This is a genomic window from Bradyrhizobium genosp. A, from assembly GCF_049949275.1.
In the GTDB taxonomy this organism is placed as follows: Bacteria; Pseudomonadota; Alphaproteobacteria; order Rhizobiales; family Xanthobacteraceae; genus Bradyrhizobium.
The window spans coordinates 7,797,035-7,853,512 of sequence record NZ_CP188196.1 but is presented as its reverse complement, the minus strand read 5'-3'; the positions used below and the strand labels follow the sequence as shown (position 1 = coordinate 7,853,512).

Sequence of the window (56,478 nt, the reverse complement as noted above, 5' to 3'; positions counted from 1 at the left end):
TGCATAGGCAGCCATGGAGTTGATGAGCAGCGTGATCAGGGTCGCGACCACCGTCACGAAGACCGAATTGAACAGGAAGCGCAGGAAGGCGAAGCGCTGGAGCGGCTCGGTGTAGTTCTCCGTCGCGAGTGCGACGCGGCGCACCGGTTCGCGCTTGTCGATCGCCACGCGAAACTGCTTCGAGGGATCGGCCGGATCGACCATCTGGGCGACGAGCCCGATGCGCCGAACCTGCGCCAGCTCGCGGACCGAGCCGTCAGGAAGCGTCGTGCGGAAAAGCGGCAGCTTCTGGGGCTGACCGGGCACCGTCACTTCGACCTGCGCGAAGGGCAGCAGCGACGGCGGAAATTCCAGCAGCGCGCTCTGGGTCTTGAACGATGACAGCACCAGCCACAGCACCGGACCGAACATCAGCACGACGCCGAGCGCGAGATAGGCGTAGGCTGCGACGTCGGTCCAGTGCAGCGGCCGTCCGGGCCCGTTGCGACGTTGACCAAGCAAAACCGCAAGGCGCATGGCGGCTACCTCAGATCTCTTTGCGCCGCGCGGCGGCGAATTGCAGGAGCGTCAGGACGAAAAGGACGACGCCGAGCACGACGGACGCGGCGGCGGCGAGGCCGAAATTCTGCACCTGGCTGGCGAAGCCGGTCTCGTAGATGTACTGGACGATCATCAGCGTGGCCGTGCCGGGGCCGCCGCCGGTCAGCACGAAGACTTCGTCGAAGGTCTGCGCGCCCTTGATCAGCGCGAGCACGATCACGACGATCATGTTCGGCCACAGCAGCGGTAGCGTGATGTGTGTCAGCACGCGCCAGCGCGGGGTCGCGTCCATCTCCGCCGCCTCGTAGAGGTCCGCCGGGATCGCCTGGAGGCCGGCGAGCAGGATCAGCGTGTAGAAGCCCATGTGTGCCCACACGGATACGAACACCACCCAGAACATCGCCCAGCTCGGATCGACGAAGAACAGGATCTTCTGACCGCCGAGCGTGGTGATCGCGGCGTTGAGGAGCCCGTCGCGCTGCAGGATCCATTTCCAGATCAGCGCGACGACCACGGGCGATAGCAGAACCGGAAAGAAATAGACGGCACGGAAAAAGCCGCGGCCACGGATCTTCATGTTGAGGACCAGCGCAGTGACGAGCGAAAACGCCACCATTGCCGTCACCTGAAACACGATGAACTTCGCGGTATTGGCGACGCCGCGCCAGAAGTGGTCCTCGCGGCAGCTCGCCGGATCGAGATAGGAGCCGCAGTCGAGCAGATGGGCGAACTGCTCGCCGCCGACATAGGGGCGCTGCGAGGGAAACAGGGCGGTGCCACCGGTCACCGAGAACATGATGTTGATGCCGATCGGCAGGAACACGAAGAGGCCGAAGAATAGGAAGTTGGGCAGCAGGAACACATAGGCCATGCGCCGCGCGCCGATTATGCGCTGCAGCCATCGCATCGGTGGATCGAACAGACGCATCGCGACGTCCACCGGCAGGGCCGCGACGCGCCGGAATTCCGCGAGCGCTGCCGCGGCGATGCCGGGCTGTGGCACGGAGGCGGACGGAGTGTCCGACATCGGCGTGATCCTTCGATCCTGCGAACCGGTCGCCGTCACTTCTTGTTGCGCTCGGCGATCTGCTGCGCGACATCGGCGGTGATGCGCTTGTAGGCGTCTTCAAGCGTCGTTTCGCCGGAGACCGCCTGCCCGAGCCGACTGATGACGGCGTTGAAGATGATCCGGCTGTTGACGTAGCCCTGGGTCCGGTAGGCGAGCGGCGAAATCTGGGCCGCGCTTGCGGTGAAGACCTTCAGCGCTGCGGCGGCTTCCGGGCTGGCCGTCGGGTAGTCGATGCCTTTCTTCGCCAGACCGAGGTGGCCGGGCACGAACAGCGAGCGCGCATAGAACTCCGCCAGCACGGGTTCGCTCGCGAGATATTCCATCAGCCGCGCGACTTCCTGGGGATGCTGGGTCGTCTTGAAAGCCACGAGACCGGCGCCGCCCGGCATGCTGCTGCACCCGCCCGGTCCGCAGGGATTGGGGACCGCCACCCAGTCGAAGGCGTTGTCCACGGTCTTGGCGAATTGAGCGGTCTGCCACGATCCGGACAGGTACATCACGACCTGTGCGTTCTTGAACTCGTCGTTGGCGCCGCGATAGGCCGTGCCGGAGACCGAGCCCCACAGCTCCTTCGACATGACGCCGGACTTGTGCCAGTCGTAGACGAGCTGCGCCGCGCGCTTGAAGCCCTCGTCCACGACGTCCGGCTCGCCGTTCGCGTCGAAGACTTTGGTGCCTTGCGACACGGCAAGCGCATAGAAGCGATGGCCCGAGCGGTCGAGCGCGAGCGGGAACGGCGCCTGGACCTTGCCCGCGACCTCCTTCGCCGCCTTTGCCCAGTCCTCCCAGGTCGACTTCTCGCCCGGCATCGCGACCCCGGCCTGCTCGAACAGGGTCTTGTTGACGAAGGGACCAGTGACAGTGAGCTGGGTCATGAAGCCCGGAATGGCCTGCGAGTCTCCCGGCGGGCGCATCCATTCGAGGAAGGGGCCGAAGTTCGTTTCCCAGTAGCCGGGGTCCTTGAGAAAGGGGCGCATATCGAGCGCGTAACGCGACAGTCCGCCCATATCGACGATACGCGCCATGTCGGGACCCTGGCCGGAGGCCAGTTGCACGGGCAGATTCTCGTTGATCGCCTTGTAAGGCACCTGATCGAGAACGACGTCGATGTCCTTGTTCTGCTCGTGGAATCGCCGCAGCAGGTCGGCCATCACCTCGCCCTCGTTGCCGTCCGAGTACCAGGCCATGCGGAGCACGGTCGTCTCGGCCGACGCCGGCCCGCCGAAAACGGCGGCGGACAGAAGGGACAGCACAAGAGATGCGATAACGGGCTTGACGGCGCGCGCGATCATTTTTCCTCCGTGCTCGCCGGTCCAGTCGGACCGCGCGAGATAGGCGCCGCGGGCCCGTTCTCCGACGGATCCTCTGGCGCAGGTGTTCCTTCCGCATCGGCATCCGCTTGGCGTTGGATGCCGCTTTTCCAGGCGTCTTGGGGCGCGCTTTCCGCTGACACGGACAACAGGTGGCAGGGGCCGTCCCGAAAGCGCTTCCAAGAGCAAAATCACTTTGGCAAACGTTTGCCAATCTGTCAATCTGGGTTTAAATGCTATTGGCGAGTCTCGGAACGAGGCTCGACTGTGGCTATAGCTGCAATCGGACCAACCCCAGGGAGGCCGATGCCGGAAGACGTCTCACTTGCTACAGTCGCGGCCAGGGCCGGCGTCTCGGTGTCGACCGTATCGCGCATCGTCAACGGTGAGATGCGCCGCGCCTCTCCGGCTACGGTGGCGCGGGTGCTCGGCGCGATCGAGGCGGTAGGCTACCGGCCAAACCCGGTGGGACGGGCGCTCAAGAGCGGCCAAAGCCAGCTTGTTGCGATGATCGCGGCCAATCTCGACAATCCGGCCATGGCGACGATCGCAAGCTCCACCGAGGCCGCACTGCGCGAGGCCGGCTACGTGATGGTCCTGTGCGATACGCACGACCGCCCCGAGCTTCAGGACGAATATCTCTACGCGATGCGGGCCCAGATGGTGCGTGGCTATGTCCTCGTCGCGGCGGTGCCCAGCCCCGGGTTGAGCGAGCTTTCCGCGTCCGGTGCGCCGGCGGTGTTCGTGACCCGCCGGAATCCGACCGGCACTGGCCCGTTCGTCGGAATCGACGATTGCGCCGCGGGTGCGACCGTCGCCGACTATTTCGCCGATCTCGGACGGCGAGCCCCAGCCGTCGTTTTTCCTGTGCTGAGCTCGACTGCATCGCGGGACCGCGTGTCAGGATTTCTGGCCAGACTGCGGGAGCGTGGATGGTCCGACGAGGCGATCATCCGGGCCGGCGGGGAAGGACGATCGCATCTCCAGATCGGCTATGATGCCGGCGCGCGAATTTTCGCCGGCAGCGACACTCCGGACGCCATTCTCTGTGTGAGCGACCAAATCGCCTATGGCGTGAACCGGCGCGCGCTTGAACGCGGCCTGAAAATCCCCGGCGATTGCGATCTGGTCAGCATCGACGGCACGCCGCTCAACCAGTGGGTCGCACCCTGGTTGAAGTCGATCGAAATTCCCTACGCCGTCTACGGGGCGGAGATCGTCGCGGGCCTGCAATTGATCTGGCGAGGCGAATCTTTTGGCCAATGCCTGCTTCCCTACAAGTTCGGCTGATACCCGACCGTTCACAGGTATCCGGCTTGCGTCCCGATCGTCTCGCGTGCTGCGTCCGGGCCCTTCCTGGCACTCTGCTTGCTCAGTCCTGACCAAAACCAGGCCTCAGCAGGGAGGCCGTTTCAGGGTGAGGCAAGTGATGCAGGAAGTGTCCCGTTCTGGTGCTGTTGGAGAACTCCGGCTCGACGCGTTGATCGCCGATTTATGGTGGCGCGTTCGGCTGCTCAACACCGATATCCTCGATGAGGAGGCCCGCGCCGGGGTGTTCGACGCGCAGCAGCCGACTTATCCGCTGCTCGCAGCGAACCTTCGCGCGCGGCGCGACAATCTGGTCGCGACGATCGGCGTGCTCGAACAGCGTGCGAGATCAACGTCCGAAGCGGCTTGAGGCCGGACTCCGTGCGATGGACGGCGACCAAACGCCGCCATCGCGGACGGCGTCGAAATCGCCCGGCGAGAACTCGCGCGTAAATGCCCGTCTGGTAGAGCACTCGATCGAGCGATACGATCCGCGGCATGATGGCTGGGGGATTGCATGAATCGGCGAGACTTTCTGTGTGTGCTCGGGGGAGCGACAATGGCCTTGCCGCTAGCGGCAGTCGCTCAGCAGGCAAAGGTGCACGTCATTGGCATTCTTGCGCTGGGCAATCCGAACCCGGCGAATTTCCTGGCGGTAATTCGCGAGGAGCTTGCAAAGCTCGGATACGTCGACGGGCGCAATTGCCGATTCGAGGTGCGCAGCGCTCAGGGCAAGGCGGCTCAACTGCCGGCGCTTGCGTCGGAACTCGTCAAGTTTCCGGTTGATGTTCTGGTGACGTGGCAGACGCCGCCAACCTTCGCCGCCCGCGATGCCACCAAAGATGTCCCCATCGTGATGGTTGCGGTCGGCGATCCCGTCGCTACCGGCATCGTGGCTAGCCTCTCGCGGCCTGGCGGCAACATCACCGGCAACACGGCCATCGCGGCCGAAATCATGTCCAAGAACATGGAGCTCATTCGCGAAGCACTGCCGAAAGCCTCTCGCGTCGCGGCCTTCGCCAACACCGTCGACCCGTTCACCCCGCCGTACCTGCAGCACATTGAAGCTGCAGCGGACCGGCTCGGCATCACTATTGAACGCGTTATGGCGCGTCCGGCAGACGACGCTGATCCGTATTTTCAGTCCATGCGAGAGAAGCACGTTGATGCTGTCATCATTCAACCTACGCTATTGCGTCCTGGCATAGCCGATCTCGCATTGAAGCATCAGCTTCCCACGTTCTCGATGTCAGCAAACTTTCCGCTCTCGGGCGGGCTGATGGCCTATGGAGCAAACGGGCCGGCGCTAACAAGAGAGGGTGCGATCTACGTCGACAAGATATTGAAAGGCCAGCGCCCCTCGGACCTGCCGGTTGCGCAACCGACCAAATTCGACCTCGTCATCAACCTCAAGACGGCCAGGGCGCTTGGCGTGGAGGTGTCTCCCAATCTTGTCATACGCGCCGACGAGGTGATCGAGTAGCTCTACTTCTGCCGCGCTGCATGAGTCCGGTTTTGGCCCGGAGCCTTCGCCGCTATGTCGCTGGGCTCAATGTTGGTCGGCTTCTCGGCGCAGACCGGAAGCGGTGATCGGGAGCCTCTACGGCGCAAATTGACCCATTGCGGACTTCGCTGAGCAATCGACACACGTTGAGTCAAATTCTTAAGTCCTCCTAAGCGGACGCATGAGATATGCTATGTGGCAGGGAAGCAAACGTGGCCAGAATGTCTCGGCGGGATTTTCCAGCGACCAAGCCCTCGCTCGTGGAGAGGATGGACCTGTGGTTTTCGAAAGGCCACGTCGTGGACGGCATCTGGGTCGGGAGTTTTCCATCGGACGCCGAGCCAGCCATTCAACGCATTGAAGACGCGCTTCGGCTGATCGAAAGCTCTGCTCCGCTTCACTATCGGCGCATCAAGAACAACCTTGCTAGAATTTGGGTGCAGCTAGTTCCGCACGGAGCTGGCTGCTATCTGCACTCCTTGAACGCCTGCTTGCTAGATGCGCGTATCGTCAATTCTGAAACCACAACGGTCGAATGGATCGCATCCGTCATAGTTCACGAGGCAACCCATGCAAGGCTTGAGAAATTAGGTATCCGCTACCACGAAGCGGTCCGTCAACGCATCGAACGGATTTGTGCTCGAAGAGAACTCGATTTTGCTCGACATCTGTCAGGCGTCGACGCCTTGCAACAAGAGATCTTGTGGAGGCTCGACCAAGAAAATGCGTCTTATACTAACGAAAAGATGTGGGAGAAAACTGATCAGGGCAACGCGGAGATACTCCGCCATCTGGGAACGCCAGAATGGGTCATAATTCTAGTGTTTAGGGCGAGAAATCTAGTTAGTGGAATTCGCCGCTTCACCCGACGCATAGCCGGTGCTTCTGTTCAATGATCACGTAGCCCGGGATGACCGCTCTTGGCCCTTAACGGACATGGAGTCTCGCACGGTCATTGTCCGCTTTCGACGATAATGCTGCTCTGCTATTTCGTACTGGATATTCGAGTACACGAACCAGTTCTCGCTTTCCGGCTACAATGCATCCGTGATGTCGGGCGCGGTCTCGCCGGTGGAGGGGACAGCTATCGCCTTGCGCCGCGTCCGGGATTTGACAGCGCGCTCGCGCGTTCCCTGCTCGACTCTGGTGAGGAGGATCCTAAAGAGCCAGCTCGCTTGATCATTGCTAATGAAGGCTTGCGCTCCATAGCGTTCAATGCTGCGACAGATGGTTTGTAACGCGCGCGGCGCGACAATCTGGTCGCGACGATCGGCGTGCTCGAACAGCGTGCGAGATTGACGTCCGAGGCGGCTTGAGGGTGGTCTCGGCTCCTCACTAGCCCGAGCTCCCCGCCTTCCTCCCCCGCCCCAGCGCGAACTGACCAACCGGTCCCTCGACGTGGAATTCGAGCCCCGTCGTTTTCGCAAACAGGTCGATGTTGCCGGTGCCGATGGCGCAGCCGCCGAGGTCCATATCGGTCGCCGCCAGATAGAATGTCTGGATCAGGCAGCCGACGTCCTTCAGGATCAGCGAATACGCGATCGAGGAGTATTTCCAGGAGATCCGCCCGAAGCGCGCGGCGATCGTGATCAGGATTTGCGGCGGACCGGATGCGCCCATGGCAAACTCGGCGGCCACTAGAAGCGCCTGGAGTTGGTTTGCGGAGGCCTCGATCGCGACCAGTGCGTGGCCGCCGGCATCGTAGTGATAAAGCCCGCGCGCCAGCCCATCGCAGTTCGAGACCGCCAGGTACAACTCAAGCTCATACGCGCTGCCTGCGGCCGGATACGGTCTTGAGCTGTAGCTGACCTCAAGGCCACCGTCGAAATCTGCCTCGCTCTTCCATTCCGACAGCACGCGGGCCGTTGTGTCGAGAAACTGCGCGAGCTCGGTGAGCGTGATCGGATGCTGGCCGTCGAAATCCCGCGTCGAATGGCGCTCGCACAACAGTTTTGCGAAGGGCGATTTGAGCTCGGGCGCGGCGGGTTTGCCCAGCGCGATCGTCTTGCCCGGCCAGCGCGGGCGCACCGCGGGCAGCGGTGGAACAGCGCGCGCATGGAGGTACGCGCCGCCAACCGGATTGGCGTGCCGGCCCTCCGTGCTGCGCGTGTGAAACACGAGATCGTGGAAATCCCAGAGCACGAGATTGCGGTCGCCTTCGGTCACCCCACCGCCGTCTGCGCCATTCGCACCGAGCTTGATCAGCATCTCGCTGTCGAGCAGCAAGCCGAGCAGGTCGAGGTTCGGGGCAACCCCGTGCTTGCGAAGCCTGCTGATCTTTTGCGGCTGCGATAGGGCGGCCAGCGTGGCCGCGATGGCGGGATCGCAAATCCGGAACAGCGCGCCGGCGCGCGGCGATTCCAGCACCATCTCATTGCCGCGTCGGCGCAGATAGGCGAAGCGCGACAACACGATCGTATCGCTGCTCGATAGTTTGGCGCGCTGCGGCCAGTATTCGGATATCTGAGGTTTGATGATCACCAGGTCTTGCGCATCGCGGGGGGAGAACAGGCGGTAGTCGAGCAGCCCGTGCCGCGCCAGCCGCTGCACCAGACCATGAAGCTGCTTCGCGAGCAGGCTCTTTCCGGCCAGGGAGGCAAGCGGAAGGCCGGTGGCGAGATGCCTGGCACGGTCGATCGCCGCCGGGCTGAATTGTCCGAGGCTGACCGAATAATCGCTGGAGACAGCGGCAATACTTCCGTCGGCCTGCATTTGCAGGGAGAAACGGCCGTTCAATCGCGCGGCGATGATGGGTTCGCTTGTCCTCGTCGGCTTTTTCCGGGGCGTGCGCAACGAGGCCAGCCTTCAGGTGTGTGGCAGGAACGGCGTCAGCTCGCTTTCCAGGCGCGGGCGGTTCAACAGCCCAAGCTTCACCGGGACATCGTAAAGCCGGCCTGGCCCGAAGCGGCGATAAAAATGCCGCAAGCCCGGAACGAGCACTCTGACGACGGGGACCTCGACGTCGGGCCGCGTCTGGTCGAGCACGAGCAAATCATATCCTGCCCGGACCGCAATCTCGACGCAGGCATTGACCTGGGCGCGCGTGTTGTCGTGAACCCTAAGACCCGGCGCCGGCGGGAGAAGCGGATTGTCGTCGGGGATCAGGAACGGATAATCGTCCAGCCGCAGCGGCGTGACACCGTCAAGCGACGGTTTCTCGCCGCTTCCGCCGCCCATCATGCCAATCGACATGAACTGGGTCAGCTCGGTGAGGGACCGCAGCAGAGCGATGCGGCGATCGAAATGAGAGCCGGATCCGAACTCGATATTTTCGTGTCCGTTCTGCATCCAGTGCATGATCGCAACATAGGAGGGAATGCCGAGATCGCTGGTGATGTCGAGCACCCAGAGCCGGCGCCCCGCATCGGCAAACTGGCTCTGAAGATCCCGCACATAGGAATCCTCGAATTGCGAGAGGTCGAGCTCGGCGCGGCGCACGCGATTGTACCACCAGATCGCGTAGGCATCGCGTTCGACCAGTTCGAGGAAGCCCTGAACGATGGCCTCCTCGCGGGTGTTGCCGGCCGCGCATCCGTTGGAATCGGTGTGGAAGCCGCCATAGAAGAAATACAAAAGGCCGGTCGGAAGATATTTGAAACGCTTGTCGCGCAACGACCAGACCGGCGACCACTCGGTGCTGGTCGAGGGATCGAACGGCTCGGGGACGGGATGTGAATCGTCCGGCCGCGGGACATGCCTGTTTTGAAACTGCAGATCGCTGAAGAACTGGACGTCGTTGGGAAGCAGCGCGTCACCGGGCGCGAAATCGGCAAAGCGGCGCTTCGCCCTGATCTCGTCACCCTGGAAAATGCCGGAGTAACGCTCGATCGCCTCCATCAGCGCGCTGGCCTCGCCCTGCTCGGCCGTGGAGCCCTTGCCGAAACTGCCGCCGCTCAGGCCGGACCTGAGCTGGTCGACGTTCCAGGCTGGCGCAGAGAAATTGTGATGAGCGAAAAAATTCGTGTTCATCGGCAGATCGGCTTCGATCCGCTCGAGCCGCGACACCACGCCGGTCAGCGGACTGACGTGCTTGCGAAACCGTGCCACGGTGGCTCGCGACGTCACGGTGCGGTATCCACCGCTGGTCATGACGAGCTTTTGGCCCTCGGCAATCTCAATCGGCGCTGCGGCCCGTCGCGGATTCCGCAGCTTCTTGCTGCCGCAGACTGAGCATTGCGGGCGCTTCGCGACATAGTGCTTGGCGATGGCGGCCCCGGTCAGGTCGAAGCTTGCGATGTGATCGTTGAGATCGGTGCGGAATCCCGAGGCGATCGCCTTCGCGATTTCAACGGCAGCGAAGTGAATCGCGGTCTGTCCGACGGTGTCGTTAACCAGCGGCGATATGGCGACAGCTTGCGCCGCTCCGCGGTCGAGAAATCCCTTGATCTCGCGATTGCGGATCATGCGATCGTGCAGGCAGGTCCAGCAGGCGCTCTCGCCCGGCTTGAACACGGGTCCCACCAGCGGAAACACGCCGGACGGCTGGACCAGCAGCCAGGGCGTCCGGTCGGCCACGCGTTCTCTGTTCAACTCGGCGAGCCGCCGCTCGAGGTAATCGTTCACGAGCGTGATAATGAGCCTGGGCGATCGCTTGGTGATTTGAACCCCGAGCTTGCTCAACGCCGCACTCAGTTCGCTCGCGCCCTTGACGTCGATCGATTCCACCCGCACCGGCCAGTTGCGCAGGTTTTCCGCGGCGATCTCGGGAGGCAGGCCGAGGCTGGCCCAATATCCGTCAACGGCACTTGTGTGCGATGCTCCGGTGATGACGTAGCGGCGCTCGAGCAACCGCCTGATCGCTTCCTCGATCTCGGCTGTGGGAAAACTCTTCGAAAGTTGGCGGATGATCTCCGGCGCAGGCTTGCCGTTTTTTCCGATCGCGCTCGCCACGGCGCAATAGACATCGCCGTGCAGGAAGAACTTGCGGTTCTCCGAGTAGAGACAGACCACATTGGGAGGAAGCAGATAGGCGGTGAAGTTCGGCGCGAATCGCAAAATGCCCTTGCGGGTCTGTTTCGCAGCGCTGCTCTTTCGCTTGACTGTCATCGGGGCAGCACGTTGATCCTGTTCCCGTCATGTCCGATCGTTGGGGCACGACAAACGCCTGGGCGGCCCGACTTGTGCGCCGAGCACCACCGGATTTCTTAGCATGAGTTGGAACATACTCGCTCGCGATCGGCAAGTTGAGGCCCAGGCGACGCGAATGCCGTACGACAATAGAAAATTGGCCGGGTCGCTTGCGAGCCCGGCCAATGAAATTGCGACCTGTCGATACCCAGTCAGGGAGGGCTGTCTTTTAGCACCAGCGGCAGCGGCCCCATGATGCGCAGCAGCCCGTGCATGCCACCGGCACGCCGATCCAACCGACGCCACAACCGCCACAGCCACCGCAACCGACGCCACAGCGGCATCCTCGGCAGCCTGCGCAACCTCTGCAGCCACCGCAACCTCTGCAGCCGCCGCAACCTCTGCACCCGCCGCATCCTCGCGCAAGCAGCACGCCGCTCAAGGTTTTTTCATCGCTGGCGAGGTGGAAGGTGGCGAGGTTCACGTCGGCGAGTTCCTCCTCGCTGAGCGCACTGAACTGGCCGGGCGCGACGTTCAATCTTTGTGGGGGCTCGTCTGCCGGCACCGCGGATGCCATCGCGCTTCCCGTCAGCGAAATAGTCAGTCCGGCGAATCCGAGCGCCGGTATTGCAGCTTTGGTCATCCGCTTCTTGTTCGAAGCTTGCTTCGTCCGCTGCATGGCCGCATCCTCCATGTTGGAAGAACGATCTTCTACAATGATCCTACGCCGGGCAATCAAGCCGGGCAAGATTCACGTGGACACGAAATGGTATGGCGCTTCTTCAGGTTGCATTCATCTTCATGAACGACATCGCGCCAGATTCCTGTCGATGATGCCGAGCCGTGACGCATGATGCAGTGCGTAATCGTCCGTCCGCTCGAACGGGGAAGCTAGCTTGGCCGATCAGCTCGGACGCTTCGTTTGGTATGAGCTTCTGACGACGGACATGCCGTCGGCTGCTGCTTTTTACGCCGACGTCGTCGGCTGGGCTGCGAAAGATGCGTCGAGCCCCGAGCTGGCCTACACGCTGCTCACTGCAGGCAACGCGCCGGTCGTCGGTCTCATGAATCTCCCGGAAGAGGGCGTGCGAATGGGAGCAACGCCGAGATGGCTCGGCTATGTCGCCGTCGATGACATGGATGCGACGATCGCGCAGATCCGCCCGCTTGGGGGCGCGATCCTGGTCTCGCCGACCGACAGCAACATCGGCCGCATTGCAGTGGTCGCCGATCCGCAAGGCGCGACATTTGCGCTGGTCACCGGCCTGACATATGGCCAATCGCAACCGGGCGGAACCGACCGGCCCGGGCGCGTGGGCTGGCACGAACTGCTGGCTGAAGACCAACGCAGGATATTTCCATTTTATGGCGAACTTCTTGGTTGGCAAAAGCCGCCCGCTGGAACCGATCCGGCAAGCGTCTACGAATTGTTTTCCGTGGCCGGGCAGACGATCGGCGGCATGCTCACCAAGCTTCCGAGCGTATCGCAGGCGTGCTGGCTGCATTACTTCAATGTCGACGACGTCGGCGCGGCGGCCAGGCGGGTCAATGCCGGCGGAGGGCGGGTTCTCCAGGGACCGATCGAACTGCCCGATGATTGCTGGATCGTGCGGTGTGTCGATCCCCAAGGCGCCCTGTTTACGCTGCAGGGGGCGTGGGACCGGAAGGGCATCGGGCAATCCTCCACCTCGGAGGTCAGCTGGTCCGCCAAATGGAACGGCATTGCTTCACGGGGCAGAATGGTGCTTCCCACGACAAAGCGGTGAGCCGCGATATGTCGCGCGCACCATCACCCAATGATCCGCGCCTCACACCGGAAAGGTCAGCGACTTCGCCAGCCTGACCAGGTTGACCTGGCGGCGGCAGCCTGTCTTCTCGAACACATGAAGCAAATGGCTCTTCACGGTGGCGACGGACACGCCGAGCAGACCCGAGATCGCATCGCGGGTATGGCCCTCGCAAATGAGCTCGAAGATCCGAATCTCGGCCGGCGTCAAATCGTAGAGCTGGTTGAGGGCAACGTGAGACATCTGCGGCGGCCCCGAGGCTGACGCCACGAACAGAGCGGCAGCGGCTCTCTGGGCCAAGCGGGCTCGCATGGGGCCGCGTCGCAGCGGCAGAACGTGGATGATGAGCGGGCCGCCATTCGGGCGAAGGATCGGGATGCCGATGCCTTTTTGGCCGAGTGCCGCTTCGTCCTTTGCGGCCTGTGCGATGGCCGATTGCAATGAGGCGGTCGTCGGCGCCGACTGAACCGCGATCCGGCCATCTCGTTCCACGATGGGATCGCCGGCTTCGAGCATGGCGGCGGCTGCGGCGTTGGTGTGAACGATTTTCGAGTCGTCGTCCGCGAGGACGACGCCGACGGTCAGAGCCTCTACTGTCGCAGCGAATGTCGCGGCTTCCACCGTCTTCATGTCGAACAGATTGCTGATCGTCACGGCGCGGCGGATGTGCGGCGCGAGCAAGCGCAATCCACGGAGCTGGGCATCGTCGATCAGGCCGGCGGACTCGTGCTGGCTGAAGATCGCATTTCCGACCATCGTCCTGTCGCGCACGAGGCCGACGGCAACGGCGTCGAACAGGCCTTTGGGAAGGGCCCATTCGCGATAATATCGATTGCCGGAAATGATCTCTTGCCTGACGGCCTGGGATTGAACGATGGGTTCGCCGAGCGGGTATTGCTGGATGCGCTCGGCGCCGCCCCAGAGCTCGATGATGTCGGGCCCATAGCCGATCGCGTTCTGGGTCATCTGGGTCAGGTCGGAACCGGAGACCGCATTGACGACGGCCTTCATGTTGGTGAGGCTGGCAACCGAAAGCGAACCGGTGGCAAAGCCGAACTCCGTGCATATCTCGTCCAGAACTTCGGTCCAGCGTCCAGGTGCGATCACACAATCATAGATACCGCCGATGAGGTCTGAGAATTGTTCGACCGAAGCCTGCTGCATTCCAAACCACTCACTTGAAAATCGTCGCTTGAAAGTCACTTTGGGAACCGCATCATCCGCCGCTGGCGGGTGTCACAGCCCGTGAGGCAAGTCTCACTACCCAAGGTCTTAGCACCGTGAGTCCGCAACGCAATGGGAGCGCCGAACACAAACATTTTGGCGGCTGCGATGATTTCACGCGGATGGCTGGCCGCGCCGGCGCTGGCACTTGATTTGCACGCTGCCTGACTAAAACTGTGGCAGATGCGATGCGGTGCATGCAGGTGGCCTCGCCGTCGCCATGTTGACCATGGAGCGCAGCGTGGAGAAACGCGCAGGCAATTGTCCGGTTCCATTCCGCTCGATTCGTGCCGGCTTTGTGCTATTGCTGCTCCGCGCAACGATGCGAGGTCTCCATGCTCCCCATTCCCGCCGACATCTTCACCGAGCCCGAGGACGTCTCGCCCGACAGTCTCGCCAATCTCGGGCCGCTTCGCCGGCTCGCCGGCACCTGGCAGGCGAACAAGGGCATCGATATCAATCCGAAGGCGGAGGGGCCGGAGCGGCGCACTTTCATCGAGCATATCCGGATGGATCCGATCGATCCGCAGGCCAACGGGCCGCAGCTGTTCTATGGCTTGCGCTATCACATCCACATCAACACGCCCGAGGAAGACATCACTTTCCACGACCAGGTCGGCTACTGGCTCTGGGAGCCCGCGACCGGGCTGATCATGCAGACGCTGGCGATTCCGCGCGGGCAGGTGCTGCTGGCCTCCGGCCAGGCCAAACCCGATGACAAAAAAATCTCCGTCACGGCGAAGCGCGGCGACACCGATTACGGGATCTGCTCGACAGACTTCCTGGAACAAGCGTTCCGCACCGACAGTTACCGTTGCGACATCACCTTCAACGACGATGGCAGCTGGAGCTATCAGATCGAGACCGCGTTGTTCGTTCGCGGTGCGCCGTTCAATCATCATGATAGCAATACGCTTCTGCTGGTCGCGCCGCCAAAACTCAATCCGCTCGCGGTGATCGTGAACGATCGCGCCAGGAACGATAAGCCGGCCTGAGAAGCCGGTTCGGAGAATCTGCATGAAACCTTATGTCATCTGCCTGATGCATTCGAGCCTCGACGGCCGCACGCATCCGAGCCGCTGGCGTCCGAAGGGTGCCGGCACCGACTGGTTCGAAAAGATCCATGACGAGCTCGGCGGCGATGCCTGGATGATCGGCCGCGTCACCGGCTCCGAGTTCGCCAAAGGCAAGCCCTATCCCGCGACGTCGAGCGAGAAACTCCCGCGCGAAAACTGGTTCGCGCGGCGCGATGCGAAAACCTACGGCGTGGTGCTCGACGCGCACGGCAAGATCGGCTGGGGCCGCTCGGATATCGGCGGCGATCCGATCGTCGTGGCGCTCACCGAGAGCGTGCCGGATTCGCATCTGGCCGGCCTGCGCAGCGAGGGCGTGTCCTATATCTTCGCAGGACAAGCCGAGATCGACCTCGCATTGGCGGTCGAGATCCTCAATCGTGAGCTTGGCGTCAAGCGCCTGCTGGTGGAGGGCGGCGGCGTCGCCAATGGCGCGTTCCTGCGCGCCGGCCTGATCGACGAATTCAACCTGATCCTCAGCCCCGCGATCGACGGCGCCAGGGGTGCGCCCTTCGTGTTCGATTCGACCGAGGCGGACTCCGACAAGCGCGCGCCGCTCACTGCGATGACGCTGGAGAGCACGCGGCAGCTCGGCGGTGGCGTGCTGTTGCTGCGCTACTTGATCCGGAACGACGCCGCGGGCCAATAAGCAACGACAATGTCGGACATGTCGGAGCATATCGTCATCGTCGGCGCAGGCGCGGCCGGCCTGATGGCGGCCCGCGAGCTTGCGCGGGCGGGGAAACGGGTCACAATTCTGGAAGCGCGCGACCGCTGCGGCGGGCGCATCCATCCGTTATCGGCCTCGGAGTTCGGCTATCCCGCCGATGGCGGCGCCGAGTTCGTCCATGGTGAAGCGCCGGTCACGCGCAGCCTCGCGCGCGAGGCGGGGCTGTCGGTGCGGGCGATCGGCGGCGCGCAATGGAGCTTTGACGGAACGGAATTTTCGCGGGAGAGCCCGCGCGATCCCTATGACGAAAAGCTTCATGCCGCGCTGAGGGACCTGACGGAGGATCTCACCGTCGCCGATTTCCTGCGGCGGCATTTCGCCGGGCCGGAACACGCGCGCCTGCGGCACGCCGTCGAACGCATGGTCGAGGGCTACGATGCGGCCGACCCCGAGCGCGCCTCGACGCTGGCGCTGCGCGACGAATGGATGAATGACGGACACGCGACGCAAGCGCGCATCGACGGCGGCTATGGCGGCCTGAGCGATTTTTTGGCGGCCGAGTGCCGCAGGTCCGGCGCTGCGATTCGCCTCGGTGCGGTTGTCTCGGCGATCGAGGAGAATGATGGCAAGCTCGCCATCCGCTGCGCCGGCGGCGCGGTGCAGGTCTGCGATCGCGTGATCCTCACCGTGCCGCTGCCGCTCTTGCGTGGGATCGCGCTGCCTGCGGCCGCGCGCGCGCAGGCGGCAGCCGCCGACGATATCGGCTTCGGCAGTGTCATCAAAATCCTGCTGCGCTTCACGCGGCCATGGTGGCGCGAGCAGAGGGAAGAGCTCGCCGACATGCTGTTCCTGCTGTCGGACGAGACGATTCCGGTGTGGTGGACGCGGCAACCGGATCAGCATCCCGTGCTCACGGGATGGTTCGGTGGCCCGCGAACGGCGGAGCTGTCGCACCTCGATCCGCAAGGACTGATCGATGCCGGGATCGACTCCCTCGCAGTTATGTTCAGCCTCCCGCGCGCGGACATTGCGCGGGACCTCGTGGCGGCCGCAGCCGCCAACTGGGCGCATGATCCCTTTGCGCGCGGTGCCTATTCCTGGGCGACGCCGCAGACGCGGGCGGCGCAGGAGATTCTCGCGCGCGCCGATGGCCCCGTGCTGTTCTCCGGCGAGGCGCTCTATCGTGGCCGCGACATGGGAACGGTCGAAGCGGCACTTGCGAGCGGCCTGGCGACGGCTGGCCTCATCTTGCAGGGTTGAGAAAGAAGGCCCGCATCTCTGCGGGCCTTTGGGCTCACCAGCGATTGCCGGCGAGTGCGGGCGTCGAAACGACGCAGACCATCGCGCAATCGCGCTGGGATTTATTGTCGCACCGCTGCGAGCGCAGTGATCACCTCGCTCGTGGTCACGATACGGGCAAATTCGCCGTTCAGGTTCGACAGCGTCATCGCGTGAATGGACTCGGCCGAATGCGTGTCGCCGTCGGGGCCGACGCGATCGAACGTCCAGGTCGCGTCGCGCACGAGGGCCGCGTCGAAGCCGAGATTGCCGGCCATTCGCGTCGTCGTCTCCACGCAATGATTGGTGGTGGCGCCGCAGATCACGAGCGTCGCGATGTTGCTCGCACGCAGGCGCATCTCGAGGTCGGTGCCGATGAACGCGCTGTTGACGCGCTTGACGATCACGGGCTCGCCGTCCCGTTCGCGCGCCTCGTCCTTGACGGCGTAACCGGTGCGCGAGGGCAGAAACGTCGAGTTCGGCTTGGTGCCTTCGTGGCGGATATGGAAGATCGGCGCGCCGCGCGCCCTGAACGCCGCGAGCAGGTCAACGACGCGTGCCACCGCATCCGGATTATTGCGCCGCTTGCCCGCGGCCTCCCATTCGTCGAATGCGCGCTGGACGTCGACGACGATGAGGGCGGGGAGGGGATGCGTCATGGCGTGCGGATTCCGGAGTTTTGTGGAGTATGCGAGGCGATTGCGGGACCGGGCAATGCCGATTTTCCCTCGTTTCGGGACGGCGCAAGGCGATTCCCGTAGGGTGGGCAAAGCGAAGCGTGCCCACCAATTCACACGACGGGATCAAGATGGTGGGCACGGCGCTTCGCGCCTTTGCCCACCCTACGAAGAACGCAGAGCTGCGCCTCTCACGGATGCGGATCGGGAAAGCCGCGGCGCTCGGACAGCGCGGCGAGGATGGCGTCGTTGTCGGCGATGAAGGCGCGGCCCCGATGGCGGCCGGTCTGGTGCGGCGAGGTCGCGCCGTCTGCCAGCACGAGCAGCGGCAACGACTGGTTCTCCTCGCCGACCAGCGCGATCACGGCCTGCCGCGGCCTGGGCCAGGCGACGCGCTCGACGTCGAGCCGCTCAGCCAGCGCCGGAAACGAGGCGAGCACGCCTTCGATCAGCGCGCAATGCCAGCAATAGAAGCGCCGGCCCGGATAGGCCGGATCCTCGAAATCGGGGCGCAGCAGAAACAGCCGATCGCGCGTCATGGGTCGCTCCGAAGCATGGCCGCTTTGTTGCGGATCAAAGCGGCAAGGACTGGCCGGCCTAATGTCGAGTCCCCAGATCAATTGGGAATCGAGATATCGCGAAAGGACGCCATGCCGGGGCCGATCAGTCAACCGAAGACGCTTGCAGGAGTGAGGACGTTGCCGGAACTCTTGCGCTGGCGCGTCGACGCGACGCCGCTGGCAGAAGCCTATCGGCATTTCGACGCGGCAGCGGGGCGGTGGATCAGCCAGTCCTGGCTGGAGATCAACGCGGAATTCGAGATCTGGCGGCGGGCGCTCGCTGCGGAAAGTATTGCGCCCGGCGAGCGCGTCGCGATCCTGATGCCGAACGGCACTGCGCACATCGCGATGGACCAGGCGGCGCTGTCGCGCGGCCTCGTGCCGGTGCCGATGCATGCGGTCGACAACCCCGACAGCATTGCCTACATTCTCGCCGATTCAGGCGCGCTGCTCCTGTTCGTCGATACGATGGAGCGTTGGCAGGCGATTGTTGCGACCGGCCAGCCGCTCGACCGTCTCAGGCGGATCGTCTGTGCGGATACGAGCGGACCGGCTGCGGCGGATGCGCGCGTCGTCGCGCTCGACCGCTGGCTTGCCGCCGCGCCCGGCGCGGACGCGCCGATGCCCGATGTCGCGGTCAAGCCGGACGATCTTGCCGCCATCGTCTACACGTCCGGTACGACCGGACGGCCGAAGGGCGTGATGTTGTCGCATGGCAACGTGGTCGCCAACGTCAAGGCGGTCGCGCAGCGCATCGCGGCCGCGCCGGATGACCTCTTTCTGTCTTTCCTGCCGCTCTCGCACACGTTCGAGCGCACCGGCGGTTACTACTATCCGATTGCGGCCGGCGCATGCGTTGCCTATGCGCGCTCGGTGCCGCTGTTGTCGGAGGATTTGAAGCATGTTCGGCCGACGGTCCTGGTCTCGGTGCCGCGGATCTACGAGCGCATCTCGGCACTGATCATGCAGCACCGCGCGTCCGCCGGAGGTGTCGAGCGTGCTCTGCTCGACCTCACGCTCGCCGTCGGCGGCCGGCGTTTCGATGCGCGCCAGAGGCGCGTCGCGCCGTCGCTGGCCGATCGCCTGGCCTGGCCGCTGTTGAAGCGTCTCGTCGCCGACAAGGTGCTGGCGCAGCTCGGCGGTCGTCTGCGGGTTGCCGTCTCCGGTGGCGCGCCGATCGCGGAGCCGGTTATCCGCCTGTTTCTCGCGCTTGGGCTCGACATCCTCCAGGGTTACGGCATGACCGAGACCTCACCGGTGGTTTCCGTCAACACCATTGCGGACAACGATCCGCGTTCGGTCGGTCATGTCCTCGACGGTGTCGAGGTCAGGTTGGGCGAGAACGATGAACTGCTCGTGCGCGGGCCAAGCGTGATGCTGGGCTATTGGAACAGGCCCGAGGAGACGCGGCGCGTGAAAGAGGCTGACGGCTGGCTGCATACCGGCGACCAGGCGCGCGTCGAGAACGGTCGCATCACCATCACCGGCCGCATCAAGGACATCATCGTCACCTCGACGGGCGAGAAGATTGCGCCGGTGGATCTGGAGACCGCGATTCTCGCCGATCCCCTGTTCGAGCAGGCGCTGGTGGTCGGCGAGCAGCGCCCCTTCCTCGCGGCGTTGGTCGTGCTGGATGCAAAGGCGTGGGTGCAGGAAAAGGATCGGCTCGCGGCGAGCGGCAAGCAAGGCGGTGCGGCGGAGCGGGCCGCTCTGCTCGCTCGAATCGCGGCGGCCGTGAAGGCCTATCCGTCCTATGCGACGCCACGCGCGGTATGGTGGACGCTGGACCCCTGGACAATTGGTGCGGGGCTGCTCACGCCGACGCTGAAGAACAAGCGCCCGGCGCTTGAACGCCGCTTCGCCGCCGAGATCGAGCAGATCTACGCGAAGAAACCGCCATCGATTCACGAGCGGCGCGGCTGATCAGGGGACGGGCCGTTGCAAGTTCGGCTCAAGTCAACGTGATGCCCGCGTTTGCCGCGCTTGATCCAGCGCAACTTCTGCCGTCGCGTGCCGATGCAATGTCGTGCCGAAATTTAGACTGCAATCGAGGCAAGGCATGAAGGCATATTTCATCGGCGGCGGCATCGGATCGCTCGCGGGCGCGGCGTTCCTGATTCGCGACGCAAAGCTGCCCGGGCGCGACATCATGATCTACGAGGCACAGCCACTGGTCGGCGGCAGCCTCGACGGTGCGCTGCTTGCGAACGGCGCCTATTCGCTGCGCGGCGGGCGCATGCTCACCACCGACCATTACGAATGCACCTGGGACCTGCTGTCGGACATTCCCTCGCTCGAACGTCCGGGCCACAGCGTGCGCGACGAAACCGCGGCCTTCAACGCCGAGAACCCCGCGCATTCCCGCGCGCGCCTGGTCGATCGCAATCGGTTCAAGGTCGATGTCTCGCATATGGGCTTCTCCGCCCGTGACCGGCTCGAGCTGCTAAGGCTCACGGAGGCGTCCGAGGAGACGCTGGGCGCGAGTCGAATCACCGACTGGCTGTCGCCGGGATTCTTCGAATCCAATTTCTGGTACATGTGGCAGACCACCTTCGCCTTCCAGCCCTGGCACAGCGCGGTCGAGCTGAAGCGCTATCTGCACCGTTTCATGAACGAATTCCCGCGCATCGAGACGCTCGCGGGCGTCAAGCGCACCGTCTATAATCAGTATGACGCTATCGTGCGGCCGCTCGAGGACTGGCTAAAGCGGCAGGGCGTGCAGTTCGTGCGTGGGACGCGCGTGACCGACATGGCGTTCGAGACCGATGGCGGCAAGCTGCGGGTGCGCCAGCTGATGCTCGATCGCGACGGCCGCATCGCCAATGTCCGGCTGGAGGATGGCGATCTCGTGTTCTTCCAGAACGCCTCGATGACGGACGCCTCGAGCCTGGGCACCATGACCGAGCCGGCGCCCTGCCTGACCAAGGCGGACAGCCAGGGTTGGGCCCTCTGGGAGCTGATCGCCAAGGGACGTCCCGAATTCGGCAATCCGTCCGCGTTCAACGCCTCGATTCCCGAATCGTACTGGCTGTCTTTCACCGTCACGTGCCGCGATCCGCGCTTCTTCGACCGGATGGAGGCGTTCTCCGGCAACAGGGCCGGCACCGGCGGCCTGGTGACGTTCAAGGATTCCAACTGGCTGATGTCGGTCGTGCTGTATCACCAGCCGCATTTCGCCGGCCAGCCGACGAACGTCCAGGTGTTCTGGGGCTACGCCCTGCATCCCGATCGCGTCGGCAATTTCGTCGCCAAGCCGATGTCGGATTGCGGCGGCGCCGACATCCTGAGGGAGCTCTGCGGCCATCTGAATTTCGACCGCGCCGTTTTCGACGACGCAGTCTGCATTCCCTGCCGCATGCCCTACATCACCAGCATGTTCATGCCGCGCAACGCAACCGACCGGCCGGTGCCGGTGCCGGCGAATTCGGTGAACCTCGCTTTCGTCAGCCAGTTCGTCGAGATTCCGGACGACGTCGTCTTCACCGTCGAATATTCGGTGCGCGCCGCGCAGACGGCGGTCTATCAGCTGATGAAGATCGACCGCCCGGTGCCGGCAGTCACCCGCCACGACAAATCGCTCGCCGTGATCTTCGCGACGCTGGAGAAGGCGTTTGCGTGATTGCGTTTACTTGAACGGATCCTGAACCGAGGGCTGCGACTGCCTGATGCGGCGCACGCTCACCGGCGTGCCGTCGGAGACGAACAGCAGTTCATATATCCGGCCTTCGCTGTCGGTCGCGGAGCAGGTGACGTCGTTCACCTTCTTGGCGGCGAAATTGCCGGTCTGGCGGCAGACGCCGGTGGAGCTCTGCTCGGCCGGCACCGGCAGGCCGTCGACCTTGGGCCGGTCCTTGGAGTTGAGCAGCATGCGGTCGATCCGCAGCTCGTAGGAATTGTCGTCGGCCCGCTTGCCGTTCTCGCCTGAGAACGACACGACGTGGTTCTCGTCGCTGGGGTCGTCGATGGCGACCGCGAAATTGACCCGGCCCTTGTCGCCATGGGCGTAGGCCACCGTCCTGCAGGCAAAGGTGCGCCCCGCGACCTTCAGCGTCTTGCAGTGGCCGGACATCAGCGCCAGGAGGTCGATGAAGGAGTGCTGCTTGGCCGGCGGATTGTTCACCGGGATCGCGGTGGAAGACTCGGCAAAACAAGGGCTTGCGAGAGAGACGAGGATTGCAGCCAGAACCGGTCGGCGGAGGCGCATCGTCAGGCTCATGTGCCAGGGGGCCACGGACGGGCGGAAGTTCCGCCCTATAACCATCGAATCGCAAATTGGTTGCGATCCCGTTTGCCTGGCCAAACCCGTCTGGAATACCACCGCGCCACCCATCGGCGATTCGCCCCGATCGCCCCAACCCGTCCGCAGGCACTTGCCGTCAGGCCGGTGTTTTTTTCGTGGCAGAGCTAGCCCATCGCCGCCTGCCAGCGCGTATCGCGCAAGGACGGGCGGCGGTGCAGGCGGGCGTCGAGAAGGCTGCGGGCGCGCGGCAGCTCGCCGCTGCGCATCAAGGCGACGAGGAACGTGTCCTCGATCAGCTCGCGCTGGGCATGGCTGCCGCCGATGCGCACGACGTCGGCGAGGACAGGCGCGAGCTCGCGCACGCAGGCGGCGTAGTTCTCATCCGCGAAGGCGACAATCGCGCGGCAGATCGCCGGCACCACGGGGCCGGCCGGCAGCTTGCCGTCAGCGAGGCGCTGCTCGATCATGGCAAGGCGTGCGGCCAACGCGTCGCGATTTTGCGTCGCGGCCGCAAACAGCGCCATATGGACGTCGGCAAAGGGCAGGCCCGATTTCGGGAATAGTTTCTGCGCCGTGCTGTCGGCCTCGACCCAGAGTGCCTTCGGCACGCCGTGGCCATAGGCTGACAGGCGCCAGAGCAGTGAGGCGCTGTCGGTGATGACGTTGAGTGGCGGCGCCTGCGTGGCGGAGGGCTGCAGCACATCGGCATAGATTTTGAGCGCGCGGGCCGCATCGCCATGCTCCAGCGCGCCGAGCGCCTGGTGCCAGAGGATATGGCCGTGCAGGATGCCGGCGCGGTCGTAGGTCGGGATCCACTGATCGACGAGACGATCGGCGTCCTCGATCGAACCATCCTCGAACATCGCGTGCAGCACCGCGTGCGCGGCATGGGCGTTGGCCCGACGCAGATTGAAGCCGCGCTCGGTGACGGCGCGGCCACGAGCGACGTCACCATTCTCGGTCATTGCCCAGCCGGACATTGTGAGAAACCACCAGTCCTCGCCATAGTGATGCGCGACGCGTTCGCACAGCTCATGCCGCGCGCGATCGTGATCGGCCATGCCGGAGAAGGCGAACAGGCCGAACGCGCCGAGCGGCAGCGACAGCACCACGGCGTCGCGCGGCCAGCTCTCGATGTGCTTGAACATTGCCGCGATCGCGTCGGGTCCGCGTCCCTCGATCGCGAGCGCCAGCGCCTCGACATGCGAGCGCTCGCGCTCCGTGCCATGCTTGCCGACAAGCTCGCGCGCCCGTGCCGCCTTCTGCCGTGCAAGATCGCCCTGCTGGTAGAACGCGTGCACGCGGGCGCGGGCGATGTGGGCAAGCGCGAAATCCGGATCGGCCGCAATCGCGCGCTCTAGCGTCTCCGCCGTGCCGGTCCAGCCGGCGAGCATGAGATCGACGCCTTCGCGATAGGCGGACGCGGCCTGATCGGAGGTGGTCGAGAGCGGCAGTCCGTAGCGGTCTTCAAGCGCCATCGTTGTCTCCGAAGTTTACGCCGTCCGCGCGCGCCGTCCCTCGATCGGATAGGCCGGGTCATTGTAGCCCGGCGTCGAGGGGTGACCCGGCACGACCAGGCGGTCGATCAGCGCCTCGTCATCCGCAGTGAAGCGATAGTCGAGCGCGCGGATATAGCCGTCCCACTGCTCCTCGGTGCGCGGGCCTGCGACGATCGACGAGACGAAGGCGGAGTTGAGCACCCAGGCCACCGCGAACTGGCCGGCGGTGATGCCGTTCTTCTCGGCGTGGGTCTTGATCTCCTGCGCGAGCTGAAGCGATTCCGGCCGCCATTCCGTCTGCATCATGCGGGTGTCGTTGCGGCCGGCGCGCGTGTCCTTGTCGGGGGCTGCGTCCGGCTTGTACTTGCCGGTGAGCACGCCGCGCGCCAGCGGACTGTAGGGCACGATGCCGAGGCCATAATAGGCGCAGGCCGGAAAGTGCTCGACCTCGGGCATGCGATTCATCGCGTTGTAATAGGGCTGGCTCGCCACGGGACGGTCGATGCCGAGCCGGTCGCAAATGTTGCAGATCTCGGCGACGCGCCAGGCACGGTAGTTGGAGATGCCGAAATAGCGGATCTTGCCGGCACGGATCAGATCGCCCATCGCGCGCACCGTCTCCTCCAGCGGCGTCGCATGGTCTTCCTTGTGCAGATAGTAGATGTCGATGTGGTCGGTGCCGAGCCGTTTCAGGCTCTCGTCGGCCGCCTGCAATACCCAGCGCCGCGATAGCCCGACGCGATTGGGATCGTTGCGCGTATCGCTGTTCATGGGATTGGCGAGCTTGGTGGCGAGCACCCAGGCGTGACGGTTGTTGCCGATCGCGCGGCCGACGACCTCCTCGGAGCCGCCCTTCGAATAGGCGTCCGCCGTATCGATGAAGTTGATGCCGGCGTCATGCGCCTTGGCGATGATCCGCTGTGAGGCCGCCTCGTCCGTCGGGCCGCCGAACATCATGGTGCCCAGACAGATCGGCGACACTTTCAGGCCGCTGCGGCCGAGTTGGCGGTATTGCATGGGCTATCCTCGATGCTTTTGTTGGCACCAGCATAGCTGCCCAGTTTCGTCATTGCGAGCGCAGCGAAGCAATCCAGAGATGCGTCCGCGGAAAGATTGTTGGATTGCTTCGCTGCGCTCGCAATGACGGTGGTAGGTATGCCCGTGCTCCATAGTTGGTGTCATCGCCCGACTTGATCGGGCGATCCAGTACGCCGAGACGTTAGTGATTGAGCGGAAAGGCCGCGGCGTACTGGATTCCCCGCTTTCGCGGGGAATGACAGCGCGGGCGTGGTGCGCAGCGTCGACCTGACTACGCGCCTCTACGCCGGCCCCTTCAAAATCTTGAACACGCCGTTGGCCATCACCACACAGCGGTCCTCGACCGTCACTTCGGTGCTCATGAAGATCAGGCTGCGGGTCGAGCGCACCATGCGGGGACGGGAGATCAGGATGTCGCCGATCTGGCCGGCCTCGACAAAATGAGTGTCGAGCTGCACCGTCGCCATGTACTCCTTGCCGGAGACGTAACGGGCGGTCATGCCACAGGTGCGGTCGGCGAATGTCATCATCACGCCGCCTTGGACCATGCCGCGGCGGTTGTGGTGCTTGTCTTCGGTGGCGAGTGCGAATTCGTATTGGCCATCGACCTTGCGCTCCCACAACGGGCCGACCAGGTGAATGAAGCCGGTGGTCTCCAGGATGGTCCAGCCGTCTGATTTGAGCTTTGCGGCGGTCTTGCTGGTCATCGCTCGGTCCATCCTTGCAACGCTTGATCTCTCCTCGTTTCATCGAGCGCGGTCCTGGTGTAGTCAAGCATCATGAGAGCTTTCGGCGATGCCACCAGACGGAATATCGCGGAGGCCTGCGCTTCATTCGCGCGGCTGCCAGATGCGGCCGAGCCGTCGATGCTGAAGCGCGCTGCGGTGGTGCTGGCGCTGACAGCATCCAGTGACGGTGACGACACCGCGTTTCTGCTGACCAGGCGCGCATCGAGCTTGCGCGCGCATCGCGGCCAGTGGGCGCTGCCGGGTGGACGCTGCGATGCCGGCGAGACGCCGGTGGAGGCGGCGCTACGCGAGCTCGAGGAAGAACTCTCGCTCAAGCTCTCGGCCGATGCCGTGCTCGGCCTGCTCGACGACTATCCGACGCGCTCCGGCTACCTGATCACGCCGGTCGTGGTCTGGGCAGCCGAGAGCGCCGCAATCACGCCGAACCCGGACGAGGTCGCCTCCGTCCATCGCATCGCGCTCGACACGATCGAGCGCGACGACGCCTTCGATTTCACCGATATCCCCGAGAGCACCCGTCGCGTGATCCGCTTCCATCACCAGATGAGCCTGATTCACGCGCCGACAGCGGCGCTGCTCTACCAGTTCCGCGAGGTGCTGGCCGGGCGGCAGACCCGCGTTACCGACCTGGAACAGCCAGTGTTCGCCTGGAAGTGACGCAAGAGACGAAAGCAAGAGACGAAAAAAGAGGTAAACGGCGCGTTAACGTGACAGTTACCGGATGCCTGCTAAGAGGGCAGCATGCATCATTCGATTCGAAGACAACTGGCGCTGGTTCCACTCGCGCTCGTCCTGCTCGTCCCCACTGCGCGTGGCGGCGAGTCCGACGCGCTGCCGCCCGCCGTCAGCAATGCCAACGCCCAGCTGCTGTCGCAGTTTTTTGCGCAAGGCGGCGCCTCGCCGGCCGTGCTCGAATATCGCCGCAAGCTGGCCGAGTATCAGCAGATCCGCGGCGCCTTCGGCGCCGAGGCCGGCGCCTATTGGGGCCAGGTCACGGAAAAGCGCCGCGGCCGCAATGCCAAGCGGCGCAGCGGGCAACAGATCACGCTCGATGACTACGTGTTGGACCAGCCGCCGGTCTATACCGGGCCGAAGCGGCCGGTGAATCCGGAGCCTGAGGAAACGCCGGAGCGTCCGGCCCGCAAGCCGCTTCCGGTGGCCTCTGATCTGCTGCGCGCCGCGCAGGATCTCTATCAGTTCACGCCGCAGCGTCCGGCCAACGAGGTCGAGTTCAAGCGCGCCTATGCGCGCTACGCGCTCGCCTCCGGGCTTACCCGCGAGCAGGCGGTGCGGGTCTATTCGTTCGAGACCGGCGGCACCGGCAATTACGACGTGCAGGCGGGCATCGAGCATGGCGGCAAGCGCGCGATCTCGACCGCGATGGGCTACAACCAGCTGCTCACCGCCAACAGCGTCGAGCTGCTGGCCGAGCAGGGGCATGAGTTCATTCGTGCGCTCTCAGACAAGGTGGCGCGCACCTCAGGGCCGGCGCGCCAGTCGCTCGAGCACAAGCTTGCTGTTCTGAAGAAAATGGTGGCGCATGCGAAGTCGGTGCCGGACACCTGGTCCGAGCATGAGAAGATCGGCGACACCGCGCAGGGCTGGGCCATGCACGCGATGGTGCTCGACATCGACATCGGGCCGATGCTGCAGACCCACAAGCTTCTGACCTCGGTGCTGTTCGCCCGCGCCAAGGGCTATACCCGTCCGCTCACCGCCGCCGAGCTCGAGATGATGAACCTCACCGGCGACGGCACCGGCCTCGACATGGTGACCATGCCGCAGGCGATGCGCGAGCAGGTGCCGACCTCGAACTTCTTCCAGCGCGGCGGCTACGAGCGCAACCCGGTCGCAATCCGTCACAACACGGTGGCGAAGCTGCTCGCAGTGACGGATGCGCGGATGGACTCGAACAGCAACAATGGCGGCGCGCGGGAGCTGGCGGCGGCGTTTTAGCGCGGCACCTCTTCACCTCTCCCCGCTTGCGGGGAGAGGTCGGATTGCATCGAAGATGCAATCCGGGTGAGGGGTACAGATCCCTCGACAATCTCATGCGCGGAGAGAAGCCCCTCACCCCAACCCTCTCCCCGTAAGAACGGGGCGAGGGAGCGCACCGTGATCGCGTCTCTACTGACCCGGCCCAAACTTGAACTTGCCGTCGCCCTCGAGATACTGGCCGCTGCGCATATAGAGCTGGCCGTTCTGGCCGATGAAGAATAGCGTGCCCTTGGGCACTTTCTTCGCGCCCTTCAGCAGCTCGCCGGCATTGCTGGTGCCCATCTTGTAGGAAAACGTCTTCCCTTCCTTGTCATAGGCATAGCCGGTGTCGGCCTTGAGCTCCCAAGGCGTCGCCGCGTTTTGTGCGCATGCGGGGGCGGCGAGCGCGCCCAGCGCGGCTGCAATTGCAGCAGTTGCAAATGTCTTGACTGAAAATGCCATCATCCATCCTCCCCATCGTCGGGGGTGCCGCTTGAACAAATCACGAACGACGCTTCAGGGTCAATCCGCGATGACGCCGCAGCGCATCACGTCTTGCCCAGCAGTTTGTGATTTTCCCTTCGTCCCCTCGCGACTATGTTCCGCTTTCAGTCTAGAACGCAACACGACAAAGATATTGGTGGGGATGATTCGAATGCGCCACGTCATTAAATTTTGCTGGATTGCCGGGTTGTCGCTGACGGCACTCGCGCCGGCCGCCCGGGCCGATGATTACCAGCTCAGCCACAACCAGCGGATTTCGTGCAGCCGCGGCCTTGCGCCGGGCAAGCTCAACACCGCGACCTGCAAATCCTACACCTATCTCTTCAATACCAAGACCTCGGAATATTTCCGCTGCCAGGTCTCGCTGGCGCTGACCCGCGACAACAAGGAAGTCATCAACGTCCAGACCGACGGCGGCTGCACCAAGAAGCCGCGCATCTTCGAAACCGATGGGCACTATGATTTCGACGCCACCGAGACCGAACCGCCGAACACCAATTCGTTCTTCGGCCCCGGCGGCTACTCGATCTGGGCCGCCGACATGGCCGCGCAGAAGATCCGCGGCTGCATCACCATCTCCTCCGGCCTCGGCTCCGACATCTCCAAGTGCCTGGACATGACCTTCCAGTAAGGCCTGCCAGCGACGGTGCGCTCGATCGCCACCGGGTAGGAGGTGCGCTCCCTCCCCCGCTTGCGGGGGAGGGTTGGGGAGAGGGTGTCTCCGTAACGGGACAATCCCCTAGAGGGCAAAACCCTCACCCGGCGCGTTGCGCCGACCTCTCCCGCAAGCGGGAGAGGTTACACTGAGCCCGCGGCACGAGCGATTTACCCTCACGTGAGCCCGCTCATCACCCCGGCTGCGCCACGTCGCCGCACCTGCCGGGTTCCTGAAAACCAAGGCAAAACGGCCGTTTACCGCAGCGCTGTTTTGTCTTTTGGATGGGTTGACCCGCCCCCCTCATCCGGCCAATTTCGCCGCCGGTTTGGGGAGTACAACAACCATGAAACGGACGATTTTCGGCGTGGCCGCGGCTTTTGCTCTGGCGGCGTCGGCACCTTGCGCGCATGCGCAATCCTTCATCAACGTGCTGACCGGCGGCACCTCCGGCGTCTACTATCCGCTCGGGGTCGCGATCGGGAAGATCTACGGCGACAAGATTTCGAACGTGAAGACGCAGGTGCAGGCCACCAAGGCGTCGGTCGAAAATCTCATTCTGCTGCAGCAGGGCCGTGGCGAGCTGGCGTTCACGCTGGGTGACTCGCTGAAAGCCGCCTGGGACGGCGACGAGGAAGCCGGCTTCAAGACCAAGCTCGACAAGCTCAGGACCATCGGCGCGATCTATCCGAACTACATCCAGATCGTCGCGACCGCTGAGAGCGGCATCAAGACGCTCGCCGACCTCAAGGGCAAGAGCCTGTCGGTCGGTGCGCCGAAATCGGGCACGGAGCTGAACTCGCGCGCGATCCTCGCCGCGGCCGGCATGACCTACAAGGATCTCGGCAAGGTCGAGTATCTGCCGTTCGCCGAATCCGTCGACCTCATGAAGAACCGCCAGCTGGGCGCGACGCTTCAATCGGCCGGCCTCGGCGTGGCCTCGCTGAAGGATCTCTCGACCTCGGCCTCGATCACAGTGGTGGCCGTGCCGAAGGAGACCGTCGACAAGATCGGGCCGCCCTTCATCGCGGCGACCATCCCGGCCAACACCTATACCGGCCAGGACAAGGATGTCCCGACCGCGGCCGTGGTCAACTATCTCGTCACCAGTTCAGCCGTGTCCGACGAGCTTGCCTATCAAATGACAAAACTGGTCTATGAGTCGCTGCCCGAGCTCGCCAACGCGCACGCGGCCGGCAAGGAGATCAAGCTCGAGACGGCCGCCACCGGCAGCCCAATCCCGCTGCATCCCGGCGCGATCCGCTATTACAAGGAAAAAGGGCTGATCAAGTAACTCCCTCAGTTGTCATTCCGGGGCGGCTCGTCAGAGCCGAACCCGGAATCTCGAGATTCCGGGTTCGATGCTGCGCATCGCCCCGGAATGACGGAGAGGATCATCGCGAATGCCCTGGATAATCCCGGGCATAACGTTTTTAGAGCGCTGTGCGAATGCTAAGCGGCATGGGCAGGCTGGGGGCGAATTGAAATGCTGGAACAGGCAGCGGGCACCGACACGGCGCCGATCAAGGTTGAGTTCGACAATTTCGAGCACGGATTCCCGGAAGGCTTTGGCCCCGGCTGGTGGGGCACGCTCGCCTACTGGATCGGCATCGCGTTTGCGACCTTCCAGCTCTATGTTGCCGCCTTCAACTATCTGCCGAGCCAGGTGGTGCGCGGCGTCCATGTCGGCTTCCTGGTCCTGCTCACGTTCGGCCTGATCGCCAATTTCACCGCGAAAAGCAATTTTGGCCGCGCGCTCGGCTGGGTGATCGGCGGCGCCGGCTTTTTCTGTGGCCTCTATCAATGGATCTTTTACGCGGACCTGATCGCGCGCGACGGCGATCCGACCAGGCTCGACCTCGCGGTCGGCACGCTGCTCGCGGTGCTGATCTTCGAGGGCACGCGGCGGCTTATGGGCGCGGCGCTGCCGCTGATGTGCGGCGCCTGTCTCGTCTACTGGTTCTTCGGGCAATACCTGCCGTCGCCGCTGAATCATCGCGGCTATGATTTCGACCAGATCGTCACGCATCTCGCCTACGGCACCGAAGGATTTTACGGCGTGCCGATCTACGTCTCGGCGACCTACATCTTCCTGTTCATCCTGTTCGGCTCGTTCCTGGAGCGCGCCGGCATGATCCAGCTCTTCACCGACGTTTCTCTCGGTCTATTCGGCAGGACCCGCGGCGGACCGGCGAAGGTCGCGGTGTTTGCCTCCGGCATGATGGGCACGATCTCGGGCTCCGGCGTCGCCAACGTGGTCACGGTCGGCCAGTTCACGATTCCCTTGATGATCAGGTTCGGTTATCGCCGCGCGTTTGCGGCGGGCGTCGAGGCGACCGCCTCGATGGGCGGCCAGATCATGCCGCCTGTGATGGGCGCAGTCGCCTTCATCATGGCGGAGACGCTTGGCGTTCAGTACTCGGAGATCGTGAAGGCGGCCGCTATCCCTGCGGTGCTCTATTTCGCCTCGGCTTTCTGGATGGTGCATCTCGAAGCCGGCAAACGCGGCCTCATCGGCATGAAGCGTTCGGAAACGCCGAGCGCCTGGAAAGCGCTGGTCAAGGGCTGGTATCTCGTGCTGCCGCTCGCCGCCCTTGTCTACATGCTGTTCGAGGGCTTTACGCCACTCTACGCCGGCAGCATGGGCCTCGCGCTCACCGTGGCGTTGATTTTGGGCGCCAGCATCACGGCAGGCCTGCCGGCCACGGCCATCCGTTACATCTTCTGGATCGGGCTCGCACTTGTCGTGGCCGCGCTTTCGCGGGACGGTCTCCAGATCGTGCCGGTTGGCTGCGTCGTCATCGTGCTGATCCTGATCACCGCCTTTGTCCGCGGCGGAATGGCCGCACTCCGCTCTTGCCGTGACTCGCTTGCCGAGAGCGCGAAATCCGCGATCACCGTCGGCATGGCCTGCGCCATCGTCGGCGTCATCATCGGCATGATGTCGCAGACCGGCATCGGCACGATCTTCGGAAGCTGGGTGATCGGTCTCGGCGAGAAGAGCCTGTTCCTGGCGCTGATCATGACCATGTTGCTGTCGATCCTGCTCGGCACCGGCATTCCCACGATCCCGACCTACATCATCACCGCCGCGCTCGCAGCACCCGCGCTGGCGAAGCTCGGCGTGCCCCTGATCGCGAGCCACATGTTCGCGTTCTATTACGGCATCATGGCCGACCTCTCGCCGCCGGTCGCCCTTGCTGCGCTCGCGGCAGCGCCGATCGCGAAGGAGAATCCTGATAAAATCGGCTGGGAGGCGATGCGGATCGCGCTCGCCGGTTACGTCATTCCCTTCATCTTCGTCTATTCGCCGGCCTTGATGCTGCAGGCTGGCGATCCCATGGCGGCCAAGCTCGGCTTCTACGGCGCGGTGGCGCTCGCGACCTTCAAGGCGCTGGTGGCGATCGCCCTGTTCGGCATGGTCGCGATCGGTTTCCTGTTCACGCGGCTGACGCTGATCGAACGTGTGGTGGCGCTCGGCGCCGCGCTGTGCCTGCTCGGTGATTTCCCGTTCAGCGACACAGTTGGCTTCGCTCTCTCTGCGGCGCTGCTGCTGTGGCAGTGGCGGCAGCGTCCGCCGGCCGTGGTCGAGGCGGTGTGAGCCTCTGCTTCGCGACAGCCAGCGGCGTGAAGGCGCTGGCGGTGTCCGCGTTCACGCTTGCATGGACGCATTCGATCGCGAAGGTCGAGTGGCAGGAGGACTGGCGCGTCACGCCGGCGGGCCTTGAGCTGGTGGAGGCCCGCGTCAAGGGCACCGGCCCTGGCATGGAGCCGTCGCCCGAGGCGCGGCTCGTCGACGGCTGGTTTCAATGGAGGCCTGCGCGCGCGCCGATGCCCGAGGTCGCGCTCGGCAATTCCGGCGCGGCCGGCGAATGGCGGCTATGCCATGACGGGACGTGCCGGACGCTTTCGGAGATTGTCGGCCATCCCATCGGTGCTAACGTTACTAAAATGAGCATCTGCGACGAACAGCAGAAATAAGGGAGACACGCGATGAACCGCCTCAAGGGCAAGGTTGCGATGGTGGTGGGAGCCGGCTCGATCGGGCCCGGCTGGGGCAACGGCAAGGCGACGGCGGTGACCTTTGCGCGCGAGGGCGCGCGGGTGTTTTGCGTCGATCGCAATGGGGCTGCCGCGGAGGAGACCGCGGAGATCATCACCGGCGAAGGCGGCAAGGCGACGGCGTTCACCGCCGACGTGTCGCGGCCTGCCGAGATCGAGGCGATGGTCGCTGCGTGCCTCAAGGCCTACGGCCGCATCGATGTGCTCGACAACAATGTCGGCATCGCCGAGATGGGCAGCGTGGTCGAGGTGACCGAGGAGAGCTGGGACCGCGTTTTTTCCGTCAACCTCAAGAGCGCCTATTTCGCCATGAAGCACGTCATTCCCGTGATGGTGAAGCAGGGCGGCGGCTCGATCATCAACATCTCCTCGATCGCCTCGATCCGCCATATGGGCATCTCCTACGTCACCTACGGCACATCCAAGGCCGCGATGAACCAGATGACGCGCACCACCGCGATCGAGTTCGCACGGCACCATGTGCGAGTGAACGCGATCCTGCCCGGCCTGATGAAGACGCCGATGGTGGAGCATTCCGCCGGCCTCGCCAACAGCTACGCCAAGGGCGACGTCGAAGCGATGTGGCGCGCCCGCGATGCGCAGGTGCCGATGGGCCACATGGGCGACGCCTTCGATGTCGCCAACGCCGCGCTGTTCCTGGCGTCGGACGAGTCGAAATACGTCACGGGGATCGAGCTTGTAGTCGATGGCGGGATCACGTGCAAGGCGGGGGCTTGATAGCCGTCCCACACTCCGCCGTCGTCCCGGCGAAGGCCGGGACCCATAACCACAGGAAGTGGTTTGCTGCGAAGCCGGCAACTCCGAGTCTTCGCAAAACTATTGCTGCGGCGTATGGGTCCCGGATCTGCGCTTCGCTTGTCCGGGACGACAGCGGTGCTTGCGGATCTATCCCCCCGCGCTCAGCTCCGCCCGATCAAGCTCTTCCTCGATCCGGTGAAACGCGTCGTCACCGATGACCTCGGTGGCGCGCAGGCTGAAGATGGATTTGCGCGCGGCTTCGATGGCGCGGCGGCGCAGGGGATCTGCGGGCAGCTCACCGCTGGCGATTCCGCCGTGCGGATCATCGTCGGCCTGCATCAGGATGGCGCGATATTCGAGCCGCAGGATTTCGGCCTCCTCCGACGGATCGTCCTCGATTGCGTCGAGCGCGGCGCGATAGGCGATGGCGCGTGCGCGCGCGACCTCGATGCCAACCGGGTCGTCGTCCCTAAGGCCGAAAGCGAGGATCAGCGGCCGCAGCGTCAGGCCCTGGATGATGAGCGATCCCAGCACCACCGCGAAGGCGGTGAAGACGATGAAGTCGCGATAGGGAAAGTTCTCCGGCAGCGCGAAGGCGGTGGCGAGCGTGACCAGGCCGCGCATGCCGCACCAGGAGATGATGAGGCCGCCCTTGGGCGAAGCGACCTGCTTCGGATCCTTGGGGTGATAGATGCCATGCGCGATCAGCACGCGCAGCGTCGTGCGGTAGAACGTGATCCAGAGCAGCCGGACCAGAATGACCGTAAGCAGGATCCAGGCGCCGGCGACGCAGTATTCCCAGCGCACGTCCGCGTCCAGCTTCGTCCAGATCGGGCGCATCTGCATGCCGATCAACATGAAGGCGAGCACGTTGAGCACGAATACCGTTGTTTCCCACACCGCGTAGGACGGCACCCGCAGCCGCGCCGGCATGCGCGCCGGCGCCGTCTGCGCGATCGTGATGGCGTACACGACGATGGTGAGGATGCCGGAGAGGCCGAGATGCTCAGCGGCAATCCAGATCATGAAGGTGGTGGCGAACTGCACGATGATCGCGCTCGGCACCTCTCTCACGCGTTCCATGATGGGCGGGATGATACGCCCCGCAAGAAGGCCGGCCAGCACGCTGCCGACAAGTCCCAGCGCGATCGTCGGCGCGACTTCGCTCCATTTCAGGTGCTCCATGACGACCGCACCGACGGCGATGCGATAGATCAGCAGCGCACTGGCGTCATTGAGCAGGCTTTCGCCTTCCAGTACCTTCACCATGCGGTGAGGCAGCTTGACCTGGCTCAGTATCGCCACCGCGGCGGCCGCATCCGGCGGCGCCACGATGGCGCCAAGCGCTACTGCGGCAGCCCAAGGCATATCAGGCATCAGCCGGTGCGCGATAAAGGCCACTCCGACCGTGGTCAGGCCGACCGCGGCCACGACCAGGGTCGAGACCGGAACCCAATTGTTGCGGAGATCGCGCAACGAAGTGTCGAAGGCGGCATCGAGCAGCACCGGTGCGACAAAAAGCGCCAATGCCAGGTCGGGCTCCAGCGTCCAGGACGGGCTGTTTGGAACGAAGGCGATCAGCGCGCCGCCGATGGCGAGAAAGGTCGGGTAGGGGACCTTGATCCGCCGCGCCAGCGCCGATAATGCAACGGCGCCGAGCAGAAGCGCGATGATCCATTCGAATGTCGACACGACGATCCCCGAAACCGATTTGAGCGGCGCTACAAGCTAGCACCAATCCGGCCGTATGATGGATAGTACGGCCTCAAGGCAAGACCTTCCGACAGCAACGAGCATGCGTTTTAAAAAACTTCTTCATTTGTCCGGGGCTGTGGTGCTCTCAGCGCTTTCGCTCGGTGCCGCTCGGGCCGCGACCGGGGGCGAGCCGGCCGCCGCCGCGGAGATCGACGTCGCGGCATGCCTGTCCGCAACCGCGGCCGATGACATGGACAAAGCGGGCCCGGCCTGTGCCGCCGTCATCGACAACGAGAAGACGGCAAAACCCGATTTGATCAAGGCGCTGATCGCGCGCGGCGCGATGCTGGCGCGCCATGACCAGATCGACCGGGCCATCGCCGACGACAGCCGCGCGTTGTTGCTCGATCCCACGCTTGCCGACGTCTTCAACGCGCGCGGTGAGCTCTGGCTCAAGAAGGGCGACAAGCCCAAGGCGGTGCAGGATTTCGGCGCGGCGCTTCGGATCGATCCGAACCACGAAAAGGCCAAGGCCAATCACAAGGCGATCGCGCGTGAGCTCGAGCGGATCGGCGCGCAGATGGCGGTCGCCGGCAAGCCCAGCTTCAATTGCACAGGCGCGCGCCGCCCAGTCGAGAAGGCGATCTGCGGAAACCGCGAGCTCGCCGACCTCGACCGCGAGGTCTATGCTGCCAACGCGCGCGTGCTGCGCGAGGCGCGCAGCGAGGGCGAGGCGAAGAAACTCCAGCGCGAGCAGGACGACTTTATTGCACGCCGGAACGCGGGGTTCGGCCGGCCCGGCTATGATTTAAAGAAGGCCATGCAGGAGCGGCTGCAGCGCTTGAATGGGGTGGACGGGTATTGATGGTGTTCTTCGCCTCTCCCCGCGCGCGGGGAGAGGCCGGAATTCGAGCGTAGCTTGAATTCCGGGTGAGGCGGACTCTCCGCGAATCTAGCTGTCACCGTCATTGCGGAAGCGGCCCCTCACCCCACCCTCTCCCCGTAAGAACGGGGCGAGGGAGAAGATACGTTCTTTTCAGCTTGAACCGCCGCCCGTTCCCGGGAAAATACCCCTCAAACAAGGCCGGCACTTGATCCCTGTCATGGCGGGACTGACGTCCTGCCGTCAGGTCAAGGCGAGGCCAATGAAGGGAACGGGAGCGCTTGCATGAATGCCCAGGGAAAGAGCCTGTATCACGAGGTCCATGCGCGCTCGCTGGCCGATCCCGAGGGCTTTTGGGCCGAGGCGGCGAAGGAGATCGACTGGATCGAGCCGCCGAAGACAATCTTCGACCCCGCGCAAGGCGTCTACGGTCGCTGGTTCGCCGGCGGCGTCGTCAACACCTGCTACAACGCGCTCGACCGCCATGTCGAACGCGGCCGCGCCGCCCAGGTCGCGCTGATCCATGATTCGCCGCTGACCCATTCGGTCACGAAATTCACCTACGCCGAGTTGCTGGCGGAGGTGCAGGCGCTCGCCGCCATCATGCAGGATTTTGGCGTCGCCAAGGGCGACCGCGTCATCCTCTATATGCCGATGGTGCCGGAGGCCGTGGTCGCGATGCTTGCCTGCGCGCGCATCGGTGCGGTGCATTCCGTGGTGTTCGGCGGCTTTGCCGCAAAAGAGCTTGCGACCCGCATCGACGATGCGCAGCCAAAACTCATTCTGTCCGCAAGCTGCGGCATCGAGCCCGGCCGCATCGTGCAGTACAAGCCGCTGCTCGACGAGGCGATCAAGCTCGCCTCCGCGAAGCCGAAGGCCTGCATTGTGCTGCAGCGTCCGCAGCTGATCTGCGACCTCACGCCAAAGCGCGACTATGACTGGGCGAGCCTGCGCCGCAAGGCGATGAACGAAGGCAAGAAAGCGCCTTGCGTGCCCGTTGCCGCGACCGATCCGCTCTACATCCTCTATACGTCAGGCACCACCGGCATTCCCAAGGGCGTTGTGCGCGACAATGGCGGGCATCTGGTCGCGGTGAAATGGTCGATGTTCAACCTCTATGGCGTCAAGCCGGGCGAGGTCTGGTGGTGCGGTTCCGACATCGGCTGGGTGGTCGGCCACAGCTACATCATCTACGGCCCGCTGCTGCACGGCGCGACCTCGGTCATGTATGAGGGCAAGCCGGTCGGCACGCCCGACGCCGGCGCGTTCTGGCGCGTGATCAGCCAGCACAAGGCGGTCGCCTTCTTCACCGCGCCGACCGCGTTCCGCGCCATCCGGAAAGAGGATCCGGAAGGAAAATTCATCCGGCAATATGACCTTTCCAAATTCCGCACGCTGTTTCTCGCTGGCGAGCGTGCCGATCCGCCGACGGTGGAATGGGCGGAGCAGCAGCTGAAGGTGCCGGTGATCGATCATTGGTGGCAGACCGAAACTGGCTGGTGCATTGCCGGCAATCCGGTGGGCTTAGGGATGCTGCCGGTCAAGCACGGCTCGCCGACGGTGCCGATGCCGGGCTACCAGGTCGATGTCGTCGACGAAGCGGCCAAGCCCGTCGGCCCCAATACGATGGGCTCGATCGTCATCAAGCTGCCGATGCCGCCGGGCTGCCTGCCGACGCTGTGGAATCAGGATGCGCGCTTCAAGGAAGCCTATCTCACCGAATTCCCCGGCTACTACAAAACCTCGGACGCCGGTTACAAGGACGAGGACGGCTACGTCTTCGTGATGGGCCGCACCGACGACATCATCAACGTCGCCGGCCACAGGCTTTCCACCGGTGGCATGGAGGAGATTTTGGCCTCGCATCCCGACGTCGCCGAATGCGCCGTGCTCGGCGTCAAGGATGCGATCAAGGGCGAGGTGCCCTGCGGCTTTCTGGTGCTGAAAGCCGGCGTGAAGCGGCAGCCCAGCGAGATCGAGAAGGAGATCGTCGCGCTGGTGCGCGACCGGCTCGGCCCGGTCGCCGCGTTCAAGCTCGCCATCACTGTCGGCCGCCTGCCCAAGACGCGCTCAGGCAAGATCCTGCGCGGCACCATCAAGAAGATCGCCGACGGCGAGGCCTGGACCATGCCGGCCACGATCGAGGACCCCAAGGTGCTGGACGAGATCGGGGAGGCGCTGAAGGGGCGGGTGTGAGGCGTTCAGGACTTACATTCTCCGCATTCCGCGCTAAACAGGGCCGGCCATCAGGGGACCTCGTATGCCACTCGCCGCCGCGCCACGCCTGCTTGCAGCCGTCTTGCTCGCCATTGCTCTCTCCGCCTGCTCGGCGCGTTATCAGACGCCGACAGCGATGGGCGGTGACGACGATGATGCGGTGTGCCAGAGCCGCGGCTACGCCGTGGGCTCGCCGGAATATGTGGCCTGCCGCAAGGACCGCGACGTGCAGCGCAGCGCCGCCACCTCACGCGCCGATCGTCGCCAGCGCGATCTCGGCGAATACATGCTGAACCATCCCGATCGGCCGTAAGGCACGTTGTCCTCACTGCATTCGTCGGGACGACACTGTGTGTCGGGTGGGAGTTACACAAAACGAAAACGCGGCAAGTTTCCTTGCCGCGTTTTGATTGCGTTCGATAGCTGAGGGAGCGAGGACTACTCCTCCTCTTGCTCCTGCTTCTTGCCGCCCAGCGTCTTCAGCTTGGCGAACACGGCGTCGACGTTGAGGTCATCGCTCGACTTCTCCGACGGCTCGTACTCGTCCTTCTTGGTGGTCTCGGAAGCTGGCAGCAGGGTGGCGCCGCCATAGGCTGCGTCGATCGGCTTTTCCTTGGCCGCGCGCGCCACTTCGAAATCGAGCTCGATCTGCGAGCAGAGGCCGAGGGTGACCGGGTCGATCGGGGTCAGCTGGGAGGTGTTCCAGTGGGTGCGGTCGCGGACGCTGGCAATCGTGCTCTTGGTGGTGCCGACCAGGCGCATGATTTGGGCGTCCTTGAGCTCCGGATGGCTGCGCAGCAGCCAGAGGATGGCGCTGGGACGCTCGTGGCGGCGCGACACCGGGGTGTAGCGCGGGCCCTTGCGCTTGGGCTGGGGCGGCAGCACGACCTTGCTCTCCTGGAGACGGAGCCGGTAGTCCTGGTTCTTCTCGCCCTTCTCGATTTCCTCGCGGGTCAGCTGGCCGTTGGAAATCGGGTCCGAGCCCTTGATGCCCTGCGCGGCGTCACCGTCGGCGATCGCGCGCACCTCCAGGGGATGCATCTTGGTGAAATCGGCGACCTGGTCGAAGGTCAGCGCGGTGTTGTCGAGCAGCCAGACGGCGGTCGCCTTGGGCATCAGAGGTGCGTTGCTCATGGCAAATCTCCTTTGTGCTTCGCCCACCCCTCAGGAGGCGAAACCGGTGGTCATCAGCGATGACAGGGAATTCGCGCTATATAAGCCCGGAGGGGGTAGCCACGCAATGGTTCTGCTATAGATAGTGCCTTGACAGGGCCCGAAAGGGGGCCCAATTCCCTCTCAACTCGCTATAAAGTCCGAGCAGACCGCTTTAGGCCCTTTTTCATCCATCGACCGTCCCCCGCCAGAAGGCGAATGGGTGATTCGGTCCCGAGATCGCTCAATGTCAGCCAAACCAGACCTCAAGATCGTGCTTTGTTCTCCCCGTGGCTTCTGCGCCGGAGTGGTCCGGGCGATCGACACCGTGGAACGGGCGCTCGATAAATACGGCGCCCCCGTCTATGTTCGCCATGAGATTGTGCACAACAAATATGTCGTCGACGGGTTGAAGAAGAAGGGCGCCATCTTCGTCGAGGAGCTCGCCGAGATCCCGGAAAACACCACCGCCCCGGTCGTATTCTCGGCCCATGGCGTGCCGAAGTCGGTTCCGGCCGACGCCACGTCCCGCAATTTGTTCTCGCTCGATGCGACCTGTCCGCTGGTGACCAAGGTGCACCGCGAGGCCGCGATCCACTTCAAGCGCGGCCGCGAGATCTTCCTGATCGGCCATTCGCATCATCCCGAAGTGGTCGGCACGCTCGGCCAGCTGCCGGTCGGTGCGGTCACCCTGATCGAGACCGCCGAGGACGCCAAGACCATCGCGCCAAAGGATCCGAACAACCTCGCCTTCGTGACCCAGACCACGCTGTCGATCGACGACACCGCCGAGATCGTGGCGCTGCTCAAGGAGCGCTTCCCGAACATCAACGGGCCGCACAAGGAAGACATCTGCTACGCCACCACCAACCGCCAGCTCGCGGTGAAGAAGGTGGCGCCGGTGGTCGATGCCCTGATCGTGGTCGGCGCGCCGAACTCGTCGAACTCGCAGCGCCTGCGCGAGGTCGCCGAACGCGAGGGTTGCGGGATCGCGGTGCTGGCGCAGCGCGCCGCCGACATCGACTGGACCAGGTTCGGTAACATCAAGAGCCTCGGCATCACCGCGGGAGCGTCCGCGCCGGAAGTGATCGTCGAGGAGATCATGGACGCGTTCGCCGAGCGCTACACGCTGCATGTGGAGACGGTCTCGGCCGCGGAAGAAAACGAGTTCTTCCCGCTGCCGCGTCAGGTGCGCCCCGAAGCCGCCGCCGAGTAAATCTGCATGGCGGTCTACACCGACGTTGCCGCCGACGAGCTTGCGGATTTCCTGAGGCAATACGATCTCGGCGAGTTGCTCTCCTACAAGGGCATCGCCGAGGGCGTAGAGAACACCAACTTCCTGCTGCACACCAGCCACGGAAACCGGCAGGCCTCGTTCATCCTCACGCTCTATGAGAAGCGCGTGGCGAAGAACGATCTGCCGTTCTTCCTCGCGCTGATGACGCATCTCGCCGAGCACGGCGTCAGCTGTCCGCTGCCGGTGAAGGCGAGCGACGGTGAGGCGCTGCACGAGCTGCAGGGGCGTCCTGCCGCGATCATCACCTTTCTCGAAGGTGTCTGGCCGCGCAAGCCGAACGCGGCGCATTGCGCCGGCGTCGGCGAGGGCCTCGCCCGGATGCATCTGGCTGGCGCCAATTTTGCGATCAAGCGTGCCAACGCGCTGTCAGTCGCGGGCTGGCGGCCGCTGTTCGAAGCGGCGGCGGGCCGCGCCGATGAGGTGCAGCCGGGCCTGCGTGCGTTTCTCGCGGCCGAGCTCGACTATCTCTCGGGTGGCGTCTGGCCGAACAATCTGCCCGAGGGCGTGATCCACGCCGACCTCTTCAATGACAACGTCTTCTTCCTCGGCGACAAGCTCTCGGGGATCATCGACTTCACCTTCGCCTGCAACGACATGCTGGCCTATGACGTCGCGATCTGCCTGAATGCGTGGTGTTTCGAGCCGGATCATTCCTTCAACGTCACCAAGGCGCGCGCCTTCCTCAACGCCTATGGTCGCGTGCGAAAGCTCACCACAGCGGAAGAGGTCGCGCTGCCGCTGCTGGCGCGTGGTGCTGCGATCCGCTTCCTGCTGACGCGGCTGGTCGACTGGCTCAACGTGCCGCCGGGCGCGCTAGTCAAGCCGAAAGATCCCCTCGAATATTTTCGCAAGCTGCGCTTCCACCAGAGCGTCTCCAGCGCGCGCGATTATGGACTGCTGCCGTCAGGACTGGTCGCGTGAGCGAGCTTCCCAATGTCACGATCTATACCGACGGCGCCTGCTCGGGAAATCCCGGACCCGGCGGCTGGGGCGCGATCCTGAAGTTCGGCGACAAGGAAAAAGAGCTGAATGGTGGCGAGCGCCACACCACCAACAACCAGATGGAATTGATGGCGGCGATCTCGGCGCTCGAAGCGCTGAAGAAGCCGTGCACCGTCGATCTCTACACCGACAGCCAATATGTCCGGCAGGGTATCACCGGCTGGATCCACGGCTGGAAGCGCAACGGCTGGCGCACCGCCGACAAGAAGCCGGTCAAGAACGTCGAGCTATGGCAGCGTCTCGATGCCGCGCTGAAGGCCCATGAAGTGCGCTGGCACTGGGTCAAGGGCCACGCCGGCCATCCGGAGAATGAGCGGGCGGATCAATTGGCGCGCGACGGGATCGTCAAGGCACGGTTGCAGCAGCGGCTGGGGGAGTAGGGGCGTGCTATCGGCGGCGGTCCAGCCTCGGTCTCGCTGTCGTCGCCCGGTTTCGTAGGGTGGGCAAAGCGAACAGTGCCCACCGCTTTTTTCTCAATCGAGGAAAGATGGTGGGCACGGCGCTGACGCGCCTTTGCCCACCACCCTACGGGACTTCCCGCTTGGAAGGAGTCGGGCTCTAAGCTTACAGCTGCCCCAGGAGCGTATCGCCGCCTGAGACCTCGACCTTGCCGGGCATCGCCTCCAGGTTCAGCTTCTTGACCACGCCGTCCTCGACCAGCATCGAATAGCGCTTGGAGCGGATGCCGAGGCCGTTGCCGGAGGCGTCCAGCTCCATGCCGATCGCCTTGGCGAAGTCGGCATTGCCGTCGGCGAGGAAGATCGCCTCGTCGCGCTGGTCGGTGTCGCGCTTCCAGGCGTTCATGACGAAAGCGTCGTTGACGGAGACGATGGCGATGGTGTCGACGCCCTTGTCCTTCATGGCATAGGCGTTGAGGAAGATGCTCGGCAGATGCATCTTGTGGCAGGTGCCGGTGTAGGCGCCGGGCACCGCGAACAGCGCCACTTTCTTGCCCTTGAAGATATCATCGGTGGTCTTCACCTGCGGGCCTTCCGCCGTCATCACGCGGAATTTCGCCTCGGGCAGCTTGTCGCCAGTCTGGATCGCCATCGTCAGTCTCCCTGAAAATCGGTCCCGCTTTTTAGACCGTGGCGCGGGCCTGCACAATATTGCGGGCGAGGGAAGCTGAGGGCCGGCAGCCGTTCACCGTTATGTCATCAGCCGGCAAAACCGCCGCCGTCGAGGAAAGCGCGCTCCTCCGCGGTGGTCTCGCGGCCGAGCAGGCGGTTGCGGTGGGGAAAGCGGCCGAACCGCTGGATGATGTCAGCGTGCTCCCGGGCGTATTTCAGGTTTTCGGCATTGTCGGTGTTTTCAAACAGCGCAACGCAACGCAGCTGGTCGGGCAGGTGCTCGGAATGCATGAAGGGCAAATAGAGGAATTCGAGCAGAAGGGGATCGATCCTGCGATCCGTGCCGTGCTCGATGGCGCGGCGGGCGACCTCGCGTGCCAGCGCGTCGCTGGCGAAGGCTTCCGGCGTGCCGCGGAATATGTTGCGGGGAAACTGGTCGAGCACGATGACGAGCGCGAGTGCACCGTCGTCGCTGTCTTCCCACGAGGCCAGCTCGCCTGCGGCGGCCTCCTGCCAGAGCGGAAGAAAGCGGCGGCGGACCTCCGCGTCGAAAGCGTCGCTGGGCTTGTACCAGCGCTCGCGACCGGCTTCGCGCCAGAAGGCGAGAATGCCGGCCGGCGTGATGTTGCCGATGTCAGTCATGAGCCAGGGAGGCGGCCTTACGCCGCCTGAGCCTTCTTCTCGTCGCGCAGCTCGCGGCGTAGGATCTTGCCGACATTGGTCTTGGGCAGATCGGCACGGAATTCGATCTGCTTGGGCACCTTGTAGCCGGTGAGCTGCTCGCGGCAGAACTTGATGACGTCCTCCGCCGTGAGGTTCGGGTCCTTCTTCACCACGAAGGCCTTTACCGCCTCGCCGGACCCGCTGTCGGGAACGCCGATCACCGCGCATTCGAGCACGCCCGGATGGCTCGCGATCACTTCCTCGATCTCGTTCGGATAGACGTTGAAGCCGGAGACCAGGATCATGTCCTTCTTGCGGTCCACGATCTTGGTGTAGCCCTTCTCGTCCATCACGCCGATGTCGCCGGTGCGGAAATAGCCGTCCGCGGTCATGACCTTCGCGGTCTCCTCCGGCCTGTTCCAGTAGCCCGACATCACCTGCGGGCCCTTGGCGCAGATCTCGCCGGGCTGGCCGAGCGGGACTTCGTTGCCGTCATCGTCGCGGATCGAGATCCAGGTCGAGGGCACGGGAATGCCGATGGTGCCGTTGAACTCGGCATTGGTGGCGGTGTTGCAGGTCAGCGTCGGCGAGGTCTCGGACAGACCGTAGCCTTCGGCGATGAAGCAGCCGGTCACGGCTTTCCACTGCTCGGCCACCGGGCGCTGCACCGCCATGCCGCCGCCGTTCGAGATCTTCAGCTTGGAGAAGTCGAGCTTCTTGAAATCGGGGTGATGCATCAAACCGTTGTAGAGCGTGTTCACAGCCGGGAAGCTGTTGACCTGGTATTTTGCGAGCTCCTTGACGAAGCCCGCGATGTCGCGCGGGTTGGGGATCAAGAGATTGCAGCCGCCGGCACGCACCGCGAGCAGGTAGCAGGCCGTCAGTGCGAAGATGTGATAGAGCGGCAGCGCGCAGACGATCATGAGCTGATCGACATGCGGAGGTGCGGCCATCGCCGGCTGCAGCCAGGCGTCGTTCTGCAGCACGTTGGCGACGATGTTGCGGTGAAGCAGCGTGGCGCCCTTGGAGACGCCGGTGGTGCCGCCGGTATATTGCAGGAAGGCGACGTCGCCGGGCGACAGCTTTGGCTTGTTGAAGGTCTGGCCACGGCCGGCCGCAAGCGCGTCGTTGAACGAGACCGCGCCTGGCAGCGACCAGGCCGGCACCATCTTCTTCACCCGGCGGACGACGAGATTGACGATCACGCCCTTGAAGCCGAGCAGATCGCCCATGCTGGCGACGATGACGTGCTTGACCGGCGTCTTGGCGATCACCTGCTCGACGGTGTGGGCAAAGTTCTCCAGCACGATCACGGCTTCGGCGCCGGAATCCTTGAGCTGATGCTCGAGCTCGCGTGGGGTGTAGAGCGGGTTGACGTTGACCACGGCAAAGCCGGCGCGCAGCACCGCGGCGGTGGCGACCGGATATTGCAGCACGTTCGGCATCATGATCGCGACGCGGGCGCCGCGCTGCAGGCCGCGACCTTGCAGGTAAGCAGCGAGCGCCAGCGACATCTGGTCGAGGTCGCGATAGCTGATCGCCTTGTCCATGCAGATGAACGCCTTGCGATCGGCGAACTTCGCAAAACTCTCCTCCAGGAGGTCGACCAGCGATGCGTATTGCGTCGGCTCGATATCAGCGGGCACGCCGGGCGGATATTGCTTGAGCCAGATGCGCTCCATGGAAACTCCCCTCTCTTAACCAGAGCCCGTTGTGTCTCGGGCTTGCCTCATTGCCGGCAGTATCGAGCCTGCCGGAACGGCTGGCAAGCGGTCGAGGCTTAGGGCAAAGGCAAAAGAGTGGCTACTGGAATCGTCGAAACGGCTGCCGCAGGTGCGAAGTGCGGGCGCAGCGTAACGGGACTGGAGCGTTAACCTAGCTGTTGTTGGGCGCGGGCTTCGGCTTGGTGGCAGCCTTGGGCTTGGCCGGCTTGGCAGCCTGATCGCCACTCGCCACCGGCTTCTCCGCAGGCTTGGCCGCCGCCTCAGGCTTGGCCGCGGCATGCTTGCTCGCCGCCGGCTTGGCCGCGCTCTTGGTGTCACCCTTGGTGTCACCCTTGGCCGTCGCGTCTGGCTTGGTGGCCGACGGTTTCGCCGCGGCCGTCTTGGCGTCAGTCTTGGCATCGCTGCCGGCGTCGGGGTTCTTGGCGATACGCGCCTTCTTGCCACGCGCCTTCGGCGGGTTCTGCTGGTCGGAGTCGGCGGCGACCGCCGCGACCAGGGCGGCGCCGGTGCGGGTCGGGCCGGTGTAGACCACCACGGGCTCTGCAGCTGCAGGCGCCGAGGCCATCAGCTCGGACGCCTTCATCAGCGGCGGCTGGAGGCCTGCGGTGAAGAACGTCACCTGGGCCTCGCCGCCGGTGGCAGAACCGCTCGTGCCGCCGCCATTGGTCGCGATCAGCGCATCGTCGTCGTCGCTGGCCGGCCGCTTGCGGTGACCGCCGCACATCTCCTCGCGCAGGTTCGGCGGCGAGGCGTCGACCGGCACGAGGTTCTCGACGGTGCCGAGCGAAGGCCGCAGCCACGACAGATTATCCTGGCTGAAGCCGCGCTCGAGCAGCTGGGCCGCCTTCACCGCGCGCGCGGTGCCGGAATTGGCGCCGAGCACCACGGCGATCAGGCGCCGGCCGTTGCGCGTGGCGGATGCCACGAGGTTATAGCCGGAGGCGCAGATGAAGCCGGTCTTGAAACCGTCGGCGCCGGGATAGCGGCCGATCAGCTTGTTGAAATTGCCGGTGACGCGCTTGCCGAAGCGGATCGCCGGGATGTGCACGAAATATTCGTATTCCGGCAGGTCGCGCAGGAACGAGCGCGCGAGAATGCCGAGGTCGCGCGCCGAGGTGACGTGTCCGTCCGCGGGCAGCCCGTTGGGATTGACGTAGTTCGTCTGCGTCATGCCGAGCTTCTTCGCGGTGTCGTTCATCATCACGGAGAAGCCGTCGATCGAGCCGCCGATGCCTTCGGCCAGCACCACGGCCATGTCGTTCGCCGACTTGACCATCATCATCTTCAACGCGTTGTCGACGGTGAGCTGCGTTCCCGGACGGAGGCCCATCTTCGAGGGCGATTGCGAGGCCGCCGTCGGCGACACCGTCAGCATCGAGTCGAGCGTGATCTTGCCGTCCTTCACCGCCTTCAGTGTCACATAGGCGGTCATGATCTTGGTGACGGAGGCCGGATACCAGGGGACGGTCGCATTGTCCGCCTGCAGCACCTTGCCGCTGTCGGCTTCGATCAGCAGCAGCGCTTCGGCATGCGCCATGCGCGGTGCGAGCAGCGCACCGACGGCGAGCGTCGCGGCGAACAGGTTGAACAGGGATTTGCGAAGCAGCGGGCGAAAGGCGTGCACTATCCGATTCCGGTCCTTGGAGATCCGCCGGTTCCGGACGGCTCTCGTGATCTGATGTTCGGTTTTGAAATCCAGCGCCGCCGCTCGCGGCAGCGCAAACCTATACCGGCTCTTGCGTCGAGAATAGGGGCTTCCGCTGCGTATTCCGCAATGAAATAGGCCGAATTTCGACGCTGCTACGGGGACTTGTTAAGGGGATCTGGCGGCAGAGGCCGCGGCCTCGGCGGCACTCGCGCTGGCCCGCGCTTTCACCTGTGCCTGTTCCTGCACCATGAACTGGGCCTTGGCGAGCTCGGCGAAATGGCCGTTTTTGGCCACGAGTTCATCGAAAGTTCCGCTTTCGATCACCCGTCCGTTCTCGAACACCAGGATCCGTGTCGCATTGCGAATGGTGGAGAGGCGGTGGGCGATCACGAAGGTGGTGCGGCCCTTCATCACTTCATCGAGAGCAGCGTTCACCTTGGCCTCGGTGACGGCATCGAGCGCGCTGGTCGCTTCGTCCAGGATCAGGATCGGCGGGTCCTTCAAGAGCGCACGCGCGATCGACAGCCGCTGCCGTTCGCCGCCGGAGAGCATGCGGCCGCGCTCGCCGGCGTTGGTCTCGAAGCCGCCGCTGCGCTCGATAAAGTCGAGCGCCTGTGCACGCTCGGCCGCCTTGCGCATCTCGGCTTCGGTCGCATCAGGCTTGCCGACGCGCAAATTCTCCGCGATCGAGCGGTTGAACAAGAGCGCTTCCTGGAACACGACGCCGATATTTCGCCGCAGCGACGTCAGCGTGACGCCTCGCACATCCATGCCGTCGATCTTGATGAAGCCGGATTGCGGATCGAACGCGCGATGCAGCAGCGCAATCGCGGTCGACTTGCCGGCGCCGGTCGGTCCGACCAGCGCGATGGTCTGGCCGGGCAGCGCGGTGAACGAAAGGTCCTCGATCGCCGGCCGCTTGCCGTCATAGGAGAAGGTGACGTCGTTGAACTCGACGAGGCCGGAGAGCCGCCCGACATCGATCGCATCCAGCCGGTCGTGCACTGCAGGCACCGCGTCGAGCACGTTGAAGAACTCGCGCAAGCGCGGGGCTTCCATGAACACGTTGTTGATGAAGCTCACGACCTGCTCGAGCTTCTGGATCAGCAGCGTCGCGAAGCTCACGAACATCACGATCTCGCCGACCGAGGTCAGGCCCTGGTCGTGCAGCGCGATGCCGAGCGTGAAGATCGCGAGCACGGTGATGGTGGTCGAAGCGCGCGTGATCACGGTGACGAGCGCCCACCATGACAGAACCGGCATTTGCGCCGCGAGCAGCTGGTCGGCGACGGAGCGCAAGCCCTGCACCTCGGATTCGACGCGCACAAAGCTCTGCACCAGCGCGACGTTGCCGAGCGCGTCGGAAGCGCGCGCGGAGAGCTCGCTGTATTGCTCCTCGACCGCCATCTGCATGCCGAAGGTCCTACGCACCACGAACGTCGTCAGCGCGGTGAAGACGATGCAGAGCACGAACAGCAGGATCGCAAGCCGCCAGTTCAGGTACAGCGACAGCGGCAGCAGCACCACCACCGACAGGATCGCCGCAAAGTGCTCGCGGAAGAAGCCGAGCCAGAGCCGCCACAACGCGTCCGTGCCGTTGAGCATCACCTTCATCAGCCGGCCCGAATGGGTGCCGGAATGGAAGGTCAGCGGCAGCTGCAGGATGTGCTCGAAATAGCTGGTCAGCACCGCCTGGCGCTGGCGGTGGGAGAGCCGGTCGGCCTGCAACGCCACGAGCGCGCTGCACGCGATGGTGAACAGCCCGAACGCCACCCACGCCATGAGGAACGGCCAGGCCGAATTCGAGCCCGCCACCGTCTTGCCGGAGAGCACGTCGACGATCCTGCCGAACAGCACCGGCTCGGCGAACTGCGAGCCTGCGAGCAGAAGGTTGGCGAATGCCAGCAGCCAGCCCAGCCGCGCCTCCTTGCCGAGGAGCTCGAGAACGCGGGTGTAGAGGCGGAGGATGGGCATGCGGGCAAAGAACTCGGGCAGGTCACGGAGCCGATATTCTAAGCAGGGATTGCCCACGAGATACAGCGGAAGCTGCCGCTTTTGCTCAATTGATGAGCCGGCTTTCGACCGGCGGCAGGAACCGGCCGTCGAAGATGTCGCCCGCCGCCGGCTTCTTGCGGAATTTGAAATCCTCCGCGATCTGGTCGATCGAGCGGTCCAGCCGTGCCGGGTCGATGCCGCCGAGGCCGTTGCGGCGGACCTCGTCGGTCAGGATGTTGTCGGCGAGCACCGCGCGCAGGCGTGCGAGCTCGAGGTCGCGGTCGCCGTCGTCGATGTGGCCGGCGGCCTCGTCCGCCGCGCGCGCCGGCTCCTTCGCAGTTGCGTTGATGCCCGCAATCAGCGCGCGGACAAAACCCTTCAATGCGTCCGGCTTCGCCGTGGCGAAGGCGGGATTGGCGACGACCGCAAAACCGTAGGCCTCGCAGCCATAGTCGGCATAACGCAGCACGGCGAGATCGTCGGCCGGCACGCCGCGGTCGCGCAAATTCACGGCCGAGAGATAGGAGAAGCCGGCGACAGCGTCGACCTGCCCTGCCGAGAGCACCGGCTCGCGCACCGCCGCACTCATCTTGAAGAATTTGACATGCGCGACGTCGATGCCGTTCTGCCGTGCCAGCGCCGGCCACAGCCGGATTGATAGATCGCTGTCGGCGACGCCGACGGTCTTGCCGCCAAGATCGGAGAGCAGATGGATACCGCGGCTCTTGCGGGCGACGATCGCATAGGGCGCGCGGTTGAACACCACGAACACGGCCTTGACTGGAGGCGCATCGGCCTTGTCGCGAAAACGAATGAGCTCGTTGATGTCGACGAGCGCGAGCTCGCTATTACCGGTGGCAACGCGCGCAAGTGCTTCCGGCGATCCAGCCGCGCTGTTGAAGGAGACGTTGAGATGCTCAGCGCCGAACTTGCCGTCCTTAGCGGCCATGAAAAAGGGCGCCATGCTCGCATCGACCGGGCGGTCGAAGGTGAAGTGGATCGCCACAGACGGCGCGGTAGTCTCTTCCGCATGGACGTCGCGTGCGGCAAGCACGATCGAGAGGGCCAGCAGGCAGTGGGAGACGATCGTCTTGAATCCAACCATCGGTCGCGCCGGTTCCGCATTGTTGTGGTTTCGTGACGCTCGCAGCGCCGGCATACGAACACTGTCTCCGCATCAACATGAACGGCAGATGAGCGTGGTTGCGTCACGATCACGCAACCCCGTTCATCTTCCGTTGGGATTGGGGAACCCAACATGGGATGCGGGTGTTTGAAAGACATGAGCCTGTCTTAAGGCACCAATGAAGGTCCCAAGGAGGGTCCACGTCATGTTCGACCGATTTTCTAGATTTGCCGGCCGCAAGGCCGTGCTCGCCACCGCCGCGGTGCTGGCGCTGACCACGGTCGCCCCCACCGCCTCGTTCGCAGGCGGCCGCCACTGGCATGGTGGCGGCGGCGCGGCCTTTGCCGGCGCAGCCATTGCCGGCGCCATCGGCACCGGCCTTGCGATCGCCGCGACCCGTGATGCCTACGCCTATGATCCGGGTCCGGGTTACTATTACGACAGCGGCCCGGTCTACTACAGCGGTCCCGGCTATGGTCCCTATTACTACGGCTCGGGCTACCAAGAGCGCTATGGCGGCTACAACAAGGTTTGCGCCCACGGCTATTCCGGGTACGGTTGCGATTAACCGATCGGCCATAAAGCCATGAACCAACGGGCCGTCGCGCTTGCCGCGGTGGCCTGTTTTTCACTTATATTGTCGAACGTTAACACGCTCGCCATGTGTTTCGAGTAGTTTTGAGTACCATGAGTGATTCGCTTGAGCGGCTATATCTGGCTGTGCTCGCGGCCAGGGACCTTGATCCGGCAACATCGCGCACTGCCCGGCTGTTTCAGCGTGGGCCCTCCAAAATGGCGAAGAAGCTGGCCGAAGAGGCGATCGAGGTCGCCATCGATGCGGTCAACGGCGACGCCGAGGCCGTGGTCCGGGAAAGTGCCGATCTGCTCTACAATCTCACCGTGCTCTGGGCTTCCGCCGGCGTGCGCCCCGAAGACGTCTGGCGTGAAATGTCGCGGCGTGAGGACATGTTGGGCATTGCCGAAAAGCTGCCGAAGCCGCCTATGAAGCTGCCCAAAGTCGCGTCACCGCGCATCTCTGTCCGGCGGCCAATTGTCGCGCTCGAAGGCCGCGCAGCGCGCAAGCGGCACTAAAACCGTCACAAAACTGGCGATGGACAAATCCGTCTCATGGTGCTTCATCGCGGCACCATGCTGAAACGTATCTACGACTGGTGCATCGACGCCGCCCATAAGCCTTACGCGCTCTGGATCATGGGTGCCGTGGCTTTCGCCGAAAGCTCTTTCTTTCCCGTTCCCCCGGACGTGATGCTGATCCCGATGTCACTGGCGCGCCCGCAGCGCGCCTGGGTCTATGCGGCGATCTGCACCGTGACCTCGGTGGTCGGTGGCCTGTTGGGCTACGCCATCGGCGCGCTGCTGTTCGACTCGGTCGGCCATTGGCTGATCCAGGTCTATGGCCTCGGCGACAAGGTCGATGCTTTCCGCGCCTCCTACGCGGAGTGGGGCGCGGTGATCATCCTGCTCAAGGGGCTGACGCCGATCCCCTACAAGCTCGTCACCATCACCTCCGGCTTTGCCGGCTACAATATCGGCCTGTTCATCCTGTGCTCGATCGTGGCGCGCGGCGGACGTTTCTTCATCGTCGCGATCCTGCTCAACCGCTATGGCGACTGGATCCGAGCCCGGATCGAGAAACATCTCGGCCTCTGGGTGGCGCTCGGTGCCGCGGTGCTGGTGCTGGGCTTTGTCGTTGCAATCAAGTTGATCTAGGGCTGTGCCGGCTTTGCCGTTGCGCCGGCTTCGGATACGGTTGCCGTCATGATGGTTCGATCCGGCAATCCGGCCCTGCGGCTCGGGACGCTGATGTCAGCAGTGCTGCTGGTCCTGCTCGGTGCCGGCGGGGCCGGATGGCCGCAATCGGCGCCGCCGTCGCTTGGCTTGCAGGAGCAAGGGCCGCAGGCCGCGCCACCGCCATCGACGCCGGCGCGCGAGGACAATCCCGGGCTGATCAACGAAATGGGCAGGCTGTTCGACAAGCTGCCCTCGATCCTGCCGCCGATCAAAAGCCCCAGCGAGACCATGAACGATTTGTCGCGCCTGGCGAAGCCGTCCACCATGGTGTCGGGGCGCATGGCCTGTCCGGCCTCGCCAAACGGTGGGCCCGACTGCAAGCAGGGTGCCGACCAGCTTTGCCAGAGCAAGGGCTATCGCGAGGGCAGGAGCCTGAACGCGGACGCCGTCGAAAAATGCTCGGCCAAGGTTTTAATTCCGGGAAGGCAGCGCAAGCCGGACGACTGCCGCACCGATACGTTCGTCACCAGCGCGCTGTGTCAGAACTGATGCGATTGACGCCGCGCGCGAGCAGCAAGGAGCGCTCATGAGCCGCTACGAACAGGACTTCCTCGGACAGCGTGAGATCGCCGACGACATCTACTACGGCGTCCAGACCATCCGCGGGAAGGAGAACTTCCATATCACCGGCATTCCGATGAACCAGGAGCCTTACTTCGTGAAGGCGCTGGGTTACGTGAAGAAGGCCGCCGCGATGGCCAACCGCGATCTCGGCGCGATCGACACGAAGGTCGCCGATGCGATCATCCTCGGCTGCGACCGTGTCATCGCCGGCGACATGATGGACCAGTTCGTCACCGACTTCATCCAGGGCGGCGCCGGCACCTCGACCAACATGAATGCCAACGAGGTGATCGCCAACCTCGCGCTGGAATCGCTGGGCTTCAACAAGGGCGACTACCAGCACGTCAGCCCCAACGACCACGTCAATTACGGCCAGTCGACCAACGACACCTATCCGACCGCGTTCCGTCTGGCGCTGATCCTGCGGCTCGAAAGCTACATGACGGCGCTCCGCCAGCTCCAGGAGGCTTTCTTCGCCAAGGGCCGCGAGTTCGAACGCGTCCTGAAGATGGGCCGCACGCATCTCCAGGACGCGGTGCCGATGTCGCTCGGCGCCGAATTCCGCGGCTGGGGCACCACCATCGGCGAGGAGGTCGACCGCATCTCGGAAGCACGCGCGCTGCTGCGCGAGATCAATCTCGGCGCCACCGCGATCGGCACCTCGGTCACCGCGGCGGTCGGCTATCCCAAGCTCGCGGTCCGGCATCTCAGCGCGCTGACCGGTGTCGACTTCATTCTCGCCGGCGATCTCGTGGAAGCGACCTCCGACACCGGCGCCTACGTGCAGCTCTCCGGCGTGCTCAAGCGCACCGCGAGCAAGCTGACGAAAATCTGCAACGACATTCGCCTGCTGGCTTCGGGCCCGCGCGCCGGCTTCAACGAGATCAACCTGCCGCAATTGCAGCCGGGCTCCTCGATCATGCCGGGCAAGGTCAATCCTGTCATCCCCGAGGTCGTCAACCAGACCAGCTTCCTCGTCATTGGCCTCGACACCACGGTGACGCTCGCGGCCAGCGCCGGCCAGCTCCAGCTCAACGTGATGGAGCCGGTGATCTCGTTTGCGCTGTTCTTCTCGATCCGCACCATGGAGCGCGCGGTCAACAGCCTGCGCGAGAACTGCATCGTCGGCATCACCGCCAACGAGGAGCACACCCGAAACATGGTGCTGAACTCGCTCGGCATCGTCACCGTGCTGAAGCCGCTGCTCGGCTACAAGCAATGCGCCGAGATCGCGCGTGAGGGCTACAAGAGCGGCAAGTCGCTGCACCAGATCGTGGTGACCGAACGCAAGCTGCTGACGCAGGAAAAATGGGAAGAGATGTTCTCGTTCGAGCGGCTGATCAATCCGGATTTGATTTCGTGAGGTCGTCGCTGCGCTGAAGGCGCCACCTCTCCCATAGGGAGAGGTCGGCGCGTAGCGCCGGGTGAGGGGTTGCGCTCGCTCGTGGGGCTTGATCCCCTCACCCGAATTGCTTCGCAATTCGACCTCTCCCTGTGGGAGAGGTGAAGAGCGAATTCCGCGCGTTGGAATTGCGGTAACGGCGTCCGCCACGGCGCCAAAACGCAATACTTGACAGTGGAAAGATTGCCTTGTTGGTATGGGTCCCAACCTTCAATGCGTCTGCCAACAAAGGATCGTTCCGCAATGTCCATGCCTGCTCTGTTCAAGGGACGCCTGTCGATCCCCGTGATCGGTTCGCCGCTCTTCATCATCTCGGTGCCCGACCTCGTGATCGCGCAGTGCAAGGCGGGTGTGGTCGGCTCGTTCCCGTCGCTGAACGCGCGGCCGCCGGAATTGCTCGACGAGTGGCTGGCGCGGATCACCGAGGAGCTCGCGGCCCATGACCGCGCCCATCCCGACAAGCCGTCGGCGCCGTTTGCGGTCAACCAGATCGTGCACAAGTCGAACAACCGGCTCGACCACGACATGCAGCTCTGCGCCAAGTACAAGGTGCCGATGATCATCTCCTCGCTCGGCGCGCGCGAGGAGCTCAATCAGGCCGTTCACGGCTGGGGCGGCATCGTCTTCCACGACGTGATCAACCAGAAATTCGCCCACAAGGCGATCGAGAAAGGCGCCGACGGCCTGATCCTGGTCGCGGCCGGCGCCGGCGGCCATGCCGGCACGATCTCGCCGCTCGCCTTCGTTGCCGAAACGCGTAAGTGGTTTGACGGCCCGATCGCGCTGTCGGGCGCCATCGGCAACGGCAAGGCAATCCGTGCCGCGCGCATCCTCGGTGCCGATTTCGCCTATATCGGCTCGGCCTTCATCGCGACCAAGGAAGCCAACGCGGTCGAGACGTACAAGGAGATGATCGCGGGCTCGACGGCTGACGACATCGTCTATTCAAACCTCTTCACCGGCGTGCACGGCAATTATTTGAAGCCCTCGATCCTGGCCGCCGGCATGGATCCGGAAAACCTGCCGACCTCCGATCCCTCCAAGATGAACTTCGGCACCGACGCCTCCGGCGAACGCGCCAAGCCGAAGGCCTGGAAGGAGATCTGGGGCTCCGGCCAGGGCATCGGCAGCGTCGACGGCATCGTGCCCGCCGCCGAGATGATCGCGCGCTTCAAGAAGGAATACGACGAGGCGATCGACCCGCCGTTGTGATGGCGCTCGCAATGGCCGCCATCTACCGCGTCGACGGCAACAGCGTCGTCACCAGCCCCGATGCTGCCGGTCCATGGGACCGGCGCATGCAGCATGGTTCGGCGCCATCAGCGTTGGTGACGTGGGCGGCGGAGCGGATTCCGACGCCCGTGCCGATGAACGTCGCACGCGTCACCATCGATCTGATGCGCCCGGTGCCGGTGGCGCTACTCACGATCGAGACCGAGGTTTTGCGCGAGGGCCGCAAGATCCAGCTCTGCGAGGTCAAGCTGCTCGCCGACGGTGTGCAGGTCGTCGGCGCCACCGTGCTCAAGATCAAGCAGCAGCCGCAACCGCTGCCGGATGACGTCAGGGAGTTGCCGGTCACGCTGCCATCGCCCGAGGATTCCCTGGTCGAGGACGGCCACGGCGCGACCAGTCCGTTCGCGGGCATGGTCTCGATGCGCGCCGCGCGCGGCCGCTTCGGCCAGGCCGGTGCGGGTGCGATCTGGTTTCGCCTCGACCATCCGCTGGTCGAGGGCGAGGCGGTCTCGCAGGCGATGCGCGCCGTGGTCGCCGCCGACTTCTCCAACGGCACCGCCTCGACGCTCGACTTCCGCACCTGGACCTACATCAACGCTGATCTCTCGGTAAGCCTGGCGCGCCAGCCGGTCGGCGACTGGATCTTGCTCGACGGCGAATCCTGGATCGGCCCTGATGGCGCGGGCCTTGCGATGTCGCGGCTCGCCGACCGCCAGGGCTATTTCGGCCGCGCGGTGCAGAGCCTGGTGATTGAGAAACGGTAAGCCTCACCGCAAGCACTGCTGTTGCTGCGTGAGCCGATGGAACGGCAGGCTTCCGCCGCCGCGGAAGGGATGCTTGGTCGTGTTCGACCAGGGCATCCTGCCTGTTCATACGCCGTAGAAGATCTTGATCTCCCACAGCACCACGATGATAGCCGTGATCAACGTGACCGCGGCGACTGCACTTTCCAGGGAAGCGACTCTCATTGCTTACTCCGCTTCCCAGCCCCGTCCAGCGGTCTATTTGATTCCCTGATTCACCGGCAATCGCGAGGCCGCCGGGGACGCGCATTCCGTCGCGCATTGTGGTGCCGGCGCCACAACAACACCGTAAAATCCCGGGGGTTTTACCCCACCATCCGGTCCCGCCCGCTCCAGACGCCCGCGCATGGCTCCTCGGCCCTGCACTTAACGGCACATTAACCATCGCCCGCCAACAATCTCCCTCACGGCCGCCAATCAGGACGAGAGGGACAGGCGATGGATTTCGATTTTCTCAACAGCAAGACAGCCGCAACGCTGGACGAGATCCGCGTCCGCGTCGCGCATGCACTGGCCCGCCACCCGCTCTGCCGCAATGTCCGCTTCGATGTCGTCAGCGTCCCCCGCACCCGCCGGGGCGGCAATTGGACGGTGACGCTGCAATCGGTCGAGCCGCGCGCCGTCTGGGAGGCCTCGGAGATC

General features: G+C 64.2%; 53 protein-coding genes (2 of these 53 only partly in view). 32 read left to right on the top strand and 21 right to left on the bottom strand.

Annotation, left to right across the window (positions count from 1 at the left end):
• The 3 genes in view from ACP2YP_RS36765 to ACP2YP_RS36755 are tightly spaced (at most 35 nt apart) and all read right to left on the bottom strand, a layout consistent with a single transcriptional unit that may run on beyond the window.
• On the bottom strand, positions 1–516 hold the start of the coding sequence (locus ACP2YP_RS36765; protein ID WP_426421186.1) for a carbohydrate ABC transporter permease. It extends 540 nt beyond the left edge of the window; the window shows 516 of its 1,056 coding nt (coding positions 1–516); its start codon is at positions 514–516; its stop codon lies beyond the left edge, outside the window.
• Positions 517–526: 10 nt separating this feature from the next.
• Positions 527–1,567: a carbohydrate ABC transporter permease gene (locus ACP2YP_RS36760; protein WP_426421185.1), complete on the bottom strand. Its 1,041-nt coding sequence runs from the start codon at positions 1,565–1,567 to the stop codon at positions 527–529.
• A gap of 35 nt (positions 1,568–1,602) precedes the next feature.
• Complete coding sequence (locus tag ACP2YP_RS36755; protein ID WP_426421184.1) at positions 1,603–2,901, bottom strand: ABC transporter substrate-binding protein; 1,299 nt, start codon at positions 2,899–2,901, stop codon at positions 1,603–1,605.
• A gap of 324 nt (positions 2,902–3,225) precedes the next feature.
• On the opposite strand from ACP2YP_RS36755, the gene ACP2YP_RS36750 reads away from it, so the two are divergent.
• The 4 genes from ACP2YP_RS36750 to ACP2YP_RS36735 all read left to right on the top strand — a co-directional run bounded on the left by ACP2YP_RS36750 (position 3,226) and on the right by ACP2YP_RS36735 (position 6,627).
• Positions 3,226–4,209, top strand: a complete 984-nt coding sequence (locus ACP2YP_RS36750) for a LacI family DNA-binding transcriptional regulator (protein WP_426421183.1) — start codon at positions 3,226–3,228, stop codon at positions 4,207–4,209.
• A 139-nt stretch (positions 4,210–4,348) separates the two neighbouring features.
• Complete coding sequence (locus ACP2YP_RS36745) at positions 4,349–4,597, top strand: hypothetical protein (RefSeq protein WP_426426402.1); 249 nt, start codon at positions 4,349–4,351, stop codon at positions 4,595–4,597.
• A gap of 189 nt (positions 4,598–4,786) precedes the next feature.
• Positions 4,787–5,710: an ABC transporter substrate-binding protein gene (locus ACP2YP_RS36740; protein ID WP_426421182.1), complete on the top strand. Its 924-nt coding sequence runs from the start codon at positions 4,787–4,789 to the stop codon at positions 5,708–5,710.
• Positions 5,711–6,000: 290 nt separating this feature from the next.
• Positions 6,001–6,627 (top strand): hypothetical protein, encoded by a 627-nt coding sequence (locus ACP2YP_RS36735; protein WP_426421181.1) that lies wholly within the window; start codon positions 6,001–6,003, stop codon positions 6,625–6,627.
• A 439-nt stretch (positions 6,628–7,066) separates the two neighbouring features.
• On the opposite strand, the gene ACP2YP_RS36730 is transcribed toward ACP2YP_RS36735, so the two are convergent.
• Together ACP2YP_RS36730 and ACP2YP_RS36725 are read right to left on the bottom strand one after the other, a co-directional pair.
• A complete protein-coding gene (locus tag ACP2YP_RS36730) occupies positions 7,067–8,443 on the bottom strand; it encodes a SagB/ThcOx family dehydrogenase (RefSeq protein WP_426426401.1) in 1,377 nt (458 codons plus the stop codon).
• 93 nt (positions 8,444–8,536) lie between these two features.
• Positions 8,537–10,777 carry a TOMM precursor leader peptide-binding protein gene (locus ACP2YP_RS36725; protein ID WP_426421180.1) on the bottom strand — a complete coding sequence of 747 codons (2,241 nt, stop codon included), beginning with the start codon at positions 10,775–10,777 and terminating at the stop codon, positions 8,537–8,539.
• Positions 10,778–11,268: 491 nt separating this feature from the next.
• Between ACP2YP_RS36725 and ACP2YP_RS36720 the strand changes: the two genes are divergently transcribed.
• Positions 11,269–11,652 (top strand): hypothetical protein, encoded by a 384-nt coding sequence (locus ACP2YP_RS36720; RefSeq protein ID WP_426421179.1) that lies wholly within the window; start codon positions 11,269–11,271, stop codon positions 11,650–11,652.
• A 42-nt stretch (positions 11,653–11,694) separates the two neighbouring features.
• A complete protein-coding gene (locus ACP2YP_RS36715) occupies positions 11,695–12,564 on the top strand; it encodes a VOC family protein (RefSeq protein WP_426421178.1) in 870 nt (289 codons plus the stop codon).
• Positions 12,565–12,606: 42 nt separating this feature from the next.
• Here ACP2YP_RS36715 and ACP2YP_RS36710 read toward each other — a convergent pair whose 3' ends face one another.
• Positions 12,607–13,749, bottom strand: coding sequence for a helix-turn-helix transcriptional regulator (locus ACP2YP_RS36710; RefSeq protein WP_426421177.1), 1,143 nt, complete (start codon positions 13,747–13,749; stop codon positions 12,607–12,609).
• Positions 13,750–14,144: 395 nt separating this feature from the next.
• Here ACP2YP_RS36710 and ACP2YP_RS36705 point away from each other — a divergent pair, with 395 nt between their 5' ends.
• From ACP2YP_RS36705 to ACP2YP_RS36695, 3 genes are read left to right on the top strand one after another with little or no spacing between them, the layout of a single operon-like run.
• Entirely contained in the window at positions 14,145–14,804 is a 660-nt protein-coding gene (locus ACP2YP_RS36705; RefSeq protein ID WP_426421176.1) for an FABP family protein, read from the top strand.
• A gap of 22 nt (positions 14,805–14,826) precedes the next feature.
• Positions 14,827–15,531 (top strand): RibD family protein, encoded by a 705-nt coding sequence (locus ACP2YP_RS36700; RefSeq protein WP_426421175.1) that lies wholly within the window; start codon positions 14,827–14,829, stop codon positions 15,529–15,531.
• A gap of 9 nt (positions 15,532–15,540) precedes the next feature.
• Positions 15,541–16,812, top strand: a complete 1,272-nt coding sequence (locus ACP2YP_RS36695) for a flavin monoamine oxidase family protein (protein ID WP_426421174.1) — start codon at positions 15,541–15,543, stop codon at positions 16,810–16,812.
• A 101-nt stretch (positions 16,813–16,913) separates the two neighbouring features.
• Here ACP2YP_RS36695 and ACP2YP_RS36690 read toward each other — a convergent pair whose 3' ends face one another.
• Positions 16,914–17,489 (bottom strand): cysteine hydrolase family protein, encoded by a 576-nt coding sequence (locus tag ACP2YP_RS36690; RefSeq protein WP_426421173.1) that lies wholly within the window; start codon positions 17,487–17,489, stop codon positions 16,914–16,916.
• 209 nt (positions 17,490–17,698) lie between these two features.
• Complete coding sequence (locus ACP2YP_RS36685; RefSeq protein ID WP_426421172.1) at positions 17,699–18,046, bottom strand: DUF3088 domain-containing protein; 348 nt, start codon at positions 18,044–18,046, stop codon at positions 17,699–17,701.
• A gap of 111 nt (positions 18,047–18,157) precedes the next feature.
• Here ACP2YP_RS36685 and ACP2YP_RS36680 point away from each other — a divergent pair, with 111 nt between their 5' ends.
• Entirely contained in the window at positions 18,158–19,990 is a 1,833-nt protein-coding gene (locus tag ACP2YP_RS36680) for an AMP-dependent synthetase/ligase (protein ID WP_426421171.1), read from the top strand.
• A 136-nt stretch (positions 19,991–20,126) separates the two neighbouring features.
• Positions 20,127–21,686, top strand: coding sequence for an oleate hydratase (locus tag ACP2YP_RS36675; protein WP_426421170.1), 1,560 nt, complete (start codon positions 20,127–20,129; stop codon positions 21,684–21,686).
• A gap of 6 nt (positions 21,687–21,692) precedes the next feature.
• Here the strand turns inward: ACP2YP_RS36675 and ACP2YP_RS36670 are convergent, their stop codons facing one another.
• The 4 genes from ACP2YP_RS36670 to ACP2YP_RS36655 form a co-directional block, all read right to left on the bottom strand.
• Positions 21,693–22,271: a hypothetical protein gene (locus ACP2YP_RS36670; protein ID WP_426421169.1), complete on the bottom strand. Its 579-nt coding sequence runs from the start codon at positions 22,269–22,271 to the stop codon at positions 21,693–21,695.
• 200 nt (positions 22,272–22,471) lie between these two features.
• Entirely contained in the window at positions 22,472–23,785 is a 1,314-nt protein-coding gene (locus ACP2YP_RS36665; RefSeq protein ID WP_426421168.1) for a tetratricopeptide repeat protein, read from the bottom strand.
• Between the two features lie 15 nt (positions 23,786–23,800).
• On the bottom strand, positions 23,801–24,823 hold the full coding sequence (locus ACP2YP_RS36660) for an aldo/keto reductase (RefSeq protein ID WP_426421167.1): 1,023 nt from the start codon (positions 24,821–24,823) through the stop codon (positions 23,801–23,803).
• Positions 24,824–25,125: 302 nt separating this feature from the next.
• A complete protein-coding gene (locus ACP2YP_RS36655; RefSeq protein WP_426421166.1) occupies positions 25,126–25,551 on the bottom strand; it encodes a PaaI family thioesterase in 426 nt (141 codons plus the stop codon).
• A gap of 72 nt (positions 25,552–25,623) precedes the next feature.
• Here ACP2YP_RS36655 and ACP2YP_RS36650 point away from each other — a divergent pair, with 72 nt between their 5' ends.
• Both ACP2YP_RS36650 and ACP2YP_RS36645 read left to right on the top strand, forming a co-directional pair.
• Positions 25,624–26,250, top strand: a complete 627-nt coding sequence (locus ACP2YP_RS36650; RefSeq protein ID WP_426421165.1) for an NUDIX hydrolase — start codon at positions 25,624–25,626, stop codon at positions 26,248–26,250.
• An 84-nt stretch (positions 26,251–26,334) separates the two neighbouring features.
• Complete coding sequence (locus ACP2YP_RS36645; RefSeq protein WP_426421164.1) at positions 26,335–27,549, top strand: hypothetical protein; 1,215 nt, start codon at positions 26,335–26,337, stop codon at positions 27,547–27,549.
• 171 nt (positions 27,550–27,720) lie between these two features.
• Here the strand turns inward: ACP2YP_RS36645 and ACP2YP_RS36640 are convergent, their stop codons facing one another.
• Positions 27,721–28,032 (bottom strand): hypothetical protein, encoded by a 312-nt coding sequence (locus tag ACP2YP_RS36640; RefSeq protein WP_426426400.1) that lies wholly within the window; start codon positions 28,030–28,032, stop codon positions 27,721–27,723.
• A gap of 193 nt (positions 28,033–28,225) precedes the next feature.
• Between ACP2YP_RS36640 and ACP2YP_RS36635 the strand changes: the two genes are divergently transcribed.
• The 5 genes from ACP2YP_RS36635 to ACP2YP_RS36615 all read left to right on the top strand — a co-directional run bounded on the left by ACP2YP_RS36635 (position 28,226) and on the right by ACP2YP_RS36615 (position 33,529).
• Complete coding sequence (locus ACP2YP_RS36635; RefSeq protein ID WP_027530304.1) at positions 28,226–28,705, top strand: hypothetical protein; 480 nt, start codon at positions 28,226–28,228, stop codon at positions 28,703–28,705.
• A 370-nt stretch (positions 28,706–29,075) separates the two neighbouring features.
• Positions 29,076–30,023, top strand: coding sequence for a TAXI family TRAP transporter solute-binding subunit (locus tag ACP2YP_RS36630; protein WP_426421163.1), 948 nt, complete (start codon positions 29,076–29,078; stop codon positions 30,021–30,023).
• A gap of 192 nt (positions 30,024–30,215) precedes the next feature.
• Entirely contained in the window at positions 30,216–32,330 is a 2,115-nt protein-coding gene (locus tag ACP2YP_RS36625) for a TRAP transporter permease (RefSeq protein WP_426421162.1), read from the top strand.
• On the top strand, positions 32,327–32,710 hold the full coding sequence (locus ACP2YP_RS36620) for a DUF1850 domain-containing protein (RefSeq protein ID WP_426421161.1): 384 nt from the start codon (positions 32,327–32,329) through the stop codon (positions 32,708–32,710). Before ACP2YP_RS36625 ends, ACP2YP_RS36620 begins: the two co-directional genes overlap by 4 nt.
• Positions 32,711–32,722: 12 nt before the next feature.
• On the top strand, positions 32,723–33,529 hold the full coding sequence (locus ACP2YP_RS36615; RefSeq protein WP_426421160.1) for an SDR family NAD(P)-dependent oxidoreductase: 807 nt from the start codon (positions 32,723–32,725) through the stop codon (positions 33,527–33,529).
• Positions 33,530–33,697: 168 nt separating this feature from the next.
• On the opposite strand, the gene ACP2YP_RS36610 is transcribed toward ACP2YP_RS36615, so the two are convergent.
• The gene (locus ACP2YP_RS36610) at positions 33,698–35,242 is read right to left on the bottom strand and encodes a cation:proton antiporter (RefSeq protein ID WP_426421159.1); all 1,545 of its coding nucleotides are present in this window, start codon (positions 35,240–35,242) and stop codon (positions 33,698–33,700) included.
• Between the two features lie 103 nt (positions 35,243–35,345).
• Between ACP2YP_RS36610 and ACP2YP_RS36605 the strand changes: the two genes are divergently transcribed.
• From ACP2YP_RS36605 to ACP2YP_RS36595, 3 genes are all read left to right on the top strand, one after another.
• Entirely contained in the window at positions 35,346–36,110 is a 765-nt protein-coding gene (locus ACP2YP_RS36605; RefSeq protein ID WP_426421158.1) for a tetratricopeptide repeat protein, read from the top strand.
• A gap of 303 nt (positions 36,111–36,413) precedes the next feature.
• Positions 36,414–38,324 (top strand): propionyl-CoA synthetase, encoded by a 1,911-nt coding sequence (locus tag ACP2YP_RS36600; protein WP_426421157.1) that lies wholly within the window; start codon positions 36,414–36,416, stop codon positions 38,322–38,324.
• 64 nt (positions 38,325–38,388) lie between these two features.
• Positions 38,389–38,658 (top strand): hypothetical protein, encoded by a 270-nt coding sequence (locus tag ACP2YP_RS36595; protein WP_426421156.1) that lies wholly within the window; start codon positions 38,389–38,391, stop codon positions 38,656–38,658.
• A 125-nt stretch (positions 38,659–38,783) separates the two neighbouring features.
• On the opposite strand, the gene ACP2YP_RS36590 is transcribed toward ACP2YP_RS36595, so the two are convergent.
• Positions 38,784–39,479, bottom strand: coding sequence for a DUF1013 domain-containing protein (locus ACP2YP_RS36590; protein ID WP_426421155.1), 696 nt, complete (start codon positions 39,477–39,479; stop codon positions 38,784–38,786).
• A 265-nt stretch (positions 39,480–39,744) separates the two neighbouring features.
• On the opposite strand from ACP2YP_RS36590, the gene ispH reads away from it, so the two are divergent.
• Genes ispH through rnhA form a run of 3 tightly spaced genes read left to right on the top strand, consistent with a single transcriptional unit; the run spans position 39,745 to position 42,176 of the window.
• Positions 39,745–40,713: a 4-hydroxy-3-methylbut-2-enyl diphosphate reductase gene (gene ispH, locus ACP2YP_RS36585; RefSeq protein WP_426421154.1), complete on the top strand. Its 969-nt coding sequence runs from the start codon at positions 39,745–39,747 to the stop codon at positions 40,711–40,713.
• Positions 40,714–40,719: 6 nt separating this feature from the next.
• Positions 40,720–41,715 (top strand): homoserine kinase, encoded by a 996-nt coding sequence (locus ACP2YP_RS36580; protein WP_426421153.1) that lies wholly within the window; start codon positions 40,720–40,722, stop codon positions 41,713–41,715.
• Positions 41,712–42,176: a ribonuclease HI gene (gene rnhA / locus ACP2YP_RS36575; RefSeq protein WP_426421152.1), complete on the top strand. Its 465-nt coding sequence runs from the start codon at positions 41,712–41,714 to the stop codon at positions 42,174–42,176. Before ACP2YP_RS36580 ends, rnhA begins: the two co-directional genes overlap by 4 nt.
• Before the next feature lie 184 nt (positions 42,177–42,360).
• On the opposite strand, the gene ACP2YP_RS36570 is transcribed toward rnhA, so the two are convergent.
• From ACP2YP_RS36570 to ACP2YP_RS36545, 6 genes are all read right to left on the bottom strand, one after another.
• Positions 42,361–42,846 (bottom strand): peroxiredoxin, encoded by a 486-nt coding sequence (locus ACP2YP_RS36570; RefSeq protein ID WP_007597501.1) that lies wholly within the window; start codon positions 42,844–42,846, stop codon positions 42,361–42,363.
• Between the two features lie 107 nt (positions 42,847–42,953).
• Entirely contained in the window at positions 42,954–43,508 is a 555-nt protein-coding gene (locus ACP2YP_RS36565; RefSeq protein WP_426421151.1) for a DUF924 family protein, read from the bottom strand.
• 17 nt (positions 43,509–43,525) lie between these two features.
• Entirely contained in the window at positions 43,526–45,211 is a 1,686-nt protein-coding gene (locus ACP2YP_RS36560; RefSeq protein ID WP_426421150.1) for a long-chain fatty acid--CoA ligase, read from the bottom strand.
• A 193-nt stretch (positions 45,212–45,404) separates the two neighbouring features.
• Positions 45,405–46,877: a D-alanyl-D-alanine carboxypeptidase family protein gene (locus tag ACP2YP_RS36555; protein WP_426421149.1), complete on the bottom strand. Its 1,473-nt coding sequence runs from the start codon at positions 46,875–46,877 to the stop codon at positions 45,405–45,407.
• Between the two features lie 189 nt (positions 46,878–47,066).
• The gene (locus ACP2YP_RS36550; RefSeq protein ID WP_426421148.1) at positions 47,067–48,875 is read right to left on the bottom strand and encodes a glucan ABC transporter ATP-binding protein/ permease; all 1,809 of its coding nucleotides are present in this window, start codon (positions 48,873–48,875) and stop codon (positions 47,067–47,069) included.
• Positions 48,876–48,960: 85 nt separating this feature from the next.
• Positions 48,961–50,001: an ABC transporter substrate-binding protein gene (locus ACP2YP_RS36545; RefSeq protein ID WP_426421147.1), complete on the bottom strand. Its 1,041-nt coding sequence runs from the start codon at positions 49,999–50,001 to the stop codon at positions 48,961–48,963.
• Between the two features lie 226 nt (positions 50,002–50,227).
• Between ACP2YP_RS36545 and ACP2YP_RS36540 the strand changes: the two genes are divergently transcribed.
• From ACP2YP_RS36540 to ACP2YP_RS36505, 8 genes are all read left to right on the top strand, one after another.
• The gene (locus ACP2YP_RS36540; RefSeq protein WP_426421146.1) at positions 50,228–50,590 is read left to right on the top strand and encodes a hypothetical protein; all 363 of its coding nucleotides are present in this window, start codon (positions 50,228–50,230) and stop codon (positions 50,588–50,590) included.
• A gap of 119 nt (positions 50,591–50,709) precedes the next feature.
• Positions 50,710–51,114, top strand: a complete 405-nt coding sequence (gene hisE, locus ACP2YP_RS36535; RefSeq protein WP_426421145.1) for a phosphoribosyl-ATP diphosphatase — start codon at positions 50,710–50,712, stop codon at positions 51,112–51,114.
• A gap of 36 nt (positions 51,115–51,150) precedes the next feature.
• Complete coding sequence (locus ACP2YP_RS36530; RefSeq protein WP_426421144.1) at positions 51,151–51,753, top strand: YqaA family protein; 603 nt, start codon at positions 51,151–51,153, stop codon at positions 51,751–51,753.
• Between the two features lie 48 nt (positions 51,754–51,801).
• Entirely contained in the window at positions 51,802–52,323 is a 522-nt protein-coding gene (locus tag ACP2YP_RS36525; RefSeq protein WP_426421143.1) for a hypothetical protein, read from the top strand.
• A 37-nt stretch (positions 52,324–52,360) separates the two neighbouring features.
• A complete protein-coding gene (locus ACP2YP_RS36520) occupies positions 52,361–53,761 on the top strand; it encodes an aspartate ammonia-lyase (protein ID WP_426421142.1) in 1,401 nt (466 codons plus the stop codon).
• A 282-nt stretch (positions 53,762–54,043) separates the two neighbouring features.
• Positions 54,044–55,012: an NAD(P)H-dependent flavin oxidoreductase gene (locus ACP2YP_RS36515; protein ID WP_426421141.1), complete on the top strand. Its 969-nt coding sequence runs from the start codon at positions 54,044–54,046 to the stop codon at positions 55,010–55,012.
• Positions 55,013–55,023: 11 nt separating this feature from the next.
• The gene (locus ACP2YP_RS36510) at positions 55,024–55,797 is read left to right on the top strand and encodes a thioesterase family protein (protein ID WP_426421140.1); all 774 of its coding nucleotides are present in this window, start codon (positions 55,024–55,026) and stop codon (positions 55,795–55,797) included.
• A gap of 477 nt (positions 55,798–56,274) precedes the next feature.
• Positions 56,275–56,478: the 5' portion of a hypothetical protein gene (locus tag ACP2YP_RS36505; RefSeq protein WP_426421139.1), read on the top strand. It continues 45 nt past the right edge of the window; 204 of the gene's 249 nt are visible here — the first part of the coding sequence; it begins with the start codon at positions 56,275–56,277; its stop codon lies off the right edge, out of view.

Bases quoted from the DNA above. Each gene is read 5' to 3' on its own strand.
- ACP2YP_RS36630 (WP_426421163.1), top strand. From the start codon at position 29,076: ATGAAACGGACGATTTTCGGCGTGGCCGCGGCTTTTGCTCTGGCGGCG.
- ACP2YP_RS36540 (WP_426421146.1), top strand. From the start codon at position 50,228: ATGTTCGACCGATTTTCTAGATTTGCCGGCCGCAAGGCCGTGCTCGCC.
- ACP2YP_RS36515 (WP_426421141.1), top strand. From the start codon at position 54,044: ATGTCCATGCCTGCTCTGTTCAAGGGACGCCTGTCGATCCCCGTGATC.
- ACP2YP_RS36510 (WP_426421140.1), top strand. From the start codon at position 55,024: ATGGCCGCCATCTACCGCGTCGACGGCAACAGCGTCGTCACCAGCCCC.
- ACP2YP_RS36725 (WP_426421180.1), bottom strand. From the start codon at position 10,777: ATGACAGTCAAGCGAAAGAGCAGCGCTGCGAAACAGACCCGCAAGGGC.
- ACP2YP_RS36625 (WP_426421162.1), top strand. From the start codon at position 30,216: ATGCTGGAACAGGCAGCGGGCACCGACACGGCGCCGATCAAGGTTGAG.
- ACP2YP_RS36635 (WP_027530304.1), top strand. From the start codon at position 28,226: ATGCGCCACGTCATTAAATTTTGCTGGATTGCCGGGTTGTCGCTGACG.
- ACP2YP_RS36550 (WP_426421148.1), bottom strand. From the start codon at position 48,875: ATGCCCATCCTCCGCCTCTACACCCGCGTTCTCGAGCTCCTCGGCAAG.
- ACP2YP_RS36740 (WP_426421182.1), top strand. From the start codon at position 4,787: ATGGCCTTGCCGCTAGCGGCAGTCGCTCAGCAGGCAAAGGTGCACGTC.
- ACP2YP_RS36595 (WP_426421156.1), top strand. From the start codon at position 38,389: ATGCCACTCGCCGCCGCGCCACGCCTGCTTGCAGCCGTCTTGCTCGCC.
- ACP2YP_RS36640 (WP_426426400.1), bottom strand. From the start codon at position 28,032: ATGGCATTTTCAGTCAAGACATTTGCAACTGCTGCAATTGCAGCCGCG.
- ACP2YP_RS36760 (WP_426421185.1), bottom strand. From the start codon at position 1,567: ATGTCGGACACTCCGTCCGCCTCCGTGCCACAGCCCGGCATCGCCGCG.
- ACP2YP_RS36565 (WP_426421151.1), bottom strand. From the start codon at position 43,508: ATGACTGACATCGGCAACATCACGCCGGCCGGCATTCTCGCCTTCTGG.
- ACP2YP_RS36590 (WP_426421155.1), bottom strand. From the start codon at position 39,479: ATGAGCAACGCACCTCTGATGCCCAAGGCGACCGCCGTCTGGCTGCTC.
- ACP2YP_RS36545 (WP_426421147.1), bottom strand. From the start codon at position 50,001: ATGGTTGGATTCAAGACGATCGTCTCCCACTGCCTGCTGGCCCTCTCG.
- ACP2YP_RS36665 (WP_426421168.1), bottom strand. From the start codon at position 23,785: ATGGCGCTTGAAGACCGCTACGGACTGCCGCTCTCGACCACCTCCGAT.
- ACP2YP_RS36735 (WP_426421181.1), top strand. From the start codon at position 6,001: ATGGACCTGTGGTTTTCGAAAGGCCACGTCGTGGACGGCATCTGGGTC.
- ACP2YP_RS36655 (WP_426421166.1), bottom strand. From the start codon at position 25,551: ATGACCAGCAAGACCGCCGCAAAGCTCAAATCAGACGGCTGGACCATC.
- ACP2YP_RS36680 (WP_426421171.1), top strand. From the start codon at position 18,158: ATGCCGGGGCCGATCAGTCAACCGAAGACGCTTGCAGGAGTGAGGACG.
- ACP2YP_RS36560 (WP_426421150.1), bottom strand. From the start codon at position 45,211: ATGGAGCGCATCTGGCTCAAGCAATATCCGCCCGGCGTGCCCGCTGAT.
- ACP2YP_RS36695 (WP_426421174.1), top strand. From the start codon at position 15,541: ATGTCGGACATGTCGGAGCATATCGTCATCGTCGGCGCAGGCGCGGCC.
- ACP2YP_RS36660 (WP_426421167.1), bottom strand. From the start codon at position 24,823: ATGCAATACCGCCAACTCGGCCGCAGCGGCCTGAAAGTGTCGCCGATC.
- ACP2YP_RS36700 (WP_426421175.1), top strand. From the start codon at position 14,827: ATGAAACCTTATGTCATCTGCCTGATGCATTCGAGCCTCGACGGCCGC.
- ACP2YP_RS36570 (WP_007597501.1), bottom strand. From the start codon at position 42,846: ATGGCGATCCAGACTGGCGACAAGCTGCCCGAGGCGAAATTCCGCGTG.
- ACP2YP_RS36650 (WP_426421165.1), top strand. From the start codon at position 25,624: ATGAGAGCTTTCGGCGATGCCACCAGACGGAATATCGCGGAGGCCTGC.
- ispH (WP_426421154.1), top strand. From the start codon at position 39,745: ATGTCAGCCAAACCAGACCTCAAGATCGTGCTTTGTTCTCCCCGTGGC.
- ACP2YP_RS36750 (WP_426421183.1), top strand. From the start codon at position 3,226: ATGCCGGAAGACGTCTCACTTGCTACAGTCGCGGCCAGGGCCGGCGTC.
- ACP2YP_RS36615 (WP_426421160.1), top strand. From the start codon at position 32,723: ATGAACCGCCTCAAGGGCAAGGTTGCGATGGTGGTGGGAGCCGGCTCG.
- ACP2YP_RS36600 (WP_426421157.1), top strand. From the start codon at position 36,414: ATGAATGCCCAGGGAAAGAGCCTGTATCACGAGGTCCATGCGCGCTCG.
- ACP2YP_RS36675 (WP_426421170.1), top strand. From the start codon at position 20,127: ATGAAGGCATATTTCATCGGCGGCGGCATCGGATCGCTCGCGGGCGCG.
- ACP2YP_RS36645 (WP_426421164.1), top strand. From the start codon at position 26,335: ATGCATCATTCGATTCGAAGACAACTGGCGCTGGTTCCACTCGCGCTC.
- ACP2YP_RS36710 (WP_426421177.1), bottom strand. From the start codon at position 13,749: ATGCAGCAGGCTTCGGTCGAACAATTCTCAGACCTCATCGGCGGTATC.
- ACP2YP_RS36670 (WP_426421169.1), bottom strand. From the start codon at position 22,271: ATGCGCCTCCGCCGACCGGTTCTGGCTGCAATCCTCGTCTCTCTCGCA.
- hisE (WP_426421145.1), top strand. From the start codon at position 50,710: ATGAGTGATTCGCTTGAGCGGCTATATCTGGCTGTGCTCGCGGCCAGG.
- ACP2YP_RS36530 (WP_426421144.1), top strand. From the start codon at position 51,151: ATGGTGCTTCATCGCGGCACCATGCTGAAACGTATCTACGACTGGTGC.
- ACP2YP_RS36605 (WP_426421158.1), top strand. From the start codon at position 35,346: ATGCGTTTTAAAAAACTTCTTCATTTGTCCGGGGCTGTGGTGCTCTCA.
- ACP2YP_RS36520 (WP_426421142.1), top strand. From the start codon at position 52,361: ATGAGCCGCTACGAACAGGACTTCCTCGGACAGCGTGAGATCGCCGAC.
- ACP2YP_RS36690 (WP_426421173.1), bottom strand. From the start codon at position 17,489: ATGACGCATCCCCTCCCCGCCCTCATCGTCGTCGACGTCCAGCGCGCA.
- ACP2YP_RS36525 (WP_426421143.1), top strand. From the start codon at position 51,802: ATGATGGTTCGATCCGGCAATCCGGCCCTGCGGCTCGGGACGCTGATG.
- ACP2YP_RS36745 (WP_426426402.1), top strand. From the start codon at position 4,349: ATGCAGGAAGTGTCCCGTTCTGGTGCTGTTGGAGAACTCCGGCTCGAC.
- ACP2YP_RS36685 (WP_426421172.1), bottom strand. From the start codon at position 18,046: ATGACGCGCGATCGGCTGTTTCTGCTGCGCCCCGATTTCGAGGATCCG.
- ACP2YP_RS36755 (WP_426421184.1), bottom strand. From the start codon at position 2,901: ATGATCGCGCGCGCCGTCAAGCCCGTTATCGCATCTCTTGTGCTGTCC.
- ACP2YP_RS36580 (WP_426421153.1), top strand. From the start codon at position 40,720: ATGGCGGTCTACACCGACGTTGCCGCCGACGAGCTTGCGGATTTCCTG.
- ACP2YP_RS36730 (WP_426426401.1), bottom strand. From the start codon at position 8,443: ATGCAGGCCGACGGAAGTATTGCCGCTGTCTCCAGCGATTATTCGGTC.
- ACP2YP_RS36705 (WP_426421176.1), top strand. From the start codon at position 14,145: ATGCTCCCCATTCCCGCCGACATCTTCACCGAGCCCGAGGACGTCTCG.